This is a genomic window from Bradyrhizobium zhengyangense, assembly GCF_022012555.1.
GTDB classification, from domain to species: domain Bacteria; phylum Pseudomonadota; class Alphaproteobacteria; order Rhizobiales; family Xanthobacteraceae; genus Bradyrhizobium; species Bradyrhizobium zhengyangense.
The window spans coordinates 57672-100489 of sequence record NZ_JAKLTZ010000019.1; the positions used below are offsets into that span (position 1 = coordinate 57672).

Genomic DNA, 42818 nt, shown 5'->3' on the forward strand with positions numbered 1-42818 from the left:
GCGCAAAAATCGGCAGGTAGATGGGCGATTTCCCGGGCATCGGGCGCGATTGAACGGCAGGCGCCGCCTACAGCCTTGAATGTAGCAACATATCTACATATCTTTGCGCACGTGTGATGCGTCCTCAATTGGAGTGCTGACGATGGTGACCACCCTCACCAGCCGAGAATTCAATCAGGACACCAGCGGTGCAAAAAAAGCTGCGTCGCAAGGACCTGTCTTCATTACCGATCGCGGTCGCCCGGCCCATGTGCTTCTGACGATCGAGGATTATTTGCGTCTGAGCGGCGGACACATGAGCCTTGCCGAGGCTCTGGCGCAAACCAGTGCGGACTTTGACTTCAATCCGCCTCGCGTATCCGGCGAAATCTTCAAGCCCGCCGATCTCGACTGATGTTTCTGCTCGACACCAATGTCATTTCCGAGCTCCGACGACCGGATAAAGCCAATCCCAATGTCGTCGTCTGGGCCAATTCTGTTGCTGCAACGAACTTCTTCGTGTCCGCCATCTCGATTCTCGAAATCGAATTTGGCGCACGCCTGATCGCGCGCAAGGACGCAGCACAAGGTGCCGTCCTGCGCGCCTGGATCGACGGTCAGATTCTGGCTCGCTTCGAAGGGCGAATCCTGGCGATTGATACGCCAGTCGCGCAGCGCTGTGCACAACTTCACGTCCCCAACCCACGGGCTGAACGCGACGCTCTCATCGCAGCGACCGCGCTTGTTCACGGCTTGACGGTTGTCACGCGCAATGTGGAGGATTTCGAACCTACGGGCGTGCCGCTGCTCAACCCGTGGGACGCGGGCTGAGCCGCTAGCGCAGCCTCACCACCGGCGCGGCTTCAGGCGCCGCATCCTGGACTTCGGCCTGGCTCTCGTCGATGTCAGCGCCCTTTGGCATCGCTTCCACCACCTCGATGCCCTTGCTGTGGCAGATGGTGGCGAGGCGCTCGGGCAGTTCCTGGTCGGTCACGAAGGTCTGGATCTGGGTCATGTGGGCGATGCGGACCGGCGCGCTGCGGCGAAGCTTTGTGGAATCGGCGACCAGCATGACGCTGCGGGCGTTGGCGATGATGGCCTGGGCCACCTGCACCTCGCGATAGTCGAAGTCGAGCAGCGCGCCCTCCTCGTCGATCGCGGAGGCGCCGATGATGGCGTAGTCGACCTTGAACTGGCCGATCAGCTGCGTCGCGGTCGAGCCGACCACGGCGCCATCGGCGCGCCGCACCGTGCCGCCGGCGACCACGACCTCGATGCGGGGATGGCGATAGAGCAGCATCGCGACATTGAGGTTGTTGGTGATGACCAGCAGATCCTCGTGCGAGGTCAGCGCGCTCGCCACCTCCTCGGTCGTGGTGCCGATGTTGATGAAGAGCGAGCAGCCGTTCGGGATCAGCGAGGCGGCGGCCGCGCCAATCGCCTTCTTCTCGTCGGCGGCAACGAAGCGGCGCGCCTCATAGGCGAGGTTTTCCACGCCGGAGGCGATGATGGCGCCGCCGTGGATACGGGTGAGCGATCGGCGCTCGCAGAGATCATTGAGGTCCTTGCGGATGGTCTGCGCCGACACTTCGAACCGGCGCGCCAGCTCCTCGACCATGACGCGGCCGGAGGCGCGGGCGATGTTGAGGATTTCGGCTTGGCGATGGGTCAATCCGGTCACAGCAATGGCCTCACGTCAGAATGATGCATGGTGCGGCTTCTCGCGGGCGCGGTCAATGCGCATGCCGATCACGGTTAATGGATGAAGATCTCTTACCAGGCCATCTCTTACCAGTTCATGGCGCGCGCGAGCCGCCCGAGCAGCGTGGGATCGTCGAAAGCGCTTGCTGAGGCGATCGCGCCTGCGCCGACAAGGTCAGCATCGCTGAGGCTGGTCCGGATCCCGACGGTCGGGATACCGGCGGCGGTGGCCGACTGCACGCCGGAGCGCGAATCCTCGAACGCGATCGAGGCTGCAGCGCTGGCGCCGACGAAGCGCAACCCCTCCTGATAGGGCAGCGGATGCGGCTTGCCGTACGGCAATTCATCACCAATCACGAGTGTCTTGAAGCGATGCGTGATGCCGAGACCGGAGAGCAACAGCTCGGCATTGAGACGCGGCGCATTGGTGACGGCGACCATGGGAACGCCGGCGCCATCCGCGCGGTCGAGCAGCGCCATCAGACCCGGCAACGGTTCGATCTGCCCTGCGACCAGGTCGCGAAACACTTCTTCCTTCTCACCGAGAATCTCGGCGCGGCGCTCCAATGTCTCGTCAGGCAGGAAGCGTTCGCCGATCGACACGTTGGCGAAGCCCTGCAGTTCCTTCGAGAAGCGCGCGTGGTCGAAGACATGCCCGCGCGGCCCCAGCACCTGGTTGAACGCCTTCAAGTGCAGCGGGTCGGTGTTGGCGAGCGTGCCGTCGATGTCGAACAGCAATGCCCTTCCAAGAGTTTCGATCATGTCAGCACTTTCCCGAATGCGCGGCGCATCAATGCCGAACACGTATCAATAGAGCCTCGCGCGCGCAATGACGCAGGCGCATGGCGACCACGCGCCACTCGACAAAGTCGCACTCGGCTGCAACAGTGGGCGCAAGATCAAGACCGGAGGATGTAATGACACTGAATCGCGATCATGCTGCCACGACGGACCATGAGGCGGTGGCAAAGAACGTCGAGGCCTTTCGCCTCGCCCAGATCGCGGCCGATCCAAAGGCGCTCAGCGCGCTGTGCGCGGACGATCTGAGCTACAGCCATTCCAACGGCTTCCTCGAGGACAAGGCGGCCTTCGTCGCCAATGCCACAGACGGCAAGACGAAATTCCTGTCGATTGCGTACAAGGATCCGACCATCAAGATCGTCGGCCCTGCCGCGATCGTGCGCTTCCACTGGATGGCCGAGATGGTGACCGACGGAAAGAAAGTGGCAAACAGCCTTCACATCCTGATGAACTGGCAGAAACAGGGCGACGCGTGGAGGCTGTTGTCACGCTCCGCGACAAAGTTGTGATCGTCGGCGTCATTCGAGAACGCGCAGGGCGCGGAATCTGCATGGCGCGGAATCTATTGATCGGCAATTTCTGCAGCGTGATCAATTCCGGGCTCGCGTTGCGCGCCGGAACGACCAGCAGCCACTACGCCGCCTCCCTCACATCGCCATTCACCAGTTTGCGCGCAGCGCGTTCGGCTTCGCGGGCGTTACGGAAGAGTTGGCCTTCGAGGCGATTGAATTGGTGGGACGAGGCGAAGAAGCAGTAGCCGCCCTGACCGCGAACGACGATGCCCGCGGTCTCTGAATTAACTTCGATGATGTAGCTGTCCGGCATGGCCCGTAGAGTCCTCAATGCGGGCAAATAACGACGGTTCTGCCCAAAGGTTCCTGAGGGCAAATCGGCCGTTTCCACCCCGAATCGACGGGCTATTGAGTACGCCTGAACGTCATCCGTTTTGTGACCCGTTCTTGGCAAAGAAGCGACGCGTTGACTCATCAGTGCCGCGTTTCGCGAGCCTGCAAGTCTTCGTGAAATGGGACGATACGCCGCGCGCGGTTACGTCGCGATCGGCGGATCGTTGCGCTGGATCACTTGCGGATGGCCGTTATCGTCGATCGAGACATAGGTGAAATTGCCGTCGGTCACGAGGATCGGTTGCAGCTCGCGCCGCCGCAGCGCCCAGGCTTCGAGATGGACGGTCATCGAGGTGCGGCCGACCCGCACGAGAGTGGCGTAGACGGAAACGAGATCGCCGACATAAACCGCTTTGCGAAAATTCATCGCCTCGATCGCAACCGTGACGGTGCGCGACTTCGCGACCTTCGAGGCGAACACGCCGCCGCCGACATCCATCTGGCTGAGCAGCCAGCCGCCGAAAATGTCGCCATTGGCATTGGTGTCAGCGGGCATCGCCAGCGTGCGAATGCAGAGATCGCCGCTCGGCTCGGTGTCAGACTTTTCAGTCATAAGCGTCTCACTTGAAATTGTCCCAGCCCGGATCGGGCGCGAAGCGCTCGCCGAATCGCTCGGCCAGCGCGCGCAAGGTGGATACAATATTTTCCACGCCGCGCGTGCGCGCATAGTTCAGGGGACCGCCGCGGAACGGGGCATAACCCGTGCCGAAGATCATCGCGCCGTCGACCGCATCGCCATCGTCGACAATGCCTTCCCGCAGCGCTGCGACGCAGACATTGGACATCGGAAGCACCAGGCGGTCGATCATCTGGTCGGTCACGCGCGGACCGGTCTCGGGCAATGGCGCCTTCTCCGCCTTGCCATCCTTCCAGGTGTAAAATCCCTTGCCGGACTTGCGGCCGAGCTCGCCCTTGGCAACCTTCTCGCGCAGCCAGGCCGGCGTCGGCGGCAGCAAATCGCCGAACTTGGCGCGCAGCATATCGCCGACATCGAGGCAGATATCGAGCCCCACCTGGTCGGCCAGCTCGATCGGTCCCATCGGCATGCCAAACTGTTCGGCCGCGGCGTCGATCAGGCGCTGGTCGGTCTTCTCGTCGAGCATCACCATGGCTTCCAGCATGTAGGGCGTCAGTGCACGGTTGACGAGGAAGCCCGGCGAACTCTTCACGGCGAGCGGCAGGCGGTCGATCGCGCCGACGAAGGCGAGCGCTTCCTTCAGCACCTGTGCGTCGTTGCCGTCATGGCTGACGACCTCGACCAGCTGCAGCCGCGACACCGGATTGAAGAAATGCAGGCCGACCAGGCGCTCCGGCCGCGCCAGGGTGGTGCGCAAATCCTGAAGCGGGATGCTCGACGTGTTGGTCGCCAGGATCGCGCCCGGCTTCATCCTGGGCTCGAGACCGGCATAGACTTTCTGCTTGAGCTCGAGCTTTTCCGGCACCGCCTCGATGATGAGATCGGCGTTACGGACGCCCTCCCCGTCCATATCAGGGATCAGGCGATCGAGCGCGTCGCGCACCTCAGTCGGCTTGCGGATGATCTTGCCGTAGAGCTCGGCGGCGCGCTTCACCGCGCCCGCGATCGGCTCGGCCTTCATGTCGGCGAGCGAGACGCGCAAGCCTTGCCCGGCTACCCAAGCCGCGATGTCGCCGCCCATGGCGCCGGCGCCGATGACGTGGACGTGCTTGACAGTGTTGCCACTGCCAGCCGCCTTCTTCATCTGCTCGCGCAGGAAGAATACGCGGATCAGATTCTGCGCGGTCGGCGTCACCATCAGCTTGGCGAAGGAGGCCTGCTCCGCCTTCAGCATCGCGGCCTTGCTGCCGCCATGCGCCTCCCAGAGATCGATCAGCGCGTAAGGTGCCGGATAATGTTCGCGTGGCGCCGCCTTCGCCGCCTCGGTGCGCATGCGCTTGGCGAGCAGCCCGCGCACGGGGCCGAGATTGGCCGCGCGGGTGAGCAGGCTGGGCTTAGCCCGCTTCAGCCGGCCGAACAGCACGTCCTTCACGGCGCCCCTGACGTGACGCTCCTGCGTCACGCTGTCGACGAGGCCGAGCGCCTTGGCCCGGCGCGCGTCGATAGTGCGGCCGGTCAGCATCAGCGCCATCGACTGGGTAGGGTTGACCAGCGCGGTGAAGCGCGCGGTGCCGCCGAGGCCGGGATGCAGGCCCAACATCACCTCCGGAAAGCCGAACCGCGCGCCATCGATGGCGATGCGCGACTGGCAGGCGAGCGCGACCTCGAGCCCGCCACCGAGGCAGAAACCGTGAATGACCGCAACGGTCGGCAGCTTGAGCGCTTCCAGATGATCGACCACCGCATGCGCAGCGCGAATCCGCGCTTCGACCATCTCCGGATCGGACGCACCGCGGAATTCGTTGACGTCGGCGCCGGCGATGAAGCCGGACGATTTTGCCGAGCGGATCACAAGACCGGCGGGACGCTCAGTCTCGATCGCGGCGAGGGCTGCGTCGAACTCCTCCATCACGTCGGCAGACAGCGTATTGGCGCTGGAATCGGCGCGGTCGAACAGCAGCCAGGCGACGCCATCGGCATCGCGCGTCAGGTTGAAGTGCTTGTAGGGACCATCTGCTGCAGGCGGGGGCCCGAGCGAGAGCACGCGATTGCCGAGCGCGGTCATGATTTTTGAATCCATGGTCACACCGCCTCGATCAGCATGGCGCCGCCGAGCCCGCCGCCGATGCACTCGGTCGCAATCCCGCGCCGCGTGCCGAGCCGCTTCATGGCATTGACGAGATGCAGCACGATGCGGTTGCCTGACGTGCCGACGGGATGGCCAAGCGAGATTGCGCCGCCATCAACGTTGAGCTTTTCACGATCGATCTCGCCGGCGGCGCCGTCGAGCCTGAGAATCGCGCGGCAGAACTTTTCGTCGTTCCAGGCGGCGAGGCAGCCGAGCACTTGCGTGGCAAAGGCCTCGTTCAATTCCCAGGTCTCCACGTCCTGGAGCGTAAGATTGTTGCGGGTCAGGAGCGGCGTCGCCGACATCACGGGACCGAGCCCCATGATGCTCGGATCCAGCGCGGCCCAATTGCTGTCGACGATCGCAGCCTTCGGCGTCAGCTTGTGCTTCGCCACCGCGGCGTCGGAGGCCAGGATTACCCAGGACGCACCGTCGGTGATCTGCGAGGAATTTCCGGCGGTGACCTGGCCCCAGGGACGCTCGAACACCGGCCTCAGTTTCGCGAGCGACTCGGCCGTCGAGTCCCGCCGCACGCCGTCGTCATGATCGAAGAACTTGCCGTCGCGGGAGAACGCGGTCTCGACCTCGCCTTTCAGATAGCCCTCGGCCTGCGCATGCGCGAGCCGGCGGTGGCTCTCGGCCGCATAGGCGTCCGACTGTGCGCGGGTGATGCCGAAGAGATGGCCGACGACCTCGGCGGTCTGGCCCATGTTCAGATCGGTGACGGGATCGGTCAACCCGCGCTCAAGGCCGATGATCGGCTTGAGATAGCGTGGCCGCAGCTTGAACGCGGCGGCGAGCTTCGCGGCTACGCCTTTGGCCGTGGCGAGGCCAGCGAACCAGCGCACGCCGGAATTCGGCCAGACCAGCGGCGCGTGGCTGAGCGCCTCGGTGCCGCCAGCCAAGATCATGTCGGCATGGCCCTCGCGGATGTAGCGATAGGCCGTGTCGATCGATTGCATGCCGGAGCCGCAGTTGATCTGCATGGTGAAGGCAACCATGTCTTCGCCCATGCCAAGCCGGAGCGCGGCGACGCGCGCCGGGTTCATTTCGTCGGCAATGACGTTGACGCAGCCGAGAATGACCTGGTCAAAGTCGCTGGACGCAAACGGCTGGCGCGCCAAAAGCGGCCGGCCGCATTGCACGGCGAGATCGACAGGCGTGAACGGGCCGGGCCCGGAGCGCGCTTTCAAAAACGGCGTCCGGCTGCCGTCGACGATGAATACCGGTCGTGCCATCAGCTCGCCGCCCTCTGTTCTCCGAGTTCCTGGAAGAACTGATGCACGTCGCCGGTTTTCCTGTAAATCGGTGACAGCGCCTCCGGCGCAAAATCGTCGACCTCGATAACTCCTGCGACGGCTGCATGAGCGGAAGCGAGCTGCTCGCCTTCGGCCTGCGTGATCACGCCCTTCGTCACGGCCTCCTTCCAGTCCCGCACATGCGCGGCGCGCATGCGCTTGGCAATGGCGTCGGTCGCCGCGACCAGCTTGAACGCGCGCTCCAGCCGGGCGAAGCCGCTGTCGTCGTCGACATGGGCGAGATCCGGCGTGAGACGCTCCCGCGCGGTCGACGGCTCGAGCACGATGCCAGCGCATTGGTGCACGATTCGGTCGGAGGGGCCGAGCACGCGGGCGCCGAAGGGCTGGACCACGAGCTTGAGGATGACGGCAACGAGGCGGTTCGGCAGATTGGCGAGGATCTCCGCGAGCCTGATCTCGATCGTCTTGAAGCCGGTCGCCATGCACCATTCCAGCGCGGCAAAATCCTCCTTCTGCCGGCCCTCATCCTGCCAGCGCTTGAGCGCGGCCGACAGCAGGTACAGCTCGGAAAGGATGTCGCCGAAACGCGCAGACAGCATCTCCTTGCGCTTGAGCGCGCCGCCGAGCGTCAAGAGCGCCATGTCGGCGCAGAGCGCAAACGCCGCGGAGTAACGCGAGAGCTGGCGATAGAACGGCGTCGCATCCCCCGCGTCGGGCGCGAGCGCGAAGGCGCCAAAGCTCCAGCTCCGGCCGAAGGCGCGGAACAGCGTCTGAAAGCTGTGACCGACATGTTTCCAGAACGCCTTGTCGAATGCGGTAAGCCCGCGCTCGCGGTCGGTGTCCGCAAGCGCGTTCATCTCGTCGAGCAGATAGGGATGGGCGCGGATCGCGCCCTGCCCGAATATGATGAGGTTGCGCGTGAGGATGTTGGCGCCCTCTACCGTGATGCCCACGGGCACGGCGCGATGCAGATTACCGATATAGTTTTGCGGCCCGTCGATCACGGCCTTGCCGCCATGGATGTCCATGGCATCGTCGATCGCGATGCGCATCCGCTCGGTCGCGTGCAGCTTCATGATGCCGGAGATCACGGCGGGATGGACACCCGCATTCAGCGCCGCGCAGGTGAGCCGCCGCGCCGCGTCGAGCTGGTAGGCGGTGGCGACGATGCGCGCGAGCGGCTCCTCGACACCCTCGAACTTGGAGATGGAGATGCCGAACTGCTCGCGGATGCGGGCGTAAGCACCGGTCGTGCGCGCCGCATACGCGGCACCGGCTGCCGAGAGCGACGGCAGCGAGATGCCGCGGCCGGCGGCAAGCGCCGTCATCAGCATCTTCCAGCCCTGGCCCAGCCGCTCCTCACCGCCGATGACATAGTCGAGCGGAATGAAGACGTCGCGGCCCCAGTTCGGACCGTTCTGGAACACCTGCATCGACGGCAGATGGCGGTGGCCAATCTGGACACCGGGCAGATTTGTCGGGATCAGCGCGACGGTGATGCCGAGCTCTTCCTGGTTTCCGACCAGATGATCGGGATCATAAGCCTTGAAGGCGAGACCCAGCAGCGTCGCGACGGGGCCAAGCGTGATGTAGCGCTTGTGCCAGTTCAGCCTGAGGCCCGTCACTTCGCGGCCCTCGAACACACCTTTGCAGATGATGCCGGTGTCGACCATCGAGGCGGCATCGGAGCCCGCCTCCGGGCTGGTGAGGCCGAAGCAGGGAATGTCGCGGCCGTCGGCAAGCCGCGGCAGCCAGCGCTCCTGCTGCTCTTTCGTTCCGAAGCGCATCAGGAGCTCGCCGGGGCCGAGCGAGTTGGGCACCATCACGGTGACGGCGGCGGCGATCGAGCGGGTCGAGATTTTGCGCACCACTTCCGAATGGGCATAGGGCGAGAAGCCGAGGCCGCCGAATTCCTTCGGAATGATCATGCCGAAGAATTTCTCGCGCTTGATGAATGCCCAGGCGTCCTGCGGCAGGTCGCGCCACTCCCAAAAGATCTTCCACTCGTCGAGCATGGCGCAGAGCTCATCGACGGGACCGTTGAGGAAGGCCCGCTCCTCGGCGGTCAATGTCGCCTGCGGGATCTTGAGGAGCTTCGACCAGTCGGGGTTGCCCGTGAAGAGGTCAGCGTCCCACCAGACGTCGCCGGCCTCCAGCGCCTCACGCTCGGTGTCGGACATCGCCGGCAGCACGCCGCGGGCCCAGGAGAAGATCGGCTTGGTGAAGGTGTCGCGGCGGAAGCTCATGGCGGACCTCATGCAACGGCGCGGTGACAGGTCATTTTAGCGGAAAATGGCCGCGAGGCGTGAAGACTTCGCCTGCAAAAGGATGCGAATTGACGCGGCCGGGCGGCCGCCCCCGGGGACCATAACGGTCGGGGCGCGCGGGCAGTTCCGGGAGGGGGGAAGCGTCATTCCGGGGCTCGCGCCTGACGGCGCGCCCCGGAATGACGGAGTGCCTTAATCCGGCCGGACCATCTCGAACATGTTTTCCGGCTGAATCTCGAAATAGTCGCCGCGGCGCCCCGCGCGCATGATCGGGCGGGCTGCCGCGGTCTGGTAGACGCCGTCCTTGATCATGGCCTTGTCGATGTGGACGGCGACGACCTCGCCGAGGGTCAGCCAGGCATTCGCCTCCCTGCCGTCGGCACCCTTGAGGCGGATGATATCGGACACCTTGCACTCGAAGGCGACCGGGCTCTCGCCGACGCGCGGCACGTTGACGAGCTTGCCCGGGACTGCGGTCAACCCTGCGAGCTTGAACTCATTGACTTCGGGCGCGACATGCGCGGCGGTGGCGTTCATTTGCTTGGCAAGATCCTTGGTGGCGAGATTCCAGACGAACTCGCCCGTCTGCTGGATGTTCTCGACCGAGTCTTTCCAGTGGGTGGAGGAGAAGCCGATGATCGGCGGCACATAAGCGAACGCGTTGAAGAAGCTGTAGGGCGCCAGATTGACGTGGCCCTTGGCGTCGCGCGAGGAGATCCAGCCGATCGGCCGCGGCGCGATGATGGCATTGAAGGGATCGTGCTTGAGGCCGTGGCCCTTGGAGGGTTCGTAGAAATGCAGGTCTTTCTCGGTCACGCGCTGCTTCCTTTCGTCATTGCGAGCGCAGCGAAGCAATCCAGAATCCCTCCGCGGAGACAATCTGGATTGCTTCGCTGCGCTCGCAATGACGGAATTTGTTGATCCGTCGTCGCACACCGCCAGCCGGTCAGTCCGGCGCGGTCAGCTTGCTTATATGGGAAAAGCTCCGCCCCGTCAGTGGCGCGGGGACAGACCGGCGATGACAAAATCGATCATCTGGTCGATGGTCGGGCCCGGCTTGTTGTCGGCCTGGGCGATCATCTGGGGGTGGAAGAACCGGATCATCGCGGTGCAGGTGCAGAGCGCGGCGAGCGGCAGATCGGGCGCCTCGAAATCGCCTGAGGCCACGCCTTGGGCAATCACCGCGCCGATGGCCTCGGTGACGCGATGGATATGGGCCACGCAAACCTCCCAATCCTCCTCCATCGCGATCTCGACCATCTCGTGCAGCTTGGAATCGCCGACATAACGCTCGGTGTTCATGCGATGGACGGTGGTGAGCAGCTCACGAAAGCGCTCCTTGACCGGACCGGGCTTGGCCACGATCCGCTGCGCCTCGAGCTCGACCTCGCCCATCAGGCTCTGCGCCACCGCCTGGTGGATCGCCTTCTTCGATTCGAAGAAGCGATAGACATTGGCGGGGCTCATCCGGAGCTCTTTGGCGATGTCCCCGACCGTGGTCTTTTGATAACCGATCTGGCGGAACAGCCGCTCGGCCACCTCGAGAATACGATCCCGGGTGTCGCCTTCGATATGTTCCGCAACCAATGTCATGTGTCAGGACTCGTCCATCGCTAGTCTTCTCATTTATTCAGCCGCCTCAGCAAGCGGAATTGCGTGCTGGTCATCGCTCCCATGCTGCGGCGCGGCAGGCTGTTCCGGCGTGCCGGCTTCGTCCAGGCTCTTCCTGAACCACAGGGCATAGAGGCCCGGCAGGTACAGCAGCGTCAGGAAGGTCGCGACAAACAGGCCGCCCATGATGGTGATCGCCATCGGGCCCCAGAAGGCCGAACGCGACAGCGGTATCATGGCGAGGATGGCGGCAAGCGCCGTCAGCACCACCGGACGGGCGCGGCGGACGGTCGCCTCCACGATCGCCTCGCGGCGGGTCAGGCCGTGCGAGACGTCGGTCTCGATCTGGTCGACCAGGATGACCGTGTTGCGCATGATCATGCCGGCGAGCGCGATCAGGCCGAGCAGCGCCACGAAGCCGAACGGCTGGTTGGCGACATTCAGACCGAGCGAGGCACCGACGATGCCGAGCGGCGCGGTGAGGAATACCAGCGTCAGGCGCGAGAAGCTCTGCAACTGGATCATCAGCAGCGTCAGCATCACCATGACCATCACCGGGAAGAGGATGAAGATCGAGGCATTGCCCTTGGCGGATTCCTCGAAGGCGCCACCCGGCTCGATGCGGTAGGCCGGCTCGAGGCTGTCCTTGATCGCCTGAAGCTTCGGCGTGATCTGGTTGGTGACGTCAGGCGCCTGCACGCCGTCGACGACGTCGGAGCGCACGGTGATCGCCATGTCGCGGTTGCGCCGCCACATGATCGGTTCCTCGTGGGCATATTCGATCTTGGCGATCTGCTGCAGCGGCACGGCAACACCGTTCTTCGAGGTGATGGTGAGATCGCCGACCCCGCCGAGGTCGAGACGTTCGGACGGAATCGCACGGGCGACCACGCCGACCTTCTCGATGCCGTCACGCACGGTCGTGACCTGCGCGCCGGAGATCAGCATCGACAGCGCCTGCGAGACGTCCTGCGGGGTCAGGCCCATGGCACGGGCACGGTCCTGATCGACGACGAGCTTGAGGTAGGGCGACTGCTCGTTCCAGTCGAGCTGGACGTCCTTGACGTTCTTGTTCTCGCGCATGACGTCGCGAACCTGATAGGCGATCTCGCGCACCTTGTTCGCGTCAGGCCCGATCACGCGGAACTGCACGGGGAAGCCGACGGGGGGGCCGAAATTGAAGCGGTCGACGCGCACACGCGCCTCCGTCAGCATGCCATCGGCAACCGCACCCTCGATCTTGGCCTTGACCCGTTCGCGCGCCTCGACGCCCTTGGCGACGATGACGATCTCGGCGAAGGACTCGTTCGGCAGCTGCGGGTTGAGGCCGAGCCAGAAGCGCGGCGAGCCCTGGCCGACATAAGACGTATAGGTCTCGATATCCTTGTCGTCCTTCAGAAGCGTCTCGGCCTTCTTCACGGCCTTCTCGGTAACGTTGAAGGCCGTGCCCTCGGGCAGGCGCAACTGGAGGAACAGCTCGGGCCGTTCCGACAGCGGGAAGAACTGCTGCTGGACATGACCGAAGCCGACGATGGAAGCGACGAACACGCCGACGGTCGCGACCACCACGGTGATGCGATGATTGACGCACCATTGCACGATGGCGCGCAAGCCGCGGTACATCCGGGTCTCGTAAACCGCATGCGGATCGTGATTGTGATGCACCTTTATCTCCGGCAGCAGCTTGACGCCGATATAGGGCGTGAAGATCACCGCCACGAACCAGGAGGCGACCAGCGCGATCGCCACGATCCAGAAGATGCTGCCGGCATATTCGCCGACCGCCGAATTGGCAAAGCCGATGGGGAGGAAGCCAGCGGCCGTGACCAGCGTACCCGTGAGCATCGGAAACGCGGTGGATTCCCAGGCAAAGGACGCCGCACGCATGCGGTCCCAGCCCTGCTCCATCTTCACCACCATCATCTCGACCGCGATGATGGCATCATCCACGAGAAGTCCGAGCGCGATGATCAGCGCACCGAGCGAGATGCGGTGCAGATCGAGCGACATCGAATTCATGACTATGAAGACGATACCGAGCACCAAGGGCACGGACATCGCGACCACGATACCGGTACGCCAGCCGAGCGCTAGGAACGAGACGAACAGCACGATCGCGAGCGCTTCCATGAAGGAGTGCACGAACTCGCCGACGGCGTGCTCGACCACCTTGGGCTGATCGGCGATCAGCGAGACATCGATGCCCTGCGGCACCGCCTTCATGAAATCTGCGGTCGCCTTCTCGACGTCCTTGCCGAGCTCGAGGATGTTGGCGCCCTTGGCCGTGACGACGCCGATGCCGATTGCGGACTTACCTTCCTGGCGCACGACGAAGCTCGGCGGATCGACATAGCCGTGCGTGACGGTGGCGATGTCGCCGAGGCGGAACACGCGGCCGTTGCTCTCGACCGGCGTCTCGGCCACGGCCTTGGCGCCGTCGAGCGCGCCGGTGACACGCAGCGGCACGCGCTGCGACGAGGTCTCGACCGTACCGGCCGGCGTCACGTTGTTCTGCTTGGCCAGCGAATCGAACAGCGCCTGCGGCGTGATGCCGAGGGTGGCGAGCTTGGCATGCGAAAACTCGACGTAGATGCGCTCATCCTGATTGCCGTACATATCGACCTTGGTGACGCCAGGCACCTTAAGGAGGCGCTGGCGAAAACCTTCGGCGACCTTCTTGAGCTGGGCGTAGTCGGCGCCGTCGCCGGTCATCATGTAGAGGATGGAATCGACGTCGGAGAACTCGTCGTTGACGACGGGTCCGAGAATCCCTGCGGGCAGCTGGCCCTGAACGTCGACCAGCTTCTTGCGCAGCAGATAAAAGAGATACGGCACGTCCTTCGGCGGCGTGGAATCGCGGAAGGTGACCTGGAGCGCGGTGAAGCCGGGCTTGGAATAGGTCTGCACCTTCTCGAAATAAGGCAGCTCCTGGATCTTCTTCTCGATGGGATCGGCGACCTGGGCCTGCATCTCCTGTGCGGTCGCGCCCGGCCAAAGCACGGAAACGTTGACGACCTTCACCGTGAAGAACGGATCTTCGGCGCGGCCGAGCTTCTGATAGGAGAAGAAGCCGGCGACGCCGAGCACGAGCATCAGGAACAGGACCAGCGTCGGATGGCTGACGGCCCAGGCCGAAAGGTTGAAGCGCTTCATCGCACTCTCCGGAAAATCGATCCAATTGCCAAAACGACAGCCGCTCTGTTCAAACCGTCGTCGCGAGGCAGCGAAGCAATCCAGGGGGCTGGGCAGGTTCTGGATCGCTTCGCCGCTTCAGCCTTTGCGTAGGGGCAAAGGCAGAAGCTCACCTCACACGACGTAGCTCGCTTCTCCTGTCATTCCGGGGCGCCCGCAGGGCGATCCCGGAACAACGGTAGTTAGAAAGACAGCGCCGACACGACCCGCACCTTCTGGCCGGGATCGAGCTTCTGCACGCCGAGTGTGACGATCTTGGCGCCCTCGTCGACACCCCCAGTGATGATGACGTCGTTGCTGTCGTACGCCTTCACCGCAACCGGCTTCAGCGAAACCGCGCCGTTGTCGTCGACGACGAAGAAGGACGACTTGCCGCCTTCGTTGAACAGCGCCGACAGCGGCAGCCGCGCGACGCGCTCGGTGGCGGCGTCCGACAGCGTCAGCGTCGCCGTCATGCCGAGCGCGACCTTGTCGCCGGCCTCGGGCAGCGAGAATTTTGCGAGATAGGTGCGCGTGGCCGGATCGGCAGCAGGCGCAATCTCGCGCAGCTTCGCGGCGTATTTCTTGTCCGGCTCCGACCAAAGAGTGACGCTGGCGACGCCCGACTTGGCGCGTCCGACCAGCGTCTCAGGGATCGCGACGACCGCTTCCTTTTCGGCAAAGCGGGCGACACGGATCGAAGCCTGGCCCGCGGCGACCACCTGGCCGGGCTCGATCAGCGTCGCGGTGACGACGCCACGGGCGTCGGCGTTGAGCGTCGCGTAGGAAAGGGAATTCTTGGTCAACTCGACCGAGCGGATGGCACGGTCAAGGCGCGCACGGGCTTCGTCAGCTGCGGCGCGGCTCGAATCCATCGCGGCGTCCGTGGTCCAGCCCTTGGCTTTCAGATCCTTGGCGCGCTGCTCGGCGGCTGCAGCCTGGGCAAGCACTCCAGTCGCAGCGGTCTGCTCGGCGACCGCCTGCTCGGCCTGGAGCTTCAGATCGACCTCGTCGAGGGTGGCGAGTGCCTGGCCGACTTCCACGGTCTGGCCGACCTCAACAAGGCGTTTCGCGACCTTGCCGGCGACGCGGAAGCCGAGGTCGCTCTCGATCCGGGGCTTGATGGTGCCGACGAAGCTGCGCTCCGGGGTCTCGGCATCATAATGCGCTGTGGCGACCAGAACCGGCCGCGGCGGCTCGGCTTTTTGCGCCACGGAATCGTTGCATCCGGCCAGCGCCGCGGCCATCAGGGCCAGCGAAACACCTGCCAAGAGCCTGGAATAGCTGGACAAAACCGACCGAACGAACATCGGGGGACACTCCTGCGTCTGCGATGAGAGGAATGTCGAATAATCACTGATAAAAGTCAATAATCGTCAGTCATCAGGAATGTGTGATCGTTAAGGGGTGGTAAGGATCAGAAGGAGATTACCAGGAAGGTGCTATCGTAGGGTGGCCAAAGGGTAGCGTGTCCACGCCCTTGGCCTATCGGAAGAGATCGTGGGCACGGCGCGCGAAGAGCGCGCCTTTCTCCCACCCTACGAGACTGCCCTTACCGCCCCTGGTCGGCGAATTCGTGCTTGGTCTCGTGGCCGCCGATGAAGACCAGGATGCCGGCGAGGAGCGGCAGCACGGCAAGCACCAACAGGCCGGTCGAGGTCTGCCCTGTTGCTTCCTTGACCCAGCCGATCAGGTAGGGGCCGCCGAAGCCTGCGAGATTGCCGATCGAATTGATCAGCGCGATGGCGCCGGCAGCTGCCGTGCCTGACAGCCAGGCGGTCGGCAAGGTCCAGAACACGCCGAAGACGCAGAACACGCCGATCGCGGCGAAGGTCAGCGCCACCATCGTCATTGTGGGATCGGTGAGATAGCTGGAGATGGCGAGCGCGATCGCGATCAGGATCATGGGCACGCCGACATGTATCACGCGCTCGCGCGTTGAGTCCGAATGCCGGGCCCATAGGATCATGGCGATCGTACCGAACACATAGGGGATTGCGGTCACGAAGCCGGTCTGGGCGTTGGTGAGGCCGAACGCCTTGACGATCTGCGGCAGCCAGAACTGCATGCCATAGAGCGCGCCGACGAAGCCGAAATAGATCAGGCTGAGTGCGATCACCTTCGGCGAGGACAGGGCTTCACCGAGCGAGAAGTGCTTCACCGCCTGCTTGGCCGCGATCTCCGAATCGAGCTTCGCCTTGAGCCAGGCCTTCTGCTCGGCCGAGAGCCAGTCCGCCTTCTCCGGCTTGTCGGTGAGGTAGAACCAGGTGACGATGCCGAGCAGCATCGAGGGGATCCCCTCGAGAATGAACAGCCACTGCCAGCCCTTCAGTCCCATGACGCCGTCGAGCCCGAGCAGGAGGCCCGAGATCGGCGCGCCGATCACGGTCGAAACAGGCACGGCGATCGCGAAGGCCGCAAGGAAACGACCGCGATATTCGGCCGGATACCAGTAGGTGAGATAGAGGATGATGCCGGGGAAGAAGCCGGCTTCCGCCACGCCGAGCAGGAAGCGTAGGACGTAGAAGCTGGTCACGCCGCTCACCAGCGCCATCAGCGCCGAAATGATGCCCCAGGTCACCATGATACGGGCGATCCAGCGGCTGGCGCCGAACTTTTCCAGCGCGAGGTTGCTCGGCACCTCGAAGATGAAATAGCCGATGAAGAAGATGCCGGCGCCCCAGGAGAAGATCAGCGGGGTGAACTTCAGCTCGGCGTTCATGGTCAGCGCGGCGAAGCCGAGATTGACGCGATCGAGATAGGAGAAAAAGTAGGCCAGCACCAGGAACGGAATCAGGCGCCAGGAGATGGCGCGGATCGTCGAGGTCTCGATTTCGCTCTTGGTGATACCGGCCGAACCGGCATAAGTCGTGGTCTGGCTCATCGCTTCCCCCGGGGTTGTTGCTTTTGTGGGCTGATTGCGGTTTTCAGCATCGCGGACAAAGAGTCAATGGAGCAAGCAATGCACGGGACGCAACCGGCCAACACCGTTGCACCGCTCCAGGCATCGCTGATGCGCGCCGCCCTGGCGCTGGTCGTGATCGCCTGCGGCCTCTCCTTGCGCTGGTACGGCTTTCAGCTAGGCCTGCCCGCCTTCATGGTGAAATACGGCGGCTCGCTGTTGTGGGCGACGATGGTGTTTCTGTTGGTCGGGGTTTTGCTGCCGCAGCTGACGCGGACGCAGCTTGCGGCGATCGCGATGGTGATCGCGATCGCGGTCGAGTTTTCGCGGCTGGTGCACACGCCGTGGCTCGATGCGTTCCGACTGACAACGGCCGGCGCGTTGTTGTTGGGACGGATTTTCTCGCTGTGGAATGTGCTGGCGTATGCGATTGGGATCGCGTGCGGCGTTTGGATCGATCGGCTGGTCGCGCGGCGCGGTCTTGCAACTCACTCATCAAGCTGAAACCGCTCGAAGCGATCCAGCTCTTCCTCGATCTTCCGCTTCAGCTCCTTGCGCCCCGCCGTCTTCTTGCCCTGCCCGACCCAAGTCCATTTCTGCATCAGCACCTTCTTCGCCTGCCGGTCGGTCTTGAGATCGAGCGCGGCGACGATCTCGTCGCCGACCAGCACGGGCAGCGCGAAATAGCCGAGCTTGCGCTTGGCCTTCGGCACATAGGCCTCGAACAAATGATTGTAGCCGAAGATGAGATTGGTGCGCTTGCGCTGGATGATCAGCGGATCGAATGGCGAGAGGATGTGGACGAGGTCGGACGATATTTCGGCAGGCTCGAGCGTCGCTGGTGCGGTCCAATGCTCCTGCTTGCCGGCGCCTTCGATCGCGACCGGCACGAGCTCGCCGCGGCGGACGCGCGAGGCGACCAGGCTTGCGACCGCCTTCTTGCTCGGCGCATCGAGATGGCAGATCGAATCGAGGCTGACGACGCCTTGCGAGCGCAGCGCACGATCGAGCAGATAGGCCGTGATCTCCTTCGCTGAAGCCGGCTTCGGCAATTTGTCCCAGCCGAAATGACGCGTCATCAGATCATAGGTCTTCAGCATGCCCTGGCGCGCGCTGATGGTCGCGACGCCGGTATAGAAGGCCAGCTGAAGCGCCCGCTTCGAGGGTTTTCGGCTCTGCCAGAGATGCTCCTTCTCGATGAGCACGTCGTCCTCGATGTCGCGGATGGTCAGCGCACCCGCGCGCAACAGCCGCATCACCTTGCGGGTGTCAGCCAGCGTCACCGAGGCATACCAATTGTGCCCCTCGCGCTTGTGCTCGCGCATCGCCGGCAGGAAGAAGCGAAAATCGTTCGACGGAACGTAGGACAGCGCATGGGTCCAGTATTCGAACACGCTTTTGTCGACGCTCTGCGCCTGACGCAGATCGGCGCGGCGATAGGACGGAATGCGGCTGAACAGGATATGGTGATGGCAGCGCTCGATCACGTTGATGGTGTCGATCTGCACATAGCCAAGATGGGCGACCGCGTCCGTGACGGCCTGGGCGCCCTCGCCGAACGGTGCGCGCGTATCGAGCCGCTGGGCCCTCAGCCAGATCTGCCGGGCCTGTGTCGTCGGTATCAGAAGGGGTTTTGGTGCGCGGGGCATTGCGAGAGGCAATGTAGCGGGATTCGCACCAAGAGAAAGAACAGGAAAAACAACCCGGCATACGAAAGCCGCGCTGCCATCTGCTGACAGCGCGGCTTGATGGTAGGGCCGAGGCCTACTTCATCATCATCGCCTTCTGCGCCTTCATGTAATGCATGCAGGCGCCCTTCATCTTGCCCATGCTCATGTCCGTGTTGGCCATGGCCATTTCCTTGTTCATGGCCATCTTGGCGGGCGTGTCGGCGGTGCCGGTCATCGCGGCCGTCGATTTCATCATGTTTTCGCCGGTGCACGCCATCATCGCGGCGGAGGCGGGCGAAACGGAGAGAGCGAACGCGACAAAGGCTGCGGCGGTGAGCAAGGTCCTCATCGAAAAGTCTCCTCAAGTAAAACGAAACCGGCGTCATGCCGGCATTCGCAAATACGTATTCTCTCGTGAGAACGTTTCGTGGAGAAGACAATTTTCTTGCTGCAACGCAAAGCAGGCCGACATTAGCGACCGTCCTTGGGCGCCTTGACCCGGTCGTTGGGCCGGTCGCTGAGGCTGCCGGTGGCGATGTCGGGCTCGCAGGAGGCTCTGCCCCGCCCCTCCGCCTGACAGCGATAGACGCTGCCGGTCAGGCGATCGACCAGCCACATCGTCTCGTCTGTCGGAGCTTCGAGGCCGATATAGCGAGAGGCCAACCCAGTGATCAGCGTCGAGAGCAGGATCGCCACCGCGATCATCGCCGCACCGATATAGATCGGCATGGCGCTGAGAAACACGGTCCGATCCGGCCGGCCATTACGATAGAACTGGTAGTCACTCGGCCTCGGCACTGGACGGAACTCGGCTCCCTCATCTACGATTGTCGAGTGACGTTGCTTGCTAGGCGCGCATCTGGCCGAAAGCTTGTCCGCGGGCGGACCATGCCGCGACCGCTTTGCGACGACCGGTGTACACGGGTTTCAGCAATGCTCTGCCTCAGTCCCCCTAGGTCGGGGCGGAAGCGCAGCTCAGGCTCCTTAAGAGAGCCAGCTTATTAAGAGAGCCAGCTTAGCCCGGAAGCCCCCGCCCACGAATGTGACGAAGATCACATCGAAGCCTTTGAACCTTCCCTATGCTCGCAGCATCAAATCGCCATCAGGCGTCACAGCGAGGATACGACAATGACCCATTTCGATAGGTTTTTTGGACTGAAGGCGATCACGCTCACGGCCGCGCTGTCGCTGACCGCGGGCCTGGCTTTCGCCGGCGACAACAACGTCTCGTCCAGCCAGATCCTGGATGCGTTGAAGCCGAAGCCGATCACCCGCGGCCTCTCCGTCGGTCCGCAGGCCGATCCGACGGCGCAGGCCAAGGAAGCGACCTTCCTGAACACCGTGCGCAACCGGCAGACCCGTTCGCTCTCGATGGGCGAACGTGACCAGATCGCCGAGCTCGCGTCGACCAAGCCGAACATCGATCTGGAGATCCAGTTCGACTATAACTCGGCCGACATTGCCAAAACGTCTGTGCCGTCGGTGCAAGCTCTCGGCAAGGCGCTGTCCGACCCGTCGCTGAAGGGCTCGACCTTCGTGGTCGCCGGCCACACCGATGCGATCGGCACCGAGGAGTACAATCAGGGCCTCTCGGAGCGTCGCGCCGACACCATCAAGAAGTACCTGGTGCAGAACTACGGTCTCAACGGCAGCGACCTGGTCACCGTCGGCTATGGCAAGACCAAGCTGAAGGACGCCGCCAACGGCGCCGACCCGATCAACCGCCGCGTTCAGGTCGTGAACATGGACACCAAGACCGCGTCCAAATGATCTGAGAAACGATCGCAACAGCCGACAAACCGCCTGCCGCGTGTGGCAGGCGGTTTTCTGTCGTCAGATCCAGCTCTGAAACAGCATCAGGTGGTTGAACGTCTGCATCGATGTGCCGATGAAGGCCGCCGAGATCGGCAGCATCACCGCGAAGCCGATCGCGACCATGCCCACATAGGCCCACAGCAGCCAGCGCGGCAGCCCCTCTCGGCGCAGCGCATAGACCAGGGCAAGCGACGCAACCGTTGCAGCCGGCAGATAGTAGTAGATGAAGCCCAGCGTGCGTGGGAGCAAAGCCCAGGCGAGCCAGCAGCCGAAATAGAACGCCGCGATCAGGAACGCATCCCAACGGCGCGCGACGACGAAGTCGCGCAACACAACGGCAAGCGCGAGCAACGCCGGCCAGGCGACCAGCGGATTGCCGAGGAAGACGATCGCTGCAACGTTGTCGTCCGCGGTCTTGTCGAACAGGAACCACACCGGGCGCGCCAGCAACGGCCAGGACGGCCAGGAGCTCATATAGGTGTGGCCGGCGATCGCAGTGGTGGTGTTGTCGGCGAAGATCCGGCGCTGCGCCTCGATCAGATCGGATAGCGACAGGCCGTAGAGCGGAACGAAGGCGGCGAAATACGTCACGGCCGGCAACAGCGCAAAGCACAGTGCGGCATGATGCGCCCTGAATGTGGGCCAGAGGTCAGGGCGGTACCAATCGGTTGGCCTCGCATCGGCAAACAGAGTATGCCAACCCTGCATCAGGCGGACCACCGCAACGATCGCGATGCAGACAGCGAGCGGAAACAAGCCGCTCCATTTGCAGGCAGCTGCAAAACCGAACAACGCCCCTGCGATCGCGAACAGCGCCTGCGGACGCTCTCGTCGAAAGCCGTGCATGAAGGCAGCGATGGCGAGCAAGCCAAGACCCAGCGCAAAGATGTCGAGCATCGCGATGCGCGCCTGCACATAGAGCATCTGGTTGAAGGCCGCGATCAGCGCCGTCGCAATCGCGGGTCCTTGCGACCCGAACAGTGCGAGCCCGCAGAGATAGATCGCGACAACGGCGAGCGCGCCGAACAAGGTCGCCGGATAGCGCCAGCCGAGCGCGTTGTCGCCGAATGCCGCGATCGATGCCGCGATCAGCTCTTTCGCAAGCGGCGGATGCATCGGATTGAGCATCGGCTGTGGCGCAGTGAAGCCCAGCATCTGCCGCGCTGCCGGCACGTAATGAACCTCGTCGAACACGAACTTGTCCGGCGTCGTCAGCCCGATCAGCAGCGCGACATGCGCGGCTAGGAAGATCGCGACAGCGATCACTGCGCTTCGCGACAATCCAGGAACTGGATGTGCTTCCAGCGACTGCGATAGGGCTATTTTGCGTGGCAAATCTGCGTCACCGCGAATAAAAAATAACTCAGGCGATCCATTGAACGCATTCTGCCGCAACTGTCACTAAGCTAACGCTCGTCTCGCGCGGCCTGTGATAATTCTGCCACAACACAAGCGCGCGCGATCCAGTACGATCAGGGACCTCGATCGGTTACGATATGAATTTGCGTTTTCTGCTTTTCCCAACACTGCTGTCGGCTGCACTTTGCGCTGCGCCTTCTGTGCAGGCCCAGACGCGCGTCGGCGAAGCCGTCCTCGTCCAGAACGAAGTGGTGCGTGTGGCCGCGAGCACGACGCCGATCAATGTCGGCGATAGCATGCTGCGCGATGAAACCGTGCGCACCGGTGCCGACAGCGCGGCGCGCTTTGTCATGGCCGACAGCACCAACCTGTCGCTGGGGCCGAGTGCGACGCTGAAGCTCGACCGCACCGTCTTCAACGACGAGCACAGCTATCGCGACGTCGCCATCCGAATGGCGACCGGCGCATTCCGCTTCGTCACCGGACATTCGGAGAAGACCGCCTACAAGATCACGACGCCGCTCGCGACCATCGGCGTTCGCGGCACGATCCTCGACATCCTCTCGCAACGCGGCCGCTCGGTCGTCGTCCTTCAAGAGGGAGCGGCAAGCGTCTGCACGCTGAGCTTCCAGTGCATTCAGCTCACCCAGCCGGGCGACACCGCGATCATCACCTCGACCGGCGGCAAAGTCACGATCACCAAGACCAACTCGCCGCCCTGGACGTTCGCAGCCAACTGCGCCGCCAATGCCGGGCTGTGCACCGTCAACCAATATGCCGATGCGTCGCCGACCACACCCGCCGTCCATGACGACGGCATGCTGTGCGGGCGCTGACGATGGCAAAGCCCGGCTTCAAACGCCTCGTCCTGGCCTACACGCTCGGCGCGGCCGCCGCGCTCACGCTGTTCGCGCTCAACGCCCGTCCAGCGACAGCCGCGACCTTCTGCGAATCCGAGTGCGGCAGTCCGACCCCCTCCCCGTCACCGACATATTCGCCGTCCCCGACGCCAGGCGCATCGCCCTCCCCGAGTCCGTCTCCGTCACCAAGCCCGTCTCCGTCGCCGAGCCAGGCTCCGTCGCCGACCCCAACGCCGACCGGCTCCGATTCCAGCGGCAACTCGGTCAACGGACTCGCCAACCAGCGCTTCAATCAGATGATCACCAACCGCGTGCTCGGCACGGTGCTGCTTGGCGTCAACGAGCAGGTCAATTGCAGCGACTGCATCAGCGCGTTCGGCTCGGCCGGCTCGTTCTCGGCCGGCATCCACGGCCGCAAGGAACTGACGCCCAACCTGTCGCTGCTTGCCGGCATCGCCTACACGCAATACAGCGAGGGCGGCTATCACATCACCAGCGCACCGATCGGCGCCCTTGCGCTGCGTTATGACTTCACCGATTGGGGCTCGTCGCGTCCGTTCTTCGACGTCGGCACGATCCTGACGCCGTGGGAGAAAGCGCGCTACACCCGCAGTTACAATACCAGCCTGGGTCCGGTGAGCGTGACGAGTTCAACGGACGCCTCCAATTATGCGGTCTTCGGCCGCGCCGGCTGGATCAGTCGCCTGTCACCGCGCGACGAGGTCGCAGCCTCCATCGAGGTCTGGCAGCTCTGGCAGCGCGTGTCGGGATACGCCGACAACACGGTCGCGTTCAATCCGTTCGACGCCACCATTGCAACAGGCACCGACCGTACCAGCCTGGTCAAGATCGGCGGCCAGTGGACCCATCTCTTCGCCGGCAATATCGAGACCAACATCAACGGCGGGTGGGTGCAGTCCTTCGCCAGCCATAGCGGCATCGTCGCCACCGTGACCGGCGACGGCATGGTGGTGCCGACGATGGGCAACCAGGGCTGGTTCGAATATGGCGGCCGCCTCGGCTTCCGTGTGCAGAAGGGCTGGGTCGTGGATCTCTTCGCCAACGGCACACTGGGCCCGCAGCCGGTGGGCAATACGATCCATGGCGGCGTAGGGCTGCGGATCAATTATTAGCTGGCGCGGTTCGCGCGAGCAGCCCAAACCTCCGCTGTCATGCCCGGCTTCGCGGGCGATGACACTTGTCGTGTAGGAACGGCACTGGCCGTCACGCCGCAGACCTGCCCTCGAACGCTCGCCGCAGGACCTCCACGTCCAGCTTCACCATCTTCATCATGGCTTGCCAAGCGCGGGCGGCGGCAGCCTTGTCAGGGCTCGACAGGTACTCGAACATCACCTTCGGCACCACCTGCCAGGCCACGCCCCAGCGATCCCTGAGCCAGCCGCACTGCTCTTCCTTGGCGCCATGAGCGAGGAACGCATTCCAGACGCTGTCGACCTCAGCCTGGTCGTCGCAATGGATCATCAGCGAGATCGCGTGCGTGTATTCCATCTTCATGCCGCCGTTGAGCGCGACCAGCGGCTGCCCGGCCACCGTGAACTCGACGACCAGCACCGAGCCCTCCTTGCCGGATGGGCCGTCCGAAACGTTGTGCTGAACGTGCGTGATCTCCGAATTCGGAACGAGCGAGACGTAGAACTTGGCGGCCTCCACGGCATCGCCGTTGAACCACATGCAGGGCACGAGCTTGGACATTGCGACTGCTCCTCTTCAGGCTTCGATCAGGCGTTCGCCATGGCGGGCTTCGCGGGGACGGCTGCCATGTCCAGCCAGTTCACGCCCCACATATGGCCATCCGGATCCTCAAAGCTGCGGCCATACATGAAGTCGTATTCGTCGACAGGGCTTGGATCGGCCACGCCGCCAGCAGCCTTGGCTCTACCGACGATATCGTCGACCTCGTTACGGCTCTCGGCGGACAGGCAGAACAGCGCCTGGTTCGAGGTCTTCGCATCCGCGATCGGCTTCGGCGTGAAATGACGGAATTTATCGTGGGTCGTCAGCATGACGTAGATGGTCTCGGAAAAGACCATGCAGCTAGCCGTGTCATCGCTGAATTGCGGGTTCCTGGTCGCGCCGATCGCCTCGTAAAAGGCGGTCGCACGCTTGAGGTCGGTCACCGGCAGATTGAGAAAAATCATCCTGGGCATCGGAAGCTCCTTGGGGGTTCTGCCCAAGGACGGATGGCTGGGCGGCCATCCGACAGCGCTTCCGGATATTTTTTAGACCGTGCCTGCGGGGTCTGGTCGCACCGAACCCGTGTGGTCCTCGATGTTACTTCTTTTCGTTCGGATCCCGATGCACGGGGTCGATCCACAGCACGGTCTCGGGCTTCTCGACCGGTTCGATGTCGAGATTGATCGCAACCGCCTCGCCATCGCTGCGCACCAGCACGCATTCCAGCACCTCGTCGGGGCTGGCGTTGATCTCCTGATGCGGCACGTAGGGCGGCACAAAGATGAAATCGCCGGGGCCGGCCTCGGCGGTGAACTGCAGGCTCTCGCCCCAGCGCATCCGCGCCTTGCCCTTCACCACGTAAATGACGCTCTCGAGATGGCCGTGGTGATGCGCGCCGGTCTTGGCGTCGGGCTTGATGCTGACGGTGCCGGCCCACAATTTCTGCGCACCGACGCGGGCGAAATTGATCGCGGCCGCACGGTCCATGCCGGCGGTCGACGGCACGTTGGTATCGAGTTGATTGCCGGGAATGACGCGCACGCCGTCATGTTTCCAGCGATCATCGTGGTGATCGTGGTCATGGTGAGAATGGCTGTGGTCATGGCCGGTCATTGATCTTGCTTTCTGCTGGTTCTGTGCGCGCGAAACTAACCAAAGCCGGCCTATCAAGCCATACAAAAATCGGAACTCTCATAGCTGCCCAGCGTTGTCATTGCGAGCAATCTGGAAGGAGAGAGTTTCATGGGTAGCACCAGCGACAAGATCAAGGGCAACGCCAACGAAGTCATTGGCAAGGCGAAGCAGGGCATCGGCGAAGCCACCGGTTCCGAGCGTCTTCAGGGAGAAGGCGCGGTCCAGGAAGTCAAGGGCAAGGGCCAGAAGGCCATGGGCGATGCCAAGGATGCAGCAAAGGAAGCGATCGATCGCGCCGCTGCGGCGGCCCGTCGCACCACCGAGTAAACTGCGTTGGACTGAAAGCGAAAAGACCGGCCGAAAGGCCGGTCTTTTTGTTTAGCAAGTCATTCCGGGGCGCGATGCGAACCCGGGACGGCTGCGCCGTTATTTCACGCCGAGCAATTCCACATCGAACATCAGCGTCGCGTTCGGCGGGATGACGCCGCCGGCGCCGCGCGCGCCATAGCCGAGCTGTGGCGGGATGATCAGCGTGCGCTTGCCGCCGACCTTCATCGTGGCAACACCCTCATCCCAGCCGGCGATGACGCGGCCCTTGCCGATCGGGAATTCGAAGGGCTCGTTACGATCGACGGACGAGTCGAATTTCTTGCCCTTCTGGCCGTTTTCATAGAGCCAGCCGGTATAGTGCATCACGCAAATCTGGCCGGGCTTCGGCGAGGCGCCGGTGCCGACGACGCTATCGGTGATCTGCAATCCTGAAGCTGTGGTCATGGTCTTTCCTGCGGTCTGGGCCGAGGCCGTGGTGGAAACGAATGTCGACACAGCGCCGATCGACGTGATCGCGAATGCCGACATGATGGCGAGGAGCACGCGCTGGAAACGCTGCATAAGGCACCTTCCGTTTGAGGCGGGAGGTGTCTAGCGCAAGGCCGATGCCGTTTCCACCCCTTAAACTTCGATATTTTCCAGCCGCACAGGGAGCTTGCGGATACGCTGGCCGGTGGCGTGATAGATGGCATTGCAGATCGCCGCATTGGTGCCGACATTGGCGAGTTCGCCGAGCCCCTTTGCGCCGGCCGGGTTGATGTGATCATCCTGTTCGGAGAGCAAGATCACCTCGACGCCGGGGACATCTGCATTCACGGGCACGAGATAGTCGGCAAAGTTGTCGTTGACGTAACGTGCGGTGCGCTCGTCGATCTCGGTGGCTTCGAGCAGCGCCGAGGACATGCCCCAGATCAGGCCGCCCATCAGCTGACTGCGGGCCGTGCGCGGATTCATGATGCGGCCAGCCGCAAACGCTCCGACCAGGCGGGGCGCGCGGATCTCGTGCGTGAAGCGGTTGACTCTGACCTCGACGAATTCGGCGCCAAAGGCATAGGCAATCTTGTCCTTCATGGCCGCACCGCCGACGAGCCGCGCGTGCCCGCTGTGCATCGCCTTGAAGGAATCCAGCGGCGCGCCTTCCGGCTTCCACTCACCATATTCCTCGACCACGCCGGCACCGAGAGCGTCGAACGCTTTCTCCAGATCGAGCGGGCGATCGCTCCTGGCCGCCTCTGTCGATGGGGTCTGCCCCATGCCGACCGTTTCCTTGGCCTTGTCCGCGAGGCTCTCGTTCGGCATCAGCGCCTTGAACAGCCGCTGACGAACCTGGTCACACACCATCATCACAGCGGAGCAGGTGCTGGCCGTCGAATTCGATCCGCCTGCAACGGGGCCCGGCGGCAGGTCGCTGTCGCCAATGAAGACCGCGACCTTCTCCAGCGGCACACCAAGCCGCTCGGCGGCCGTCTGCGCAAGGATCGTATAGGCGCCCGTGCCGATCTCGTGGCCGGCGATCTCGACGCGGGTACGGCCGTCGCGCTGCAGGCGAACGCGCGCTGCCGCGGGAGCCATCTGCGTCGGATAGCAAGTGGCCGCGCAGCCGTAGCCGATCAGCCAATCACCATCGGACATCGATTTCGGCGCCGCTGAGCGCTGCGCCCAGCCGAAAGCCTTTGCGGCTTCATCGAAACACGCCATCAGCGAGCGCGATGTGTAGGGTTTGCCGCCGATCGGCTCATTGGTCGTGTCGTTGATGCGGCGGAGCTCGACCGGATCCATGTTCAGCTTCACAGCCAGCTCATCCATCGCGCTCTCCAGTGCAAACAGATAGGGCACCTCCGGCGGCGAGCGCATGAAGCCGGGCGTGTTGCGGTCGGCGCGCACGATCGACACGAGACTGTCGACATTCGGGCAGGCATAGAGCCGCGTCGTGGTCTTGGTACCGCCGACGCAATAGGGGTCGGCGCGCGAGGAGACCTCCGCGCCTTCATGTCTGAGCGCGACCAGCTTGCCGGTCCGGCTCGCGCCGAGCTTGATCTCGTGGCGGGTCTCGGCGCGATAGGTGGCAATGGTAAAGCCTTGGTCGCGGGTCGGGACCAGCTTGATCGGCCGGTTCAGCCGCTTCGCGATGCCGGCAATGATCGCAGTTCTCGGTGTCATCGAACCGCGCGAGCCAAAGCCGCCGCCGACATAGGGATTGACCACCCGCACCTTGTCGGCATCAATGCCGAGCTGTTCGGCGACGCCGTTCTTCAAGCCGTAGACATATTGGCTGGGTTCATAGATGACGAGAGTGTCGCCCATCCAGGCACAGCTCGTCGAAAACGGCTCCATCGGATTGTGGTGCTGCGTCGGCGTCTCGTAGGACGCAGTGAGCTGGACCTCGGCCTCGTCGAACGCCTTGGCAAAGTCGCCGACCTTCGGGTCTTCCTTGAATTGCGCGTTCTGGCCTTTCGCCGCAGCTTTCGTCGTTCCCTGCGAGTCGAAGCTCGCACTCGGGGTTACGGCTGAGTAGTTGACCTTGACGCGATTGGCGGCCTCGCGCGCAGCCTCGTAGCTCTCGGCTATAACCACCGCGATGATCTCGCCGTCATGGGCGATGTCGGCCGATTTTAACGGCTGAATCGTGGTTCCGGCATAGCCGCCATTGCTGAAGAGTTTTGACTCCTTCAGTTTTGGCGCGTTCTCGTGCGTGACGATGTCGATCACACCGCGGACACGCTCGGCATCTTCAAGGTCGAAACTGTTGATGCGGCCCTTGGCAATCGCGCTGGTGACGAGGAACGCATAGGCCGGATTGTCCAGCGGCATGTCGGACCCGTAGGTCGCCCGCCCCGTGACTTTTGCAACCGCATCATAGCGCGGTACCGGCTTGCCCATATTCGCTTTCGGCTCGGGAGCGGCAGCGGTCATGGTCATATCTCCATCATTACGGCCTGTTGCAGCGCGCGCATCACCACGCGCTTGCCGAGCGCAATCTTGAAGCCGTTGTGCTGGCGTCCCCTGGCGTCAGCGAATGCAGCATCGGCGGCGCGCTGCGCCAGACCGTCATCGAATTTTTGCCCCTTGAGCTGCGCCTCCGCCTCGCGGGCGCGCCACGGCACGGTAGCGACGCCGCCGAGCGCCACCCGCGCGTCCCGGATCGTCCCGTCCTGCACGTCCAGCGCAACGGCGGCCGAGGATAGCGCGAACTCATAGGACTGTCGGTCGCGCGCCTTCAGGTAAACCGAGCGCGGCCAGCGGCCGGGAATAAGAAAGGCCGAGATCAGCTCGCCGGGCTGAAGCGTAGTCTCGATCTCGGGCGAATTACCCGGCGCCTTGTGCAGCTCCGCAAACGGCATGCTGCGAGTCCCGGATCTGCCGGTAACCTCGACCGTGGCATCCAGCGCGATCAGCGCCTGGGCGAAATCGCCGGGGTAGGTCGCGATGCACTGATCGGAGATGCCGAGCACCGCATGCATGCGGTTGACGCCGTCCATGGCCGCGCAGCCGGAGCCGGGATTGCGCTTGTTGCAATTCTCATAGGAGACGTCGCGAAAATAGCTGCAACGCGTCCGCTGCATCACGTTGCCGCCGAGTGTCGCCATGTTGCGCAGCTGGGCGCTGGCCGCGAGCTTCAGGGAATTAACGATGACCGGATAGTTGCGCAGGATCTCGCCATGCTCCGCGACATCGGACATCTTTGCGAGCGCGCCGAGCCGCAGGTTCTCGCTGCCAGGCTCGATCGCCGACCAGCCTTGCGCGAGCGGATTGATGTCGATGATCGCGGTGGGCCGCATCACGTCGAGCTTCATCAGATCGATCAGCGTGGTGCCGCCGGCGAGCGGCTGGGCTGAGGCCTGCGTTAACGGCTTGCTGGCGGCCGCAGCGGCGCTTAGCGCCTGCACGGCCATGTCAGGGTCTGTGGCCCTCTGGTAGGAAAATGGTCGCATGCGCCTAGCCTTTCACGATCTCGGGCGCGGCCTGCTTCACCGCAGCGATGATGTTGGGATAGGCGGCACAGCGGCAGATATTTCCGCTCATGTATTCGCGGATGTCGGCATCGGTGCCCGCATGTCCCTCCTTGACGCAGGCAATCGCCGACATGATCTGGCCCGGTGTGCAATAGCCGCATTGGAACGCGTCATTATCAACGAAGGCCTGCTGCATCGGGTGCAGACGGTCGTTGGTGGCAAGGCCTTCGACGGTCGTGATCTCCTGTCCTTCAGCGGCCAGCGCGAGCGTCAGGCACGACACCACGCGGCGATCGCCGATCAGCACCGTGCAGGCACCGCACTGGCCGTGGTCGCAACCTTTCTTGCTGCCGGTAAGCTTGAGATGTTCGCGAAGCGCGTCGAGCACCGTGGTACGTGCATCGAGGCTCAGGCGCTTGTCCTGGCCGTTCACGCGCAGCGTGACGTCAACGGGAAGCGCCGGATCCTGCACCGCAGGCGCTCGTGCCTCCTGCGCGGTCGCGCGCGCGGTCAGCGGAACAAGCGCGCTGCCGGCAGCACCTGCCATGAAGGCGCGCCTGTCGAATCCAGATGATTGGGAACTTGAGATATCGGACATGGACGGCCTCCGCCGCTTCGAAAACAAAGCAGCGCACGCCTGCGCCGCTCACCGCCCACCAACTTGGGGCCATGAGCTCCGTTCCGAACGGGAAAGGGCGACGCTGCCGATGCCGCGTCGCCCTCCGTCAACTTTTCCTGATCTTGTCGCGAGGAACCTCGCGCGACGCTCAGTACCCGAGCGCGCAACCGTCCTTGCGCGGATCGGAACCGCCGGTCAGCGTGCCCTTGTCCCAATCGATCCAGATCGCCTGGGCACCGCCGAGCGGGCCGACCACGCTGGTGGTCTTGTGGCCAAGCTTTTGCAAGCCTTCGACAACCGCAGCGGGCACGCTGTCTTCGAGCTGATAATGGCCCTCGTAATGCAGGCCGCGCGGCATGTCGATTGCTTCCTGTACGTCGCAGCCATAGTCGAGGATGTTGGTCAGCAGATGGGTCTGCCCGGTCGGCTGGTACTGGCCGCCCATCACCGCGAACGACATCGTGGAACGACCGCCCTTGGTGAGCAGGCCCGGCATGATCGTGTGCAGCGGACGCTTGCCGCCTTCGATGCAATTGGGATGGCCTGGCTGGATCCGGAAGCCGCCGGCGCGGTTCTGGAACAGCACACCCGTCTTGTTGGAAACGATGGCCGAGCCGAAGGAATGCGCGACCGAATTGATGAACGAGCAGACGTTGCGGTCCTTGTCCACCACCGTGATGTAGATGGTCGAGGGATTCATCGGCGGCGCGACATTGGGGAGGTCCAACATGCCGTCCATGCGGATCTTGCTGATATACTCGTCGGCAAAGCCCTTCTCGAGCATCTCGGCGACGTTGATCTTCATGTGGTCGGGAGAGGCAACATGCATCTCGCGGTTCATGTAGGCGATGCGCGCAGCTTCCGCCTCGAGATGGAAGCGCTCGACGCTCACGGGCGCGTACTTGGTCAGGTCGAAGCGCGACAGGATGTTGAGCATCAACAGCGCGGTGACGCCAGGGCCGTTCGGCGGGCACTGCCAGACGTCGTAGCCCTTGTACATGGTGCCGATCGGGGTTGTCGTTTCGGTGATATGGGCGGCGAAATCGTCGAGCGTGTGCAGGCCGCCGATGCCGCGCAGGGTCTCGACCATATCCTCCGCGATCGCACCCTCGTAGAAGGCGTCGCGGCCATCCTTGGCGATCGCGCGCAGCGTCTTGCCGAGCTCGGCCTGGCGGATGACGTCGCCGGCGACCGGCGGCTTGCCGCCAGGCAGCAGGTAGCGCACCGTGTTGGTACCGTTCTTCAGCTTCTCGAACTGGTTCTTCCAGTCGAAGGCGATGCGGGGCGCGACGACGTAGCCTTCCTCCGCCGCCTTGATCGCGGGCTGGAGCAGCCGGTCGAAGCCGAACTTGCCATGGTCGCGCAGCACGGTGGCGAAGGCGTCGATCACTCCGGGAATGGACACCGCATGCGCGGAGGTCAGCGGTACCGAGGTCATCTTGCGCTCGAGATACCAGTCGGCGTTGGCGGCCTTCGGCGCGCGGCCGGAGCCGTTATAGGCGATGATCTTGCCCTCGCCGCGCGGCTGGATCAGCGCGAAGCAATCGCCGCCGATGCCGGTCGACTGCGGCTCGATCACGCCGAGCAGGGCAGAACCCGCCACCGCCGCATCCACAGCCGTGCCGCCCTCGCGCAGCACCTCGATCGCGGCAAGGGATGCCTGCGGATGCGAGGTCGCCACCATCGCGTTGGTGGCGTGGACCGTGGACCTGCCGGGGAAATGGAAGTTTCTCATCGAAGTTTTGCTCTCTCAGACCGTGGGCGCGCGCCGCGCCGTCTCGGAAAAACCGGGCCTTCATGACACATTCCAGGGCGTCCGGGCAATGCTGGCATACCAGGGAAATGGCTGCCATTCGCCGGGAATAGAGCTGTTCGTTGCGGGTTTTCTGGGCGCCGGCCGCCTGCTAAACGGGCGCATGATTTACAAGGTCTGCGCCTTCTACCAATTCGCCGCCCTGCCCGACTACCGCGAGCTGCGCGAGCCGCTGCGCGCGTTCTGTGCCGGCCTGTCCCTCAAGGGCAGCGTGCTGCTGGCACAGGAGGGCATCAACGGCACCATCGCCGGGGCGCCCGACGCGATTGACGCCTTCGCCCATGAGCTCGCACATGGGCCGATGTTCGGCGGTCGGCTGAACAATCTCGAACTGAAGTGCTCGACTGCCGAAGCAATGCCGTTTGGCCGGCTCAAGTTGCGGCTGAAGAAGGAGATCGTCACGCTTGGCGATACAGCCGCCGATCCGACAAGGCAGGTCGGCATTTATGTCGATGCTGCGGAATGGAATGCGCTGATCGCCTCGCCCGATACGCTGGTGCTCGACACCCGCAACGCCTTTGAGGTGGCGATGGGGACATTCGAGGGCGCGGTCGACCCTGACATCAAGAGTTTTGGCCAGTTCAAGGACTTTGCCGCGCAAAAGCTCGATCCCGCCAAGCATCGCAAGATCGCGATGTTCTGCACCGGCGGCATCCGCTGCGAGAAGGCGAGCGCGCATCTGCTCGCGCGGGGCTTTGCCGAGGTCTATCACCTCAAGGGTGGCATCCTGAAATATCTGGAAGAGGTGCCAGAGGCGCAGAGCCGCTGGCGTGGCGAATGTTTTGTGTTCGACGAGCGTGTCGCGCTTGGCCACGGCCTGCAAGAAATTGGTCTGCGCGAACGGGACAAGGACGTCGCACGTGACGAATGACATCAAGACGCTCACTGAGCGCATCGACGCCCTGGAGATGCGCCTCGCCTATCAGGACGACACCATCGAGACGCTGAACCAGACCATCACCGCGCAATGGAAGCAGGTCGATGCGCTGATGCGGAAGGTCACAGAGCTCGGCGAGCGGTTGCAGGAAGCCGAGACCAATGCGCCGGGCCCCGCCAACGAGCGCCCGCCGCATTATTGAGCTGACGCCCGCCTACTGGCCAGATGCCTTGCGCAGCAGGTTCGCGACCTCGCCCGACATCATCAGGCGATCGCGGCCGGCATCCTTGGCGGCGTAGAGTGCGCGGTCGGCGGCCTCCACCAGCGAGCTCGTGCCCGCGGTCCGCTCCACCGCAGGCCGGCAAGCCGCGCCGCCAACCGAGACGGTGACGCAGGGCCCTGCCGGATTGGAGGCATGAACCAGGCCGGCATCGTGGATGGCGTTGCGGATCCGCTCACCGAGCCGGGCGCAGCCGGCGGCATCGGTGTTCGGCAGCAACATGGCGAATTCCTCGCCGCCGTAGCGGGCTGCGAGATCGCCGACCCGTTGCACCTCGGCCGCGATGGTTTTTGCCACCACGCGCAGGCAGGCGTCGCCCGCGGGATGGCCATATTCGTCGTTGTAGGCCTTGAAGTGATCGACGTCGATCATCAAGAGGCCAAGGCTGGAGCGATCACGATATGCGCGCGCCCATTCCTCCTTCAGCCGCTCGTCGAAGCGGCGGCGATTGGCCAGCCCGGTGAGGCTGTCCTCGATCGCGAGGGTCTCGAGCCTTGTCTCCAGATTCTTCTGCTCGGTGATGTCGCGCGAGATCGCGACCACGCCGTCGACACTGCCGTTCTCCTTGCGCGTCACGCGCATGGTCGATTCCAGCCAGACCTCGGACTTCTGCCGATGCGTGTTGCGGTAAGTGACGCGCGCTTCTTCCGCGTCGCCACGCTTCATGGCATCGACGATGGCCTGGACGTGCGGGCGGTCTTCCGGATGGATTCCCGCGAGCGCCTCCGTGCCGATCAGCTGGTTGGGTCGCCAGCCGACGACGCGGTTGGACGACGGCGAAACATAGCGCAGCCGCTCGTCGAGCCCGATGCGGGTGACCATGTCGCTGGAGCCTTCCGCGAGCAGGCGGAAATGCGCCTCCTTCTCGATCAGGGCCGCCGCCATGCGCTGGCCGCGCTGCAACTGCCGCACCAACACGGCGCCGATGATCGCGATCAGCATCACCAGCGCGAGCACGTACAGCATGCGCGAGATCGCCGCAGCCCGCCACGGCGCGAGCAATTCGTCCTTGTCGACGGTTGCGAGCAGCACGAGCGGATAACGGCCGGAGCGCTTGAAGAAGCTGACGCGCTCGGCCCCATCCAGCGGCGAGGTGAAATGATAGGCGCCGCTCGGCCGCTGCAGGCTGGCGTCGCGGAACAGCGGCGTATCGCCGACATTTCGGCCGACGAACTTTTCGTTGTTCGGATTGCGCGCGATGATCGAGCCGTCGCCGTACATCAGCGTCACGGAGCTGTTGCGGCCGATCTCGAACTGCTCGTAGAAGTGCGATAGATAGCGAGAGCCGATGGCCGCGAGCACCACGCCGCCAAAGCTTCCGTCCGCCTTGTTGAACCGCCGCGACAGGGTCACGACCCATTCGCCGTCCACGAGGCTCTTCACGGGGTGGCCAATATAGGCCTCGCGCTTGGGCGAGAGCTGGTGGTGACGGAAGAAGGCGTCGTCGCTGAGCGTCGAGGCGATCGTCCCGGGCGAAGTCAGCCAGTTGCCCTTGTCGTCGATGATGGCGAGGCTATGGACCCGGTCGATCGCCTTCTTGCGCGCCTCGAGCAGGTTGCGCAGCTTGCCGATCGTGGCGGGATCGGCGCCATCCATCTCGAGACGGCTGACGACGCCGACGACGCCGGAATCCAGGAGATCGAGGCTGTCCTCGGCATGCTGCGTCAACGAGCGGGCGACGTTCGCCATCTCGGTTTCGGCGCCCTTGAGCACCTGATCGCGCGCGGCCCATTCACGCCAGCCGCTGACGCCGAGGATCGCGACGCAGGTGAGCACGACGAACGCCGCCGCGCGCAACGGCAAGCGGCTCCATCCGGCTCTCTGTGAGGCGAGGTTCATGCGGCAGAAATCTCCGATCGCCGGAAACTCTGCCGCTTCTGTTATTGAACCCTGAAGCGCTGACAGGGATTCGCATTCATCTACGGGTTTTTCCGTACTCCTACGGACCGGGGTTTCCGCAGATCACTAACAAGGTCTTAGCAAGCCTATCGGAAACTGGCGGTCCCTAGCTGAAGATCGCCTTGACCTTGTCCCACAGCGAGGGATTGTCGGCGTCAGCATCGGCCTTCGAGGGCGTCGGCTGCGCGGCGCTGACGGGATCGGAGGCGGGGAAGGTATCCTCCAACCCGGTGTCGAGCTTGGCGTGGCGATCGGCCGCGAGGGCTTCGCGCAAGTCCTCGGCGTGCTTGTCATGCGGCGCGGGATCGAATGTCTGGGCCATGGAATTCCTCCTCCATTGGCGGGTCAACGCGGCGCATTTGCGCTGGTTCCCCTGTTCCGCTTCTGCCCGCGGCGGTGTATCAGGAACCTCAACTCTGCATCAGGACCATTCGTGCCCCAGTCTGCGACAAAGCCCTTCATCGACGTGCTCTCCGGCCAGCGGCAAGCCGTCCCGCCCCTGTGGATGATGCGGCAGGCGGGCCGCTATCTGCCCGAATATCGCGAGGTGCGTGCCAAGGCGGGCGGCTTCCTCGATCTCTGCTTCAATCCGGAGCTTGCCGCCGAAGTCACGCTACAGCCGATCCGAAGGTTCGGCTTCGATGCGGCGATCATCTTCTCCGACATTCTGGTGATCCCCTACGCGCTCGGTCGCTCGGTGCGCTTCGAGGTCGGCGAAGGTCCGCGGCTCGAGCCGCTCGACGATCCCGCCAAGGTCGCAACGCTCGCCGCGCGGGCCGACTTCGGCACGCTGCATCCGGTGTTCGAGGCGCTCAAGATCGTGCGCGCCGCGCTTGATCCGAAGATCGCGCTGATCGGCTTCTGCGGCGCGCCGTGGACGGTTGCGACCTACATGGTCGCGGGCCACGGCACGCCCGACCAGGCGCCGGCGCGGATGATGGCCTACCGGCATCCCGAGGCGTTCGCGAAGATCATCGACGTCCTCGTCGAGAACTCGATCCACTATCTGCTGGCGCAACTCGAGGCCGGCGCCAACGCCTTGCAGATCTTCGACACCTGGGCCGGCGTGCTGCCGCCGGCCGAATTCGCGCGCTGGTCGACCGAGCCGACGCGCCGCATCGTCGAAGGCGTCCGCGCCAAGGTACCTGACGCGAAGATCATCGGCTTCCCCCGCGGGGCCGGCGCGCAGCTGCCTGGTTATGTCGAGGCCACCGGTGTCAACGCCGTCAGCATGGACTGGACCGCCGAGCCCGCCTTCATCCGCGAGCGCGTGCAGAGCAAGGTCGCCGTGCAGGGCAATCTCGATCCGCTGGTGCTGATCACGGGCGGCGCGGCACTCGACCGCGCAATCGACGACGTGCTGGCGAACTTTGCGCAAGGGCGCTTCATCTTCAATCTCGGCCACGGCATCCAGCCGGAGACGCCGATCGCCCATGTCGAGCAGATGATCAAACGCGTGCGGGGGTGAAAACAAAAGCCGCGGAAACAACCCCATGCACAGTACAAATCATTGAAGAATTTTGCACCGCGCCTATTTTGTATTTTCCGAATATCGTTTGACGCGTCGGGCAAAACAGGTGTACGATGGCATCATCCCGCCGATCGTCATTTCGCAGGCTGCCAGCGACCGGGCGACGCCAGACCTTTGAGAATCTCTCGGGCACGCCTCATTGAAAAATCATATGCTGCCCGATCGAAGCACGGACTTCCCCGCATCATGTAGCCGTGGCGCACGTCGGGAAGGATGTGTACGTCGACGTTTTCCATGCGCATCGCTACGTCGCGATACGCCTCCAGCACCTCGATCGGCGCGCGGTCGTCCTTGTCGCCCCAAATCAGACAAACCTGCTGGCGAACCCCGACAAGCTCGTCAAGATAATCCAGCATCTGAGATCCGTGGCAGCAGATACCGGCAGCATAGCCAAGCCGCTTGGGTCCGAGAATCGCATACGGACCGCCGTAGCAAAATCCCATAACCGCCGCCTGGCCATTGAACTCAGGGATTGTGCCGAGGTGTCTCAAGGTGTCGATCATATCCTCTTCGCCGACCTTGATTTGCTCCAGGCGCGGCTGCGCGCGCTGCGCCGCGCGCGGGTCGCTTCGGGACAGCGGACCGGCAATCGAACGCCAGAACAGATCCGGCACTGCTACGATGAAGCCGTATCCCGCCAGCTCGTCGGCGATAGCGATCATGTCGGCATCCACGCCGTGAATGGCGCAAGCCAGCACAATTGCAGCAACCGCCGTTTCAGTCTCGGGCGCGACCAGATAACAATCGAACGCGCCGCCGCCTTTCGCGCGGACCTTTCCGAACCTTCCATGCATGCAAGACTTCCCGCGCTACTCCGGTCGGATCTTCGCGAGGCTGATCACTTTGGCCCACTTCTCGGTTTCAGCGGCCATCAGCTTGCCGAAATCGGCGGGCGAACCGCCCAGTTCCGTCGCATCAAGGGTGCGCAGGCGCATCCTGAAACCGGGATCGGCCAGAGCGGCATTGGCTTCCATGTTGAGCCTGTCGATCATCGCGGCCGGGGTGCCTTTCGGCGCACCGATGCCGAACACCGAACTCGCTTCATAGCCGGGCACGAACTCGCCGATAGCCGGCACATCCGGCAACGCCTGGGATCGCGCCGCTGTCGTTATCCCGAGTGCGCGTAGCTTGCCGCTTCCGATGTATCCAATCGATGGCGCCAGGTTGACAAAGACGACCTGCACCTGCCCGCCGAGCAGATCCGTAATTGCGGGCGCCACGCCTCGATAGGGCACATGTTGAAGATCGAGCCCGCCGGCGGCCTGCTTGAACAGCTCCGCGGCGATATGCGTGATCCCGCCGACGCCGCCCGAACCATACGAGAGCCTGCCCGGATTGGCCTTGGCATAGGCGATGAACTCCGGAATCGTATGGGCAGGAACCGACGGGTGTATGACCATCACCAGGGCGCCGCGGGTCAGACCGACGACCGGCGCGATATCCTGCAGGAAATTGAAATCGAGATTTTCATAAAGCGTGGCATTGATCGCGTTGGGAGAGCCGACCAGCAGGAGTGTGTAGCCGTCGGGAGGCGCGCGCACGACCGCCTCGGTGGCGAGATTGCTCCCTGCTCCCGGCCGGTTCTCGACGATGAATTGCTGGCCGAGCCGCTCCGACCACCACTCCCCGAGCAGGCGCGCGAGAATGTCGTTTGGGCCGCCGGCGGCAAAGCCGACCATGATCCGGACCGGCCGGGCGGGATAAGTCTGCGCCCAGGCCGGGCCTGAGAGCAGCGCCGGTGCGGCCACTCCCGCTGCAAAGCATAGAAATCGACGTCGGGAGGGAATCATAGGCTTTGCTCCGTCGAACCGGCACCCGCGCGGGCTCTCGTCGACGGCCGAGGATAGTTGATGCTGTCATAAGCGCATAAGGCTATTGTCTGATGAGGTCATCTCAAGACGGAAATGGGTGCTCCCATGCAGATGAGCGATCGCATCGGAAAGCGAATGAAGCTGCAGGACCTGCATGTGCTGATGACGGTGGTGCAGGCCGGCAGCATGGGCAAGGCGGCGCTCATGCTCAACACGACCCAGCCCAACGTTTCGCGATCGATCGCGGAACTGGAGCATGCGTTTGGCGTCCGCTTGCTGGATCGCCACCGGCGCGGAATCGAGCCGACCGAGTGCGGTCGCGCCCTGATCGATTGCGGCGCAGCCGCCTTCGACGAACTGCGCCGGGGCGTGAAGAGCATCGAATTCCTGGCCGACCCCACCGCTGGAGAAGTGCGGATCGGGAGCACGGCCTTTCTGGCGGCGAGCTTCGTTTCCGCGCTCGTCGACCGGCTCTCCCGGCGTCATCCGCGGATCAAGTTTGAGCTCGTAACCGGCTACATCGAGACATTGCACCGCGAGTTGAGCGAACGCAAAGTCGATCTGCTGTTCGTGCGGAGCAGCGGCTCGATGACCGACGAGCGATTGCATTTCGAGTTTCTTTTTGAAGATCGCTACGTCATCGCGGCAGGCGCGAAAAATCCATGGACGCGTCGGCGCAATATCCAGCTCCCGGATCTGGCGGAGGAGCGTTGGGTGCTTCCGCCGCGGGAGAGCGTGATCGGCTCCATCATCACGCAAGCCTTTCTGGCCCGAGGCCTCGCGTATCCCCAGGCAACGGTGGTCACCGATTCCCCCCACATGCGGGTCAGCTTGCTGGAGACGGGGCGGTTCATCACGGTTTTCCCGGCTTCGGCGCTGAAATTTCTCGCCAGGGAGGCCACGCTCAAGGTCTTGCCCATCGAACTGCCGGCGGCCCGTCGACCGAACGGGATGGTCACGATCAAGGACCGCGCCGTCAGCCCGGTTGTGCAGCTCGTCATCGACAGCGCCCGTGAACTCGCAAAGCCGATGGCGAAACGGAAGTGACGGACCAGATGTCTGCTTGTGGGACCCTTAGCTGACTTTCCTCAAGCATTGCGGAATGGACCGGTTTTGACCCAAGGCGGACCTCCGAGGTCACCCTAATTTGGCTGGTCGAGCATAACGGCCTATGATCAAATGTTCTTTCGGACGGGACAACGTCGGGCAGGTGGATGAGACGGCGGGAATTCATCGCAGGCTGTTTCGCCGGATCAGTTGCGTTGTCTGGTATCTCCAGAGCGCAGCCGCCGGGAAAGAGGCGGATCGCCGTTGTGGCACCTTCCCGCTCGATTGAAAGTCTCAGGACAAACTCTTACAATCGGGCTTTCCTCGATGAGCTTGCGCGTCTGGGATTTGCCGAAGGGCAGAATCTTGTCATTGAGCGCTATTCGGGAGGCGGCGATATGGATCGCTATCCTGAGTTGGCCAGAACGGTTGTAAGCACCAATCCAGAAGCAATCCTGACCTCAGCCGGTCCTATGACCCTCGCTCTCAGGGCAGCAACACAGAGCATTCCAATAGTCACCATCATTGGTGACCCTGTCGTCTGGGGGCTTGCGGCAAGCCTCGCGCGACCGGGAGGAAACGTAACCGGCGTGACCGTCGACGCCGGGATAGAGCTTCATGGAAAGCGTCTGGGGCTTCTTCGAGAGATAAGGCCTAACGGTTCGCGAGTCGCCTATCTTTCGTCTTCGCAGGCTTGGAAGCAACCTCAAGCCTCTATGGTTCGGGAGGCGGCACAATCGTCCAAGCTGTCGCTTTCACAGGTAGACCTCGGAAGCGATCTGGACGATGCGGCCTATGAAACTGCCTTCGCCTCAACCGACTGGACCAAGATCGACATGCTACTGGTCTCGGACGAGCCGGAGCACTTGTCTCACGGCAAGACGCTCGTCGATCTGGCCACTCGTACTCGTCTCCCCGCCTGCTATCCCTTTCACGATCTCGTCGTGGCGGGAGGGCTGATGGCTTATTATCGCGATTTGCCTGATGCGTTTCGGCAGATGGCCGCTCAGATGGCGCAGATATTATCCGGCCAAAGCCCCACCGAAATTCCGTTCCGGCAACCGACCGCTTTCCGCCTATCGCTTAATACCAAAGCGGCGCAAAAAATTGGCATCACTCTACCGCAGACGTTGCTCATCAGCGCCAACGAGGTGATCGAATAGTGGCATTGCACGAGTCCGGAAGTGGCCCATCGCGTCAGTTAGTCCGATGCAGCGATTTGTCTGGAGTGGGGGTAAGGCCGACCCGCCGGCTGAGCGCCCGGACTTCTCAGTTTGACCCAAAGCGGATATCCAATGCACCACGCCCCGAGACTAATTGCTTACCATTTCCCACTCTCCGCTACGTCGCGAAATGATAGAATAAGAGTCCTCGTTGGGTGGGCTTATAGGGGGATGTGTGCGGCGGCGCGGCGTCATCCAGCTCTTGGTCGGCGGTGGCGCGGCTTTGTGGCCCGCCGTTGCACGCTCGCAAAAACCCACGAAGATGAAGCGGATTGCAATGGTTTCCGCAGGAACCCAGACGAACGCAATGAATAACGACAATAAATATTTCCGCGCCTTTTTCGAGGAGTTGGCTCAGCTTGGCTATGTGGAAAGCCAAAATCTCTCGGTGGAAAGATATTCCGCAGAGGGTCAACTTGACCGGTTTGCTGAACTTGCCCGCAACGTCGTCGCTACGCAGCCCGATCTGATCTACGCGATGTCTGGTCCCTTGGCACTTGTCTTTAAAGTGACAACGGCAACAATACCGATTGTCGCAATATCTGCCGATCCGATTGCACTTGGACTTGTCCCGAGCATTGCGCGATCCGGCAGTAATATTACAGGCGTTAGTGTAGATGCCGGAATCCAAATATGGGGCAAGCGTCTTGGGCTTCTGATCGAAGCTGCGTCGACACTCTCCAACACGCGTTTTCTTGCGTCGCAGTCACTATGGAAGAGGGCGTCAGGCTCGGGGGCGGCAGTCCAGGAGGCCGCGCGGCAGGCCGGAATAAAGCTGTCAGGCGCGCTGCTCACGATGATCAGCGAGCCAGCATACCGGCCGGTTTTTCAGTTGATGGAGCAAGAACGAGCGGATTCAATCGTCGTGTCGGACGAGCCTGAGCATCTTCCCTATCTCGGCTTGATTACGAAACTGGCCGCCAAGGCGCGAATTCCCGCGGTGTATCCTTATCGAGCGTTCGTCGACCTTGGCGGCCTGCTGGCTTATTCGACCGATCTACTGGATATTCAGCGGCGATGCGCCAACCTTGTGTATCGCATTCTCCAGGGAGACAATCCGGGAGACATTCCATTTTACCAGCAGACCCGCTTCGAGTTGGTCATAAATCTCAAGACCGCCAAGGCACTGGACCTTGCAATACCGGCAACACTACTCGCCAGGGCCGACGAAGTGATCGAATGACCGCTTCTGGCCCGTTCGAGACATGCCGGCAGGGTCTTACAATGTCCGTTGTCGGAGGCGGACCAGAACCTTCGCATCGCGAGTTCGCCAAGATCCAGCCAAAACAACTAAAGCGCGATGAGACTGGGATGAATCGTCATCGCGCTTTGGGTTGTTTTTTGAGCATGATCTTTTCGGAAAACCGCTGCACACTTTTCCGGATCATGCTCTAGCAGGCTGTTGAAAAAAGGCGCTCGCCGCCGACCGGTGACCGTGATTCATTGGCTCCGAAGAGAAGATTCGGAGATGGGACGTGCGCGGCGGGGACATTCGAACGGGCGAGCTGTTCAGCTACGTTGACTTGGAGGCGCGGGTCCGGCGCGATCATCCGCTGCGAGCGATCCGGACGATTGTGAACGAGGCGCTGTCGATGCTGGAG

General features: G+C 63.2%; 42 protein-coding genes and 1 pseudogene. 15 read left to right on the plus strand and 28 right to left on the minus strand.

The features are described from left to right. Positions 1-142: 142 nt before the first annotated feature. Together L6639_RS37230 and L6639_RS37235 are read left to right on the plus strand one after the other, a co-directional pair. A complete protein-coding gene (locus L6639_RS37230; protein WP_237866482.1) occupies positions 143-394 on the plus strand; it encodes a type II toxin-antitoxin system prevent-host-death family antitoxin in 252 nt (83 codons plus the stop codon). Further along, the gene (locus tag L6639_RS37235; protein ID WP_237866483.1) at positions 394-810 is read left to right on the plus strand and encodes a type II toxin-antitoxin system VapC family toxin; all 417 of its coding nucleotides are present in this window, start codon (positions 394-396) and stop codon (positions 808-810) included. Before L6639_RS37230 ends, L6639_RS37235 begins: the two co-directional genes overlap by 1 nt. Before the next feature lie 4 nt (positions 811-814). Here L6639_RS37235 and L6639_RS37240 read toward each other — a convergent pair whose 3' ends face one another. Then, positions 815-1660: a DeoR/GlpR family DNA-binding transcription regulator gene (locus tag L6639_RS37240; RefSeq protein WP_237866485.1), complete on the minus strand. Its 846-nt coding sequence runs from the start codon at positions 1658-1660 to the stop codon at positions 815-817. A 107-nt stretch (positions 1661-1767) separates the two neighbouring features. Further along, on the minus strand, positions 1768-2442 hold the full coding sequence (locus L6639_RS37245; RefSeq protein WP_237866487.1) for an HAD family hydrolase: 675 nt from the start codon (positions 2440-2442) through the stop codon (positions 1768-1770). Between the two features lie 155 nt (positions 2443-2597). Here L6639_RS37245 and L6639_RS37250 point away from each other — a divergent pair, with 155 nt between their 5' ends. Next, complete coding sequence (locus L6639_RS37250) at positions 2598-2990, plus strand: nuclear transport factor 2 family protein (RefSeq protein ID WP_237866488.1); 393 nt, start codon at positions 2598-2600, stop codon at positions 2988-2990. 124 nt (positions 2991-3114) lie between these two features. Here the strand turns inward: L6639_RS37250 and L6639_RS37255 are convergent, their stop codons facing one another. The 10 genes from L6639_RS37255 to L6639_RS37300 form a co-directional block, all read right to left on the minus strand. After that, on the minus strand, positions 3115-3306 hold the full coding sequence (locus L6639_RS37255) for a hypothetical protein (protein WP_237866489.1): 192 nt from the start codon (positions 3304-3306) through the stop codon (positions 3115-3117). 222 nt (positions 3307-3528) lie between these two features. Beyond that, entirely contained in the window at positions 3529-3939 is a 411-nt protein-coding gene (locus L6639_RS37260; RefSeq protein ID WP_237866490.1) for an acyl-CoA thioesterase, read from the minus strand. Between the two features lie 7 nt (positions 3940-3946). Next, on the minus strand, positions 3947-6043 hold the full coding sequence (locus L6639_RS37265; protein ID WP_237866491.1) for a 3-hydroxyacyl-CoA dehydrogenase NAD-binding domain-containing protein: 2097 nt from the start codon (positions 6041-6043) through the stop codon (positions 3947-3949). A 2-nt stretch (positions 6044-6045) separates the two neighbouring features. Beyond that, the gene (locus L6639_RS37270) at positions 6046-7329 is read right to left on the minus strand and encodes an acetyl-CoA C-acetyltransferase (RefSeq protein WP_237866492.1); all 1284 of its coding nucleotides are present in this window, start codon (positions 7327-7329) and stop codon (positions 6046-6048) included. Next, the gene (locus tag L6639_RS37275; protein WP_237866493.1) at positions 7329-9596 is read right to left on the minus strand and encodes an acyl-CoA dehydrogenase; all 2268 of its coding nucleotides are present in this window, start codon (positions 9594-9596) and stop codon (positions 7329-7331) included. Before L6639_RS37275 ends, L6639_RS37270 begins: the two co-directional genes overlap by 1 nt. A 213-nt stretch (positions 9597-9809) precedes the next feature. Beyond that, on the minus strand, positions 9810-10433 hold the full coding sequence (locus tag L6639_RS37280) for a flavin reductase family protein (RefSeq protein ID WP_237866494.1): 624 nt from the start codon (positions 10431-10433) through the stop codon (positions 9810-9812). A gap of 177 nt (positions 10434-10610) precedes the next feature. Then, complete coding sequence (locus tag L6639_RS37285; RefSeq protein WP_237866495.1) at positions 10611-11210, minus strand: TetR/AcrR family transcriptional regulator; 600 nt, start codon at positions 11208-11210, stop codon at positions 10611-10613. A 33-nt stretch (positions 11211-11243) separates the two neighbouring features. Further along, positions 11244-14381, minus strand: a complete 3138-nt coding sequence (locus L6639_RS37290) for an efflux RND transporter permease subunit (RefSeq protein WP_237866496.1) — start codon at positions 14379-14381, stop codon at positions 11244-11246. A 221-nt stretch (positions 14382-14602) separates the two neighbouring features. Continuing rightward, a complete protein-coding gene (locus L6639_RS37295; RefSeq protein ID WP_237866498.1) occupies positions 14603-15709 on the minus strand; it encodes an efflux RND transporter periplasmic adaptor subunit in 1107 nt (368 codons plus the stop codon). A gap of 242 nt (positions 15710-15951) precedes the next feature. Then, positions 15952-17283, minus strand: a complete 1332-nt coding sequence (locus L6639_RS37300) for an MFS transporter (protein WP_237866499.1) — start codon at positions 17281-17283, stop codon at positions 15952-15954. A gap of 78 nt (positions 17284-17361) precedes the next feature. Here L6639_RS37300 and L6639_RS37305 point away from each other — a divergent pair, with 78 nt between their 5' ends. After that, positions 17362-17805: a ribosomal maturation YjgA family protein gene (locus L6639_RS37305; RefSeq protein ID WP_237866500.1), complete on the plus strand. Its 444-nt coding sequence runs from the start codon at positions 17362-17364 to the stop codon at positions 17803-17805. Here the strand turns inward: L6639_RS37305 and L6639_RS37310 are convergent. The 3 genes from L6639_RS37310 to L6639_RS37320 form a co-directional block, all read right to left on the minus strand. Then, positions 17790-18950: a winged helix-turn-helix domain-containing protein gene (locus L6639_RS37310; protein ID WP_237866501.1), complete on the minus strand. Its 1161-nt coding sequence runs from the start codon at positions 18948-18950 to the stop codon at positions 17790-17792. The two genes, L6639_RS37305 and L6639_RS37310, sit on opposite strands and share 16 nt — an antisense overlap. A gap of 115 nt (positions 18951-19065) precedes the next feature. Further along, entirely contained in the window at positions 19066-19320 is a 255-nt protein-coding gene (locus L6639_RS37315) for a hypothetical protein (protein ID WP_237866502.1), read from the minus strand. A 122-nt stretch (positions 19321-19442) separates the two neighbouring features. Then, positions 19443-19700, minus strand: a complete 258-nt coding sequence (locus L6639_RS37320) for a hypothetical protein (RefSeq protein ID WP_237866535.1) — start codon at positions 19698-19700, stop codon at positions 19443-19445. 399 nt (positions 19701-20099) lie between these two features. Between L6639_RS37320 and L6639_RS37325 the strand changes: the two genes are divergently transcribed. After that, positions 20100-20741 (plus strand): OmpA family protein, encoded by a 642-nt coding sequence (locus tag L6639_RS37325; protein WP_237866504.1) that lies wholly within the window; start codon positions 20100-20102, stop codon positions 20739-20741. 63 nt (positions 20742-20804) lie between these two features. Here the strand turns inward: L6639_RS37325 and L6639_RS37330 are convergent, their stop codons facing one another. Then, positions 20805-22091 carry a phospholipid carrier-dependent glycosyltransferase gene (locus L6639_RS37330; protein WP_237866536.1) on the minus strand — a complete coding sequence of 429 codons (1287 nt, stop codon included), beginning with the start codon at positions 22089-22091 and terminating at the stop codon, positions 20805-20807. A gap of 191 nt (positions 22092-22282) precedes the next feature. Here L6639_RS37330 and L6639_RS37335 point away from each other — a divergent pair, with 191 nt between their 5' ends. Together L6639_RS37335 and L6639_RS37340 are read left to right on the plus strand one after the other, a co-directional pair. Next, positions 22283-22981 (plus strand): FecR family protein, encoded by a 699-nt coding sequence (locus tag L6639_RS37335; protein ID WP_237866505.1) that lies wholly within the window; start codon positions 22283-22285, stop codon positions 22979-22981. Between the two features lie 2 nt (positions 22982-22983). Then, complete coding sequence (locus L6639_RS37340; protein ID WP_237866506.1) at positions 22984-24138, plus strand: hypothetical protein; 1155 nt, start codon at positions 22984-22986, stop codon at positions 24136-24138. A gap of 91 nt (positions 24139-24229) precedes the next feature. On the opposite strand, the gene L6639_RS37345 is transcribed toward L6639_RS37340, so the two are convergent. The 3 genes from L6639_RS37345 to L6639_RS37355 form a co-directional block, all read right to left on the minus strand. Next, positions 24230-24718, minus strand: coding sequence for a VOC family protein (locus L6639_RS37345; protein WP_237866507.1), 489 nt, complete (start codon positions 24716-24718; stop codon positions 24230-24232). Between the two features lie 26 nt (positions 24719-24744). Continuing rightward, positions 24745-25173 carry a VOC family protein gene (locus tag L6639_RS37350; RefSeq protein WP_237866508.1) on the minus strand — a complete coding sequence of 143 codons (429 nt, stop codon included), beginning with the start codon at positions 25171-25173 and terminating at the stop codon, positions 24745-24747. Between the two features lie 124 nt (positions 25174-25297). After that, positions 25298-25813 (minus strand): cupin domain-containing protein, encoded by a 516-nt coding sequence (locus L6639_RS37355; RefSeq protein WP_028134790.1) that lies wholly within the window; start codon positions 25811-25813, stop codon positions 25298-25300. Positions 25814-25942: 129 nt separating this feature from the next. On the opposite strand from L6639_RS37355, the gene L6639_RS37360 reads away from it, so the two are divergent. Beyond that, a complete protein-coding gene (locus L6639_RS37360; RefSeq protein ID WP_237866509.1) occupies positions 25943-26161 on the plus strand; it encodes a CsbD family protein in 219 nt (72 codons plus the stop codon). Positions 26162-26260: 99 nt separating this feature from the next. On the opposite strand, the gene L6639_RS37365 is transcribed toward L6639_RS37360, so the two are convergent. From L6639_RS37365 to ggt, 5 genes are all read right to left on the minus strand, one after another. Beyond that, a complete protein-coding gene (locus tag L6639_RS37365) occupies positions 26261-26725 on the minus strand; it encodes an FKBP-type peptidyl-prolyl cis-trans isomerase (RefSeq protein ID WP_237866510.1) in 465 nt (154 codons plus the stop codon). 60 nt (positions 26726-26785) lie between these two features. Further along, on the minus strand, positions 26786-29077 hold the full coding sequence (locus L6639_RS37370; RefSeq protein WP_237866512.1) for a xanthine dehydrogenase family protein molybdopterin-binding subunit: 2292 nt from the start codon (positions 29075-29077) through the stop codon (positions 26786-26788). A 2-nt stretch (positions 29078-29079) separates the two neighbouring features. After that, entirely contained in the window at positions 29080-30096 is a 1017-nt protein-coding gene (locus L6639_RS37375; RefSeq protein WP_237866516.1) for an FAD binding domain-containing protein, read from the minus strand. A gap of 4 nt (positions 30097-30100) precedes the next feature. After that, entirely contained in the window at positions 30101-30664 is a 564-nt protein-coding gene (locus tag L6639_RS37380; protein ID WP_377819136.1) for a (2Fe-2S)-binding protein, read from the minus strand. A 220-nt stretch (positions 30665-30884) separates the two neighbouring features. Continuing rightward, positions 30885-32471 (minus strand): gamma-glutamyltransferase, encoded by a 1587-nt coding sequence (ggt, locus tag L6639_RS37385; RefSeq protein WP_237866518.1) that lies wholly within the window; start codon positions 32469-32471, stop codon positions 30885-30887. Between the two features lie 181 nt (positions 32472-32652). Here ggt and trhO point away from each other — a divergent pair, with 181 nt between their 5' ends. Next, complete coding sequence (trhO, locus tag L6639_RS37390; RefSeq protein ID WP_237866537.1) at positions 32653-33420, plus strand: oxygen-dependent tRNA uridine(34) hydroxylase TrhO; 768 nt, start codon at positions 32653-32655, stop codon at positions 33418-33420. Beyond that, complete coding sequence (locus tag L6639_RS37395; protein WP_237866520.1) at positions 33410-33628, plus strand: SlyX family protein; 219 nt, start codon at positions 33410-33412, stop codon at positions 33626-33628. Before trhO ends, L6639_RS37395 begins: the two co-directional genes overlap by 11 nt. Before the next feature lie 12 nt (positions 33629-33640). On the opposite strand, the gene L6639_RS37400 is transcribed toward L6639_RS37395, so the two are convergent. Next, complete coding sequence (locus tag L6639_RS37400) at positions 33641-35545, minus strand: diguanylate cyclase (RefSeq protein ID WP_237866522.1); 1905 nt, start codon at positions 35543-35545, stop codon at positions 33641-33643. A 166-nt stretch (positions 35546-35711) separates the two neighbouring features. Further along, positions 35712-35927 (minus strand): hypothetical protein, encoded by a 216-nt coding sequence (locus L6639_RS37405; RefSeq protein ID WP_237866523.1) that lies wholly within the window; start codon positions 35925-35927, stop codon positions 35712-35714. Between the two features lie 111 nt (positions 35928-36038). Between L6639_RS37405 and hemE the strand changes: the two genes are divergently transcribed. Beyond that, positions 36039-37073, plus strand: coding sequence for a uroporphyrinogen decarboxylase (hemE, locus tag L6639_RS37410; RefSeq protein WP_237866525.1), 1035 nt, complete (start codon positions 36039-36041; stop codon positions 37071-37073). Positions 37074-37210: 137 nt separating this feature from the next. On the opposite strand, the gene L6639_RS37415 is transcribed toward hemE, so the two are convergent. Together L6639_RS37415 and L6639_RS37420 are read right to left on the minus strand one after the other, a co-directional pair. Further along, entirely contained in the window at positions 37211-37930 is a 720-nt protein-coding gene (locus L6639_RS37415) for a dienelactone hydrolase family protein (RefSeq protein WP_237866526.1), read from the minus strand. 15 nt (positions 37931-37945) lie between these two features. Next, complete coding sequence (locus L6639_RS37420) at positions 37946-38923, minus strand: Bug family tripartite tricarboxylate transporter substrate binding protein (protein WP_377802771.1); 978 nt, start codon at positions 38921-38923, stop codon at positions 37946-37948. 159 nt (positions 38924-39082) lie between these two features. On the opposite strand from L6639_RS37420, the gene L6639_RS37425 reads away from it, so the two are divergent. From L6639_RS37425 to L6639_RS43375, 4 genes and pseudogenes are all read left to right on the plus strand, one after another. After that, positions 39083-39994 carry a LysR family transcriptional regulator gene (locus tag L6639_RS37425; RefSeq protein WP_237866530.1) on the plus strand — a complete coding sequence of 304 codons (912 nt, stop codon included), beginning with the start codon at positions 39083-39085 and terminating at the stop codon, positions 39992-39994. 215 nt (positions 39995-40209) lie between these two features. Further along, positions 40210-41157 carry an ABC transporter substrate-binding protein gene (locus L6639_RS37430; protein ID WP_237866531.1) on the plus strand — a complete coding sequence of 316 codons (948 nt, stop codon included), beginning with the start codon at positions 40210-40212 and terminating at the stop codon, positions 41155-41157. 235 nt (positions 41158-41392) lie between these two features. Then, complete coding sequence (locus tag L6639_RS37435; RefSeq protein ID WP_237866533.1) at positions 41393-42400, plus strand: ABC transporter substrate-binding protein; 1008 nt, start codon at positions 41393-41395, stop codon at positions 42398-42400. A gap of 292 nt (positions 42401-42692) precedes the next feature. Continuing rightward, positions 42693-42818 (plus strand): annotated as a pseudogene (locus tag L6639_RS43375) (IS5/IS1182 family transposase); the annotation flags it as partial.

Excerpts from the sequence above, each read along its gene's own strand:
- L6639_RS37230 (WP_237866482.1), top strand. The coding sequence starts at position 143 with ATGGTGACCACCCTCACCAGCCGAGAATTCAATCAGGACACCAGCGGT.
- L6639_RS37235 (WP_237866483.1), top strand. The coding sequence starts at position 394 with ATGTTTCTGCTCGACACCAATGTCATTTCCGAGCTCCGACGACCGGAT.
- L6639_RS37245 (WP_237866487.1), bottom strand. The coding sequence starts at position 2,442 with ATGATCGAAACTCTTGGAAGGGCATTGCTGTTCGACATCGACGGCACG.
- L6639_RS37250 (WP_237866488.1), top strand. The coding sequence starts at position 2,598 with ATGACACTGAATCGCGATCATGCTGCCACGACGGACCATGAGGCGGTG.
- L6639_RS37255 (WP_237866489.1), bottom strand. The coding sequence starts at position 3,306 with ATGCCGGACAGCTACATCATCGAAGTTAATTCAGAGACCGCGGGCATC.
- L6639_RS37260 (WP_237866490.1), bottom strand. The coding sequence starts at position 3,939 with ATGACTGAAAAGTCTGACACCGAGCCGAGCGGCGATCTCTGCATTCGC.
- L6639_RS37265 (WP_237866491.1), bottom strand. The coding sequence starts at position 6,043 with ATGGATTCAAAAATCATGACCGCGCTCGGCAATCGCGTGCTCTCGCTC.
- L6639_RS37270 (WP_237866492.1), bottom strand. The coding sequence starts at position 7,329 with ATGGCACGACCGGTATTCATCGTCGACGGCAGCCGGACGCCGTTTTTG.
- L6639_RS37275 (WP_237866493.1), bottom strand. The coding sequence starts at position 9,596 with ATGAGCTTCCGCCGCGACACCTTCACCAAGCCGATCTTCTCCTGGGCC.
- L6639_RS37285 (WP_237866495.1), bottom strand. The coding sequence starts at position 11,210 with ATGACATTGGTTGCGGAACATATCGAAGGCGACACCCGGGATCGTATT.
- L6639_RS37290 (WP_237866496.1), bottom strand. The coding sequence starts at position 14,381 with ATGAAGCGCTTCAACCTTTCGGCCTGGGCCGTCAGCCATCCGACGCTG.
- L6639_RS37295 (WP_237866498.1), bottom strand. The coding sequence starts at position 15,709 with ATGTTCGTTCGGTCGGTTTTGTCCAGCTATTCCAGGCTCTTGGCAGGT.
- L6639_RS37300 (WP_237866499.1), bottom strand. The coding sequence starts at position 17,283 with ATGAGCCAGACCACGACTTATGCCGGTTCGGCCGGTATCACCAAGAGC.
- L6639_RS37305 (WP_237866500.1), top strand. The coding sequence starts at position 17,362 with ATGCACGGGACGCAACCGGCCAACACCGTTGCACCGCTCCAGGCATCG.
- L6639_RS37310 (WP_237866501.1), bottom strand. The coding sequence starts at position 18,950 with ATGCCCCGCGCACCAAAACCCCTTCTGATACCGACGACACAGGCCCGG.
- L6639_RS37315 (WP_237866502.1), bottom strand. The coding sequence starts at position 19,320 with ATGAGGACCTTGCTCACCGCCGCAGCCTTTGTCGCGTTCGCTCTCTCC.
- L6639_RS37320 (WP_237866535.1), bottom strand. The coding sequence starts at position 19,700 with ATGCCGATCTATATCGGTGCGGCGATGATCGCGGTGGCGATCCTGCTC.
- L6639_RS37325 (WP_237866504.1), top strand. The coding sequence starts at position 20,100 with ATGACCCATTTCGATAGGTTTTTTGGACTGAAGGCGATCACGCTCACG.
- L6639_RS37335 (WP_237866505.1), top strand. The coding sequence starts at position 22,283 with ATGAATTTGCGTTTTCTGCTTTTCCCAACACTGCTGTCGGCTGCACTT.
- L6639_RS37340 (WP_237866506.1), top strand. The coding sequence starts at position 22,984 with ATGGCAAAGCCCGGCTTCAAACGCCTCGTCCTGGCCTACACGCTCGGC.
- L6639_RS37345 (WP_237866507.1), bottom strand. The coding sequence starts at position 24,718 with ATGTCCAAGCTCGTGCCCTGCATGTGGTTCAACGGCGATGCCGTGGAG.
- L6639_RS37350 (WP_237866508.1), bottom strand. The coding sequence starts at position 25,173 with ATGCCCAGGATGATTTTTCTCAATCTGCCGGTGACCGACCTCAAGCGT.
- L6639_RS37355 (WP_028134790.1), bottom strand. The coding sequence starts at position 25,813 with ATGACCGGCCATGACCACAGCCATTCTCACCATGACCACGATCACCAC.
- L6639_RS37360 (WP_237866509.1), top strand. The coding sequence starts at position 25,943 with ATGGGTAGCACCAGCGACAAGATCAAGGGCAACGCCAACGAAGTCATT.
- L6639_RS37365 (WP_237866510.1), bottom strand. The coding sequence starts at position 26,725 with ATGCAGCGTTTCCAGCGCGTGCTCCTCGCCATCATGTCGGCATTCGCG.
- L6639_RS37370 (WP_237866512.1), bottom strand. The coding sequence starts at position 29,077 with ATGACCGCTGCCGCTCCCGAGCCGAAAGCGAATATGGGCAAGCCGGTA.
- L6639_RS37375 (WP_237866516.1), bottom strand. The coding sequence starts at position 30,096 with ATGCGACCATTTTCCTACCAGAGGGCCACAGACCCTGACATGGCCGTG.
- L6639_RS37380 (WP_377819136.1), bottom strand. The coding sequence starts at position 30,664 with ATGGCAGGTGCTGCCGGCAGCGCGCTTGTTCCGCTGACCGCGCGCGCG.
- ggt (WP_237866518.1), bottom strand. The coding sequence starts at position 32,471 with ATGAGAAACTTCCATTTCCCCGGCAGGTCCACGGTCCACGCCACCAAC.
- trhO (WP_237866537.1), top strand. The coding sequence starts at position 32,653 with ATGATTTACAAGGTCTGCGCCTTCTACCAATTCGCCGCCCTGCCCGAC.
- L6639_RS37400 (WP_237866522.1), bottom strand. The coding sequence starts at position 35,545 with ATGAACCTCGCCTCACAGAGAGCCGGATGGAGCCGCTTGCCGTTGCGC.
- L6639_RS37405 (WP_237866523.1), bottom strand. The coding sequence starts at position 35,927 with ATGGCCCAGACATTCGATCCCGCGCCGCATGACAAGCACGCCGAGGAC.
- L6639_RS37415 (WP_237866526.1), bottom strand. The coding sequence starts at position 37,930 with ATGCATGGAAGGTTCGGAAAGGTCCGCGCGAAAGGCGGCGGCGCGTTC.
- L6639_RS37425 (WP_237866530.1), top strand. The coding sequence starts at position 39,083 with ATGAAGCTGCAGGACCTGCATGTGCTGATGACGGTGGTGCAGGCCGGC.